Annotated in this window: 61 protein-coding genes, 2 pseudogenes and 1 riboswitch (1 of these 64 running past the window's edge); of the genes and pseudogenes, 10 read left to right on the forward strand and 53 right to left on the reverse strand. The window is 35.3% G+C overall.

All coding sequences use genetic code 11. The features are described from left to right. Positions 1-59 precede the first annotated feature (59 nt). Complete coding sequence (locus tag J5J03_RS07390; RefSeq protein ID WP_208587812.1) at positions 60-1,280, forward strand: IS256 family transposase; 1,221 nt, start codon at positions 60-62, stop codon at positions 1,278-1,280. A 162-nt stretch (positions 1,281-1,442) separates the two neighbouring features. Here the strand turns inward: J5J03_RS07390 and J5J03_RS07395 are convergent, their stop codons facing one another. From J5J03_RS07395 to J5J03_RS07410, 4 genes are read right to left on the reverse strand one after another with little or no spacing between them, the layout of a single operon-like run. Then, entirely contained in the window at positions 1,443-1,922 is a 480-nt protein-coding gene (locus J5J03_RS07395) for a LysM peptidoglycan-binding domain-containing protein (protein WP_208588113.1), read from the reverse strand. Continuing rightward, the gene (locus tag J5J03_RS07400) at positions 1,912-2,499 is read right to left on the reverse strand and encodes a CPBP family intramembrane glutamic endopeptidase (protein ID WP_208588115.1); all 588 of its coding nucleotides are present in this window, start codon (positions 2,497-2,499) and stop codon (positions 1,912-1,914) included. The genes J5J03_RS07395 and J5J03_RS07400 overlap by 11 nt, the downstream gene beginning before the upstream one ends. Position 2,500: 1 nt before the next feature. Then, positions 2,501-4,021, reverse strand: a complete 1,521-nt coding sequence (locus J5J03_RS07405; protein ID WP_208588117.1) for a RecQ family ATP-dependent DNA helicase — start codon at positions 4,019-4,021, stop codon at positions 2,501-2,503. Continuing rightward, a complete protein-coding gene (locus tag J5J03_RS07410) occupies positions 4,014-5,087 on the reverse strand; it encodes a helix-turn-helix domain-containing protein (RefSeq protein WP_208588119.1) in 1,074 nt (357 codons plus the stop codon). Before J5J03_RS07410 ends, J5J03_RS07405 begins: the two co-directional genes overlap by 8 nt. A 131-nt stretch (positions 5,088-5,218) precedes the next feature. On the opposite strand from J5J03_RS07410, the gene J5J03_RS07415 reads away from it, so the two are divergent. Continuing rightward, entirely contained in the window at positions 5,219-5,440 is a 222-nt protein-coding gene (locus tag J5J03_RS07415; protein ID WP_208588121.1) for a ferredoxin, read from the forward strand. 259 nt (positions 5,441-5,699) lie between these two features. Here J5J03_RS07415 and J5J03_RS07420 read toward each other — a convergent pair whose 3' ends face one another. From J5J03_RS07420 to J5J03_RS07485, 14 genes are all read right to left on the reverse strand, one after another. Further along, positions 5,700-6,845: a hypothetical protein gene (locus J5J03_RS07420; RefSeq protein ID WP_208588123.1), complete on the reverse strand. Its 1,146-nt coding sequence runs from the start codon at positions 6,843-6,845 to the stop codon at positions 5,700-5,702. After that, the gene (locus tag J5J03_RS07425) at positions 6,832-7,377 is read right to left on the reverse strand and encodes an RNA polymerase sigma factor SigX (protein WP_208588125.1); all 546 of its coding nucleotides are present in this window, start codon (positions 7,375-7,377) and stop codon (positions 6,832-6,834) included. Before J5J03_RS07425 ends, J5J03_RS07420 begins: the two co-directional genes overlap by 14 nt. 236 nt (positions 7,378-7,613) lie before the next feature. Continuing rightward, positions 7,614-8,108 (reverse strand): ECF transporter S component, encoded by a 495-nt coding sequence (locus tag J5J03_RS07430; RefSeq protein WP_208588127.1) that lies wholly within the window; start codon positions 8,106-8,108, stop codon positions 7,614-7,616. Between the two features lie 4 nt (positions 8,109-8,112). Continuing rightward, a complete protein-coding gene (locus tag J5J03_RS07435; RefSeq protein ID WP_208588130.1) occupies positions 8,113-8,487 on the reverse strand; it encodes a DUF4430 domain-containing protein in 375 nt (124 codons plus the stop codon). A 244-nt stretch (positions 8,488-8,731) separates the two neighbouring features. Beyond that, a riboswitch (cobalamin riboswitch) is annotated at positions 8,732-8,913 on the reverse strand. Next, positions 8,913-9,635 carry a response regulator transcription factor gene (locus J5J03_RS07440; RefSeq protein WP_208588132.1) on the reverse strand — a complete coding sequence of 241 codons (723 nt, stop codon included), beginning with the start codon at positions 9,633-9,635 and terminating at the stop codon, positions 8,913-8,915. It overlaps the preceding riboswitch by 1 nt. 81 nt (positions 9,636-9,716) lie before the next feature. Next, on the reverse strand, positions 9,717-10,904 hold the full coding sequence (gene ccsB / locus J5J03_RS07445) for a c-type cytochrome biogenesis protein CcsB (protein WP_208588134.1): 1,188 nt from the start codon (positions 10,902-10,904) through the stop codon (positions 9,717-9,719). Between the two features lie 39 nt (positions 10,905-10,943). Further along, positions 10,944-12,566 carry a cytochrome c biogenesis protein gene (locus tag J5J03_RS07450; protein WP_208588141.1) on the reverse strand — a complete coding sequence of 541 codons (1,623 nt, stop codon included), beginning with the start codon at positions 12,564-12,566 and terminating at the stop codon, positions 10,944-10,946. 10 nt (positions 12,567-12,576) lie between these two features. After that, positions 12,577-13,167, reverse strand: coding sequence for a thiol-disulfide oxidoreductase ResA (gene resA / locus J5J03_RS07455; protein ID WP_208588143.1), 591 nt, complete (start codon positions 13,165-13,167; stop codon positions 12,577-12,579). A 66-nt stretch (positions 13,168-13,233) separates the two neighbouring features. Further along, positions 13,234-13,950, reverse strand: coding sequence for a pseudouridine synthase (locus tag J5J03_RS07460; protein WP_208588145.1), 717 nt, complete (start codon positions 13,948-13,950; stop codon positions 13,234-13,236). Positions 13,951-14,047: 97 nt separating this feature from the next. Continuing rightward, positions 14,048-14,581: a spore maturation protein gene (locus J5J03_RS07465; RefSeq protein ID WP_208588147.1), complete on the reverse strand. Its 534-nt coding sequence runs from the start codon at positions 14,579-14,581 to the stop codon at positions 14,048-14,050. A gap of 35 nt (positions 14,582-14,616) precedes the next feature. Then, positions 14,617-15,195: a nucleoside recognition domain-containing protein gene (locus J5J03_RS07470; RefSeq protein WP_208588149.1), complete on the reverse strand. Its 579-nt coding sequence runs from the start codon at positions 15,193-15,195 to the stop codon at positions 14,617-14,619. Continuing rightward, positions 15,188-16,291, reverse strand: coding sequence for a D-alanyl-D-alanine carboxypeptidase family protein (locus J5J03_RS07475; RefSeq protein WP_208588152.1), 1,104 nt, complete (start codon positions 16,289-16,291; stop codon positions 15,188-15,190). Before J5J03_RS07475 ends, J5J03_RS07470 begins: the two co-directional genes overlap by 8 nt. Positions 16,292-16,976: 685 nt before the next feature. Continuing rightward, entirely contained in the window at positions 16,977-17,558 is a 582-nt protein-coding gene (scpB, locus tag J5J03_RS07480) for an SMC-Scp complex subunit ScpB (RefSeq protein ID WP_208588162.1), read from the reverse strand. A gap of 25 nt (positions 17,559-17,583) precedes the next feature. After that, entirely contained in the window at positions 17,584-18,312 is a 729-nt protein-coding gene (locus tag J5J03_RS07485; protein WP_208588164.1) for a segregation/condensation protein A, read from the reverse strand. A 137-nt stretch (positions 18,313-18,449) separates the two neighbouring features. On the opposite strand from J5J03_RS07485, the gene J5J03_RS07490 reads away from it, so the two are divergent. After that, positions 18,450-18,533 (forward strand): YjcZ family sporulation protein, encoded by an 84-nt coding sequence (locus J5J03_RS07490; protein ID WP_208588444.1) that lies wholly within the window; start codon positions 18,450-18,452, stop codon positions 18,531-18,533. A gap of 117 nt (positions 18,534-18,650) precedes the next feature. Here the strand turns inward: J5J03_RS07490 and J5J03_RS07495 are convergent, their stop codons facing one another. The 16 genes from J5J03_RS07495 to J5J03_RS07570 form a co-directional block, all read right to left on the reverse strand. Beyond that, a complete protein-coding gene (locus J5J03_RS07495; RefSeq protein WP_208588166.1) occupies positions 18,651-19,016 on the reverse strand; it encodes a GNAT family N-acetyltransferase in 366 nt (121 codons plus the stop codon). Between the two features lie 293 nt (positions 19,017-19,309). Next, the gene (locus J5J03_RS07500; protein ID WP_208588168.1) at positions 19,310-19,744 is read right to left on the reverse strand and encodes a peptidylprolyl isomerase; all 435 of its coding nucleotides are present in this window, start codon (positions 19,742-19,744) and stop codon (positions 19,310-19,312) included. 10 nt (positions 19,745-19,754) lie between these two features. Next, the gene (gene lysA / locus J5J03_RS07505; protein ID WP_208588170.1) at positions 19,755-21,053 is read right to left on the reverse strand and encodes a diaminopimelate decarboxylase; all 1,299 of its coding nucleotides are present in this window, start codon (positions 21,051-21,053) and stop codon (positions 19,755-19,757) included. 189 nt (positions 21,054-21,242) lie between these two features. Further along, positions 21,243-22,706, reverse strand: a complete 1,464-nt coding sequence (locus J5J03_RS07510) for a spore germination protein (RefSeq protein ID WP_208588172.1) — start codon at positions 22,704-22,706, stop codon at positions 21,243-21,245. Positions 22,707-22,720: 14 nt separating this feature from the next. Then, on the reverse strand, positions 22,721-23,155 hold the full coding sequence (locus J5J03_RS07515) for a stage V sporulation protein AB (protein ID WP_208588174.1): 435 nt from the start codon (positions 23,153-23,155) through the stop codon (positions 22,721-22,723). Then, positions 23,145-23,762 (reverse strand): stage V sporulation protein AA, encoded by a 618-nt coding sequence (locus J5J03_RS07520; RefSeq protein WP_208588177.1) that lies wholly within the window; start codon positions 23,760-23,762, stop codon positions 23,145-23,147. The genes J5J03_RS07515 and J5J03_RS07520 overlap by 11 nt, the downstream gene beginning before the upstream one ends. 708 nt (positions 23,763-24,470) lie before the next feature. After that, a complete protein-coding gene (gene sigF, locus J5J03_RS07525) occupies positions 24,471-25,217 on the reverse strand; it encodes an RNA polymerase sporulation sigma factor SigF (protein ID WP_208588180.1) in 747 nt (248 codons plus the stop codon). 9 nt (positions 25,218-25,226) lie between these two features. Further along, positions 25,227-25,667, reverse strand: a complete 441-nt coding sequence (gene spoIIAB / locus J5J03_RS07530; RefSeq protein ID WP_208588188.1) for an anti-sigma F factor — start codon at positions 25,665-25,667, stop codon at positions 25,227-25,229. Further along, a complete protein-coding gene (gene spoIIAA / locus J5J03_RS07535) occupies positions 25,664-26,017 on the reverse strand; it encodes an anti-sigma F factor antagonist (protein WP_208588190.1) in 354 nt (117 codons plus the stop codon). Before spoIIAA ends, spoIIAB begins: the two co-directional genes overlap by 4 nt. Before the next feature lie 126 nt (positions 26,018-26,143). Beyond that, positions 26,144-27,337, reverse strand: a complete 1,194-nt coding sequence (locus J5J03_RS07540) for a D-alanyl-D-alanine carboxypeptidase family protein (RefSeq protein WP_269435802.1) — start codon at positions 27,335-27,337, stop codon at positions 26,144-26,146. 447 nt (positions 27,338-27,784) lie between these two features. Next, complete coding sequence (gene xerD / locus J5J03_RS07545) at positions 27,785-28,672, reverse strand: site-specific tyrosine recombinase XerD (RefSeq protein WP_208588449.1); 888 nt, start codon at positions 28,670-28,672, stop codon at positions 27,785-27,787. Between the two features lie 12 nt (positions 28,673-28,684). After that, positions 28,685-28,903 carry a DUF4227 family protein gene (locus tag J5J03_RS07550; protein ID WP_208588192.1) on the reverse strand — a complete coding sequence of 73 codons (219 nt, stop codon included), beginning with the start codon at positions 28,901-28,903 and terminating at the stop codon, positions 28,685-28,687. 63 nt (positions 28,904-28,966) lie between these two features. Continuing rightward, on the reverse strand, positions 28,967-29,446 hold the full coding sequence (gene fur / locus J5J03_RS07555) for a ferric iron uptake transcriptional regulator (RefSeq protein ID WP_208588194.1): 480 nt from the start codon (positions 29,444-29,446) through the stop codon (positions 28,967-28,969). A gap of 106 nt (positions 29,447-29,552) precedes the next feature. Next, the gene (gene spoIIM / locus J5J03_RS07560) at positions 29,553-30,197 is read right to left on the reverse strand and encodes a stage II sporulation protein M (RefSeq protein WP_208588212.1); all 645 of its coding nucleotides are present in this window, start codon (positions 30,195-30,197) and stop codon (positions 29,553-29,555) included. Between the two features lie 105 nt (positions 30,198-30,302). Further along, the gene (locus J5J03_RS07565) at positions 30,303-31,463 is read right to left on the reverse strand and encodes an endonuclease Q family protein (protein ID WP_208588214.1); all 1,161 of its coding nucleotides are present in this window, start codon (positions 31,461-31,463) and stop codon (positions 30,303-30,305) included. Between the two features lies 1 nt (position 31,464). Then, positions 31,465-32,010, reverse strand: a complete 546-nt coding sequence (locus J5J03_RS07570; RefSeq protein ID WP_208588216.1) for an NUDIX domain-containing protein — start codon at positions 32,008-32,010, stop codon at positions 31,465-31,467. A 247-nt stretch (positions 32,011-32,257) separates the two neighbouring features. Here J5J03_RS07570 and J5J03_RS07575 point away from each other — a divergent pair, with 247 nt between their 5' ends. Further along, complete coding sequence (locus J5J03_RS07575) at positions 32,258-33,172, forward strand: aldo/keto reductase (RefSeq protein ID WP_208588218.1); 915 nt, start codon at positions 32,258-32,260, stop codon at positions 33,170-33,172. 476 nt (positions 33,173-33,648) lie between these two features. Here J5J03_RS07575 and J5J03_RS07580 read toward each other — a convergent pair whose 3' ends face one another. Together J5J03_RS07580 and J5J03_RS07585 are read right to left on the reverse strand one after the other, a co-directional pair. Then, a complete protein-coding gene (locus tag J5J03_RS07580; RefSeq protein WP_208588220.1) occupies positions 33,649-33,969 on the reverse strand; it encodes an iron-sulfur cluster biosynthesis family protein in 321 nt (106 codons plus the stop codon). A 12-nt stretch (positions 33,970-33,981) separates the two neighbouring features. Beyond that, entirely contained in the window at positions 33,982-34,779 is a 798-nt protein-coding gene (locus J5J03_RS07585) for an SDR family NAD(P)-dependent oxidoreductase (protein ID WP_208588222.1), read from the reverse strand. Between the two features lie 176 nt (positions 34,780-34,955). Here J5J03_RS07585 and J5J03_RS07590 point away from each other — a divergent pair, with 176 nt between their 5' ends. Then, positions 34,956-35,699, forward strand: coding sequence for a glycerophosphodiester phosphodiesterase (locus tag J5J03_RS07590; protein ID WP_208588224.1), 744 nt, complete (start codon positions 34,956-34,958; stop codon positions 35,697-35,699). Between the two features lie 3 nt (positions 35,700-35,702). Continuing rightward, positions 35,703-36,620: a ribonuclease Z gene (gene rnz / locus J5J03_RS07595; protein WP_208588229.1), complete on the forward strand. Its 918-nt coding sequence runs from the start codon at positions 35,703-35,705 to the stop codon at positions 36,618-36,620. 112 nt (positions 36,621-36,732) lie between these two features. Here the strand turns inward: rnz and J5J03_RS07600 are convergent. Beyond that, positions 36,733-37,824: pseudogene (locus tag J5J03_RS07600) on the reverse strand (DNA polymerase IV); the annotation flags it as partial. 10 nt (positions 37,825-37,834) lie between these two features. Further along, positions 37,835-38,953, reverse strand: coding sequence for a M20/M25/M40 family metallo-hydrolase (locus J5J03_RS07605; protein ID WP_208588231.1), 1,119 nt, complete (start codon positions 38,951-38,953; stop codon positions 37,835-37,837). A 91-nt stretch (positions 38,954-39,044) separates the two neighbouring features. Here J5J03_RS07605 and prli42 point away from each other — a divergent pair, with 91 nt between their 5' ends. Then, positions 39,045-39,149, forward strand: coding sequence for a stressosome-associated protein Prli42 (gene prli42, locus J5J03_RS07610; protein WP_018931637.1), 105 nt, complete (start codon positions 39,045-39,047; stop codon positions 39,147-39,149). Positions 39,150-39,251: 102 nt separating this feature from the next. On the opposite strand, the gene J5J03_RS07615 is transcribed toward prli42, so the two are convergent. Genes J5J03_RS07615 through J5J03_RS07625 form a run of 3 tightly spaced genes read right to left on the reverse strand, consistent with a single transcriptional unit; the run spans position 39,252 to position 42,575 of the window. Beyond that, positions 39,252-39,683, reverse strand: a complete 432-nt coding sequence (locus tag J5J03_RS07615) for a BrxA/BrxB family bacilliredoxin (RefSeq protein WP_208588232.1) — start codon at positions 39,681-39,683, stop codon at positions 39,252-39,254. A 60-nt stretch (positions 39,684-39,743) separates the two neighbouring features. Further along, a complete protein-coding gene (locus J5J03_RS07620; protein WP_208588234.1) occupies positions 39,744-41,564 on the reverse strand; it encodes an ATP-binding protein in 1,821 nt (606 codons plus the stop codon). Positions 41,565-41,591: 27 nt separating this feature from the next. Then, on the reverse strand, positions 41,592-42,575 hold the full coding sequence (locus J5J03_RS07625) for a BMP family ABC transporter substrate-binding protein (protein ID WP_208588240.1): 984 nt from the start codon (positions 42,573-42,575) through the stop codon (positions 41,592-41,594). Positions 42,576-42,762: 187 nt separating this feature from the next. Between J5J03_RS07625 and J5J03_RS07630 the strand changes: the two genes are divergently transcribed. Further along, a complete protein-coding gene (locus J5J03_RS07630; RefSeq protein ID WP_208588241.1) occupies positions 42,763-43,437 on the forward strand; it encodes a TerC family protein in 675 nt (224 codons plus the stop codon). Positions 43,438-43,442: 5 nt separating this feature from the next. On the opposite strand, the gene J5J03_RS07635 is transcribed toward J5J03_RS07630, so the two are convergent. The 8 genes from J5J03_RS07635 to J5J03_RS07670 all read right to left on the reverse strand — a co-directional run bounded on the left by J5J03_RS07635 (position 43,443) and on the right by J5J03_RS07670 (position 52,066). Then, positions 43,443-44,081: a trimeric intracellular cation channel family protein gene (locus J5J03_RS07635; protein ID WP_208588245.1), complete on the reverse strand. Its 639-nt coding sequence runs from the start codon at positions 44,079-44,081 to the stop codon at positions 43,443-43,445. 56 nt (positions 44,082-44,137) lie between these two features. Then, positions 44,138-44,428 carry a hypothetical protein gene (locus J5J03_RS07640; RefSeq protein ID WP_208588247.1) on the reverse strand — a complete coding sequence of 97 codons (291 nt, stop codon included), beginning with the start codon at positions 44,426-44,428 and terminating at the stop codon, positions 44,138-44,140. 257 nt (positions 44,429-44,685) lie between these two features. Further along, positions 44,686-45,951, reverse strand: a complete 1,266-nt coding sequence (locus tag J5J03_RS07645; RefSeq protein WP_407927824.1) for a dihydrolipoamide acetyltransferase family protein — start codon at positions 45,949-45,951, stop codon at positions 44,686-44,688. Positions 45,952-45,963: 12 nt separating this feature from the next. Next, positions 45,964-46,947, reverse strand: coding sequence for an alpha-ketoacid dehydrogenase subunit beta (locus J5J03_RS07650; RefSeq protein WP_208588249.1), 984 nt, complete (start codon positions 46,945-46,947; stop codon positions 45,964-45,966). Next, entirely contained in the window at positions 46,947-47,948 is a 1,002-nt protein-coding gene (locus J5J03_RS07655; protein WP_208588251.1) for a thiamine pyrophosphate-dependent dehydrogenase E1 component subunit alpha, read from the reverse strand. Before J5J03_RS07655 ends, J5J03_RS07650 begins: the two co-directional genes overlap by 1 nt. Continuing rightward, complete coding sequence (gene lpdA / locus J5J03_RS07660) at positions 47,941-49,365, reverse strand: dihydrolipoyl dehydrogenase (protein WP_208588253.1); 1,425 nt, start codon at positions 49,363-49,365, stop codon at positions 47,941-47,943. The genes J5J03_RS07655 and lpdA overlap by 8 nt, the downstream gene beginning before the upstream one ends. A gap of 17 nt (positions 49,366-49,382) precedes the next feature. Continuing rightward, complete coding sequence (gene buk, locus J5J03_RS07665; RefSeq protein WP_208588255.1) at positions 49,383-50,456, reverse strand: butyrate kinase; 1,074 nt, start codon at positions 50,454-50,456, stop codon at positions 49,383-49,385. Further along, on the reverse strand, positions 50,453-52,066 hold the full coding sequence (locus J5J03_RS07670; protein WP_208588272.1) for an AAA-type ATPase lid domain-containing protein: 1,614 nt from the start codon (positions 52,064-52,066) through the stop codon (positions 50,453-50,455). Before J5J03_RS07670 ends, buk begins: the two co-directional genes overlap by 4 nt. A gap of 243 nt (positions 52,067-52,309) precedes the next feature. Here J5J03_RS07670 and J5J03_RS07675 point away from each other — a divergent pair, with 243 nt between their 5' ends. Next, complete coding sequence (locus J5J03_RS07675; protein ID WP_208588274.1) at positions 52,310-52,552, forward strand: DUF2627 family protein; 243 nt, start codon at positions 52,310-52,312, stop codon at positions 52,550-52,552. Positions 52,553-52,571: 19 nt separating this feature from the next. Here the strand turns inward: J5J03_RS07675 and J5J03_RS07680 are convergent, their stop codons facing one another. Continuing rightward, positions 52,572-53,918, reverse strand: coding sequence for an aspartate kinase (locus J5J03_RS07680; RefSeq protein WP_208588276.1), 1,347 nt, complete (start codon positions 53,916-53,918; stop codon positions 52,572-52,574). A gap of 193 nt (positions 53,919-54,111) precedes the next feature. Then, positions 54,112-54,708: a SafA/ExsA family spore coat assembly protein gene (safA, locus tag J5J03_RS07685; RefSeq protein WP_208588287.1), complete on the reverse strand. Its 597-nt coding sequence runs from the start codon at positions 54,706-54,708 to the stop codon at positions 54,112-54,114. Positions 54,709-54,834: 126 nt separating this feature from the next. On the opposite strand from safA, the gene J5J03_RS07690 reads away from it, so the two are divergent. Further along, positions 54,835-55,947: a mechanosensitive ion channel family protein gene (locus tag J5J03_RS07690; RefSeq protein WP_208588289.1), complete on the forward strand. Its 1,113-nt coding sequence runs from the start codon at positions 54,835-54,837 to the stop codon at positions 55,945-55,947. A gap of 554 nt (positions 55,948-56,501) precedes the next feature. Here J5J03_RS07690 and spo0A read toward each other — a convergent pair. After that, positions 56,502-57,271 (reverse strand): annotated as a pseudogene (gene spo0A / locus J5J03_RS07695) (sporulation transcription factor Spo0A). A 293-nt stretch (positions 57,272-57,564) separates the two neighbouring features. After that, positions 57,565-57,671, reverse strand: partial view of a SpoIVB peptidase gene (gene spoIVB, locus J5J03_RS07700; protein WP_208588291.1) — the 3' end only. The gene runs 1,180 nt beyond the window's last position; the window shows 107 of its 1,287 coding nt (coding positions 1,181-1,287); its start codon lies beyond the right edge, outside the window; the stop codon is at positions 57,565-57,567.

A 57,671-nucleotide genomic window follows, 5' to 3' on the forward strand; every position in this document is an offset into this window, starting at 1 on the left:
AGAGAGCGTAAAAAGTTTTGTGTAAATGGTTATACTTACCAAAAAGGAGATGATCATTTATGCAAGACTTTTTTTATGACAAAACGATTAAAGAACTAACGAAGGATTGTCGTACAGTAGAGGATGTTCAGGAGATGATGAAGCAATTGTTTAAAGACACGCTTCAACAGGTATTTGAAGCCGAATTAGAAGAAGAATTAGGCTACCAGAAACACAGTATAAAAGGAAATAACACAGGTAATAGTCGAAATGGGTACAGTAAGAAAGGGATCCAATCAAAGTTTGGAAAAGTAGATCTTCATATTCCAAGAGATCGAAATGGCGATTATGAACCGAAAATTGTTAAGAAACACGAAAAGACGGTAAACGGAATTGAAGAACAAATATTAGGGTTATATGCCAAAGGGATGTCCACAAGAGATATTGAAGATCAAATGAGAGATGTGTATGGCATCGACATTTCTCCTACATTGGTTAGTAAAGTTACCGATAAAATCATGCCTCTGGTGACCGAATGGCAAAATCGACCGCTAAATCGTGTTTATCCGATTGTTTTCTTAGATGCGATTCACTTCAAGGTTCGGAAAGAAAATCGAATTGTCAATAAAGCAGCTTATACGGTATTAGCGATTAATATGGAGGGCCAGAAGGAGATTTTAGGTATCTGGATTGGCGAAAGTGAAAGTTCTAGCTTTTGGCTTGGTGTATGTACCGATCTAAAAAATAGAGGGGTGGAAGATATCTTAATTGCTTGTAAAGACGGGCTTTCTGGTTTTTCTGAAGCTATAAACTCAGTCTTTCCACGCACAGAGATACAACTTTGTGTGATTCATCAAATCAGAAATTCCATGAAATACGTTTCCTACAAAGAACAAAAAGTGGTGATGAAAGACTTGAAGAAGGTTTATCAAGCGCTCACTTTAGAAGAAGCAGAAATGGAGTTTGCGACATTCAAAGAAACTTGGGGCAAAAAGCACCCTATCATCATACGCTCTTGGGAACAAAACTGGTTAGAATTAACGACATATTTTCAGTATCCACACGAAATACGGAGAGCGATTTATACAACTAATATCGTAGAAGGCTATCATCGCCAACTGCGAAAAGTAACAAAAACAAAATCAGCCTTTCCATCAGATGAAGCTTTGCGCAAAATGATTTACCTTACTACGATGGCAATTTCTAAAAAATGGACTATGCCGATAAGAGGATGGACAGAATGTATATCACAACTTGCCATCTATTTTGGAGAGAGGCTAGAATCGGAGCTGTCACTATGACCTCTAGTAGAGTGCCGGCTTGACATGGAGCCTCTGCGGGCGTGATGGTTTGGCGATGGAGATACCTTTAAAAAACAAAGCTATCGCCAACGGAAAAGATGAGTGTATCACGCCCGCCTCTCCACGTAAAGCCTTTAGATGTTAGTTGAGTGCAATTCCCATTTACACAAAATAATTTATACTCCCACCAACTATGAGTGTACCATCTTCTAATTGATTGGCATCCATAATATGTTTTACAAATTTCGTATTCCCATAATATTTTTCGGAGATAGTAAACAACGTATCCATTCGGTCTACTTCATGGATAACAATATCCGAGTCATTTATTTCCTCCTTATCAGAGGGATTCGCTTTAATTATTACCTGCTCAGCAAAATGATCTTTTTCCTCAGATTCTGCTGACGATAAATATTCTTCGCCCCAAAGTTTGACGGTTAACAATAGGAGTATAATCACAATAAATAATAGTAAAATAAACTTTATAAATGGAAAAGATATTTTCCATTTTGCCTTCGTTTTTCTCCTTTGATGCACTTCACTCCTGGGAGGCAATGAATAGGTATTATCGTATTTCGCTTGCTGCTGTTCAACTTGATTTCTTAGCGATGATGCCTGGTCATCTCTTTGATTATGATACATGATGAAACCTCCCCGACCTGATTAACAAAGCCAATATAACGTCCACAAGAAAATGCAGTGTGATTACCACAGTCAGATTGCTTGTCCAATGATATACCAAGCCTATCCAAAAACTCAAGCCAATAATTGTAATAAAAAGGACCGCTTTTGATAAATATCTAATATGAACGACCGCAAAAAGAATACTTGCAATCAATATGCCAAAATTAGTTTGGATCACACCTCTAAATAGGAATTCTTCGACAATAGCAATAACAAAGCATAATAAGATGATGCTTGTATAAGAGCCTTCTTGAAATATTTTTTGATTGATACCGCCATCATCCCACCAATTTTTTGGACATATCCTCATGAATAGTAAATCCATTAAGATGATGATAAGAGCAGAGAAAACACCAAATATAATCCAATCAGAAAAATTCCAATAAAACAATGAAGCTATAGTTTGCCAGTCGTTAAATAAAAAGGAAGCTAGAACGACCGCAATCAGTCCAAGAAGTAGCTGAGACAGCCATATTTGTTGCTTTAATTGTTTACTTGACAGTAGTCTGATAAGTTCTGCTTGGCTTTTTTGCATGTTAGTCTCCTTGATATAATATCTCTTTCAAACTAGTTTGCCAGTCTTGATTACTATTATTACTATGTTCAACTGCTGGATACCAGTTTTCCCATTGGAAATCACAATAATCACAACACATATTTGTTGGCTTTTGAATATGATCTTGAAAATGCGAAAAGAGTGCTTTTCTCTTGCATCCTGTCGTATAAAGCCATTGTAACATTTCGTTTAATTTATTATATTTGTATCGATAGCGTTTTTCGATTGTTTCTTGTAATATCATAAAGGCATCCTGAAATGGAAAAGCGGTTATATTAAATTGTTCATGTTCTAATATTTTAAGTTTTTCTAACTGATAACGAAAAAAACGCCAATGAGGCTCCACCCCATTTACTTTCAACATAAATTCCTCCTTTAAATCATTAAATGACACATCATTATTATAAATTAGTTGTAACATTTGCTTAACAACGCTAATGTCAGGTAATTCTGCATCGAGTAAACGTTGTGGAATGATGTGATCATACTCATGAAAAAGGATTACACTAACAGCTTCTTGGCCATCTCTTCCCGCTCTGCCTATCTCCTGTATAAATGATTCGATTTGGGATGGAAAATGATAGTGAATCACTAATTGGATATCTTTCTTATTAATGCCCATACCAAAGGCATTTGTACAACAAATAACATCCAATTGCTTGTTCATAAATTGTTGTTGAATCAATAATCGATCCTGATTATCTAAGCCGCCATGATAATAAGCGACATTTCGATTGTGTTCTTTTTCTTGCAATATTGTCGCAACTCTAGCAGCTTCTTCTCTACTGGAAAAATAAATTAAAGTTGGAACCGGATAACTCCGGATAATTTGTGCAAGTTTATTTTCTTTTTCTTTCACTTGATTAACCTGTTCCACTACAAAAGAGATATTCGGTTTATCCATTGGGTAGATAAATTTTTCAACATCAGGTATTTGCAATGTATCCATAATATCTTGCTGGACATCTGGTGTTGCCGTTGCGGTCAGTGCTAATAACGGTGGGTTATTTAATAATTGGTGCGCTTGTTTAATTCTAAGATAATCAGGACGAAATTCATGACCCCATTGAGAAATACAATGTGCCTCATCCACTACAAACAAGCTAACCTTCAAAGACTTTAATCTTGATAAAATCCTTTTACTTTGTAGCATTTCTGGTGACAAATATAGTAATTGATAAGAATCAATTTGTTGTAATAGTATTTCTTTTTCTTGGTAGGAAAGCATGCTGTTTAATGCAGCCACCCTTTTAAACCCTGTAGCCTTCAACTGTTTAACTTGATCCGTCATTAATGAGAGTAACGGTGATACAACAATAACGGTTCCTGATAACATCATGGCTGGTAACTGATAGCAAATCGATTTACCTGTTCCAGTTGGGAGGACTGCAAAGACGTTCCGCTTCTTCAGAACAGCTTCGATAATTTCTTTTTGGCCAGCACGGAAATGCGAAAAACCAAAATGGGTTTGTAAATGCTGTTCTAGTTGTGATTCAGGCATAATGATTCTCCTCCACATTCTTTGTCCCGCCTAAAGCTATTACCAGTTTAATTTGAAAATAGCTAATTGAGTCTGGTAGCTGACTTTTAATATCTTTTAATCTTTTGGATTCAAGCTTTTTTAATATGGAACTAATCAATAGATATTCTTGTTCCGTAATATATGCAGACCAATTCAATTCTTGATAGATATAAGCAATCTCAACAATGTGATCCTTTATCGTATTTTCTTTTAAATTACGAACATTAGCAATTTCATCAATCGATAGACCCTGTTTCAAATAATAGAATGTCTGATTTGTCGAATCACTTAACAACTTATTCATTTTATGATCAGGATATAACTGAGGAAGAAACGTAAAGTGATGGTCCGTTTTGATTGCTTTACAGATAGCATGTATAATGTTCATGAAAGATAAATAAACATCATGAGTAGTAATATAATATTTCTTAGCAATTTGGTATCTGCTAAGTCCAACTTTTTTCAGAGAGGTTAAACTATCAACAAAAGCTGCTGCATGACTATCTGGAAAATTCTCTAATATCATGGTTAAATCTTGATAGAGATATTTCAATATTGTATCAGTTCCAAGTTGGTGTTGGTTGTTCCACACTTTCTTTACAAATTGCTGGCTTTCAACATCCTCTATAATCGGTATAAAGCGTGTATTTCCCCGATGTATATGTGTCAATGTTTGAATAAAAAGTAGTAAATGTTTGGAAAATTGCTCTGCTGTTTCATGAAGTTCCCCACCGTTCAATTGCAAATAATCGTCTTGTTCTTCCATTAGCTTTTGATAATACACCTTTCCTCTATCACTAACATGTACGGTTTGTTGATCAGGGTTAACTGTAATAAGCTTGTGATATTCCAAACGATCGATTTCCTGATTAAAAGCTTGTCTAGTTAATGATTTATATATTCCGAAATAATTGGTTAAACCAAATAAATTGCTATCTTGTATCGTTTGAGTCGATTTCTTTGCTGTTAACAAGTGAAGTATATTATATACTGTTCGTTCACCATTTAACTTCATTATACTATCTAATAAAATACATTCAAACATGTAAACACCTCAATCTAAGCTACCTATATTTTAACAATTATTATGAGATTTGAATACAACATCATTGTAACTTACAAAAGTATTTGATAACCTAATAGCTAGAAATAAGAAAGAAAAGGAAGTGGCGATTGATGCCATATTATACTTGGATAGAGAAAGAAACGTGTATTGCGTGTGGGGTATGTGGTGCAACTGCACCGGATCTATTCGATTATGACGACGAAGGTGTTGCATACAGCAAGCTCGATAATAATAAAGGTGAAACAGAAGTGCCACCAGATTCAGAAGAAGATCTTTTAGATGCACATGAAAGCTGTCCAACAGAATCAGTAAATATATATCATAAAGAATAGGGATTGCTACGGCCCTATTCTTTTTTGCAAACTATCAGAAAGACTAAAACTTCATAGCATACGTAAATGCGTATGCTCGGTAACTTGGGCTGAGTGCGGACATTTGTTCCGTTATTGGTGACAAAATTGCCGTTTTCAGTGTATATGCGGACATCTATTCCGCTATTCAGCCAAATAGTACCGATATGAACCGAATAAGGGATTCAATGTCCGCTCAACACAGACTTTTATAGTCACTTAATTTTTTGATTGCGACCATTTACTGAATAATGTTAATTTGATCGGTAGTTTGAATTGGTTCGGATAAATCATACTTTCCAATTTGATCGATCCCTATACTAAACATGACTTCCTGATATCCATAAGTGGATGCAGTAGCTAGAATTGCTTCAATCATTTGAATGGTAATTTGATTGTCACCAATTTGAGCAGATGATAAGGAAACAAATACCTGACCAGCTGTCTGATCCTCTGTCTCAATAACTGTATCTTCCGGTATAGAAGGCTGAATGTTGAATTCTGGTTCCGCTATTTTCATATCTTCTAACGCTCTGGTTAATGTTTTAAATGTTCCATCAGTTTTGGCAGCAAACCATTCTGACCCATTATTATATTGATATATTTTAAAAGGTACTTGCTCAACTGGACTTATTGGATAAAGGTTATTACTAATAGCTCCTTCATCTAAAATAGCATGGTAATTCTCAAATTGAATTTCCTCAATCCCTAATGGTCCAAACATAAATGCTAATACCTTTTCGAAACTGCTGTAATTATTGCCACTAGGTTGCAATTCAAATGAATCTGTAAATGTAGCAATTATTTTTTGGTTATTTCTTTCAAATTGTATATCACGTATTCCGATATCATACAAGCCGTTTTCTGCTAAATCGATATATTCGTTAATTTGATGATAAGAAAAGTTACTGTTCAAGATCGTAATCGGTATGATGTGTTGTCCTTGTTCTGTCAAAAACGCCATATAGCTAGCGTCTTCTTCATCTCCCATATCAAGTAAATAACGATATTCTTCATTTATATTGTCTTGTATTTCCGCTTTATCAAAAATTTCTGCTTCTCGAGATTCTTCTGTTGCTGATGTTTCACCATCAGCATTATCAAAAGTATCCACGTCTGAATCATCTGCCATTTCAGAAGTTGACTGATCATAACTCCTTGAAAAATCTTGCCCTTGTATAATGACGAAAATTAACAATGCTGCACAAGCAGTAGCAAGCATCGGAACCCATATAAATGACCGCTTCTTCCGAGAAGTTCCTTTATCTTGCTTCATTTGTGCTTGTATTTGCTGGAAAATATCGTCTTTAGTACGCTTATCTTCTATTTTAGGTAATTTTCGTAGCAGTTCCTTTAAATGTTCATCATTTGACTTATGATTCTTCATGATAGCCTTCCTCCTCTCTCAACGAGGTCATCATACATTGTTGCAGGACTTTTAGCGCTCGATGCTGAGTAGTTTTTACTTTACTGGTAGACCAATTTAATATTTCTGCTGTCTCTTTTATATTAAAGTCTTGAATATAACGTAATATAATCACTTGTTTTTGATCATTGCTACAGCGTTCCATACATTGATAAATCTGCTTCATTCTGTCATCTAACATCACATATTCTTCCGGAGCTTGCTGATCAGATTGAAGTGTCTCTCCTTCTTTACCCCAATTAAAGAATTCTAAAAATTTATTTCGTTGTCGCTTTAATTTGCGAAAATAATCAAAAGTTACATGCCTAGCAATTGAAAAGAGCCATGTCTTTTCCGAACTTTCTCCTTTAAAATGTTGATATGAACGTAAGACCTTGATATAAACTTCTTGAACAATATCTTCCGTTTGTTGTTTATCTTTTACCATATAAAATATATATTGAAATAAGTCCTGATGATATTTGTCATATAGTTCCTCGAAAGTGGTCTTCACGTCAAGACCCCCTTACCTTATTCTATTTGTCGAAAATCATAGCGAAAAGTTACAAATCAATTCAAATTATGTATACAAAACTAAAATGAGTCTGGGACAAAAGAGTAATTAGATAGGAAAAATCCGAACATTAAAGTTTGAGTATGCATACCGCTTCGGCAAAATACTTCGCTTAATTCAAATTGTTCGGATTCCAGTTCTACCTATTTAGTTATGTCCCAGCCACAGTAATTATTTTATAATAAATGTTTAGTATACTGAAATATCCTACCTAATACTGGAAATAAGAGGATCATAAAAATAACATTTCCTACAGCGTGAGCGATATCAAAGGATATACCTGCCAAGTAGTAAGCGACAAAATTACCAGCAAACGTAAATGTCCCTAAATTGACGATCAATCCATAAATAAATGCTGAAATAAACGCAAAAATAGTTAATAGTATCATGGTATTTTTACTGTTATATTTCCCTATAACACCAGCTAAGATCCCTATTATCGCCCATGCAATCATTTGCCAAATAGTCCAAATGCCCATGCCTAAAAAAAGATTAGTAATGTAGGTTGAGATGATGGCGATACATATTGCTGGTAATACACCTACCATGGCACCAGAAATGATGATAATGGCAGTCACAGGTTGAATATTGGGTAGAAATTGAAAGGTTATTCTGCCTATAACGCAAACTGCTGCTAATAATGATATAAGTGTAAGTTTATAGGTATTCAACGTATCACTCAATTACTTGAAGATCAAATGTAATATGGTCTCCATCCTCTACTTGATATTCAGCAATCCCTTTATTTATCATTTCTCCGTTTGCTTCATATGTCCAAAAGATATTTTCAACCGTATTCTGTTGGTGTCCTTCAATAGCGGTAAGAAAACCATCGTCAGATACTTCCACATCATAATTTTCTTCTAGGACAGTTTGCAAGCTTGCTCCTGCTTGAACAGTCAATTCATCCTCACTGACCGTAGTATCAGATGTTTGATCTGTAATCGTTAATGAAATAGATACTTCCTCATCTGTGGTTGAGGTATTTCCACAAGCAGTCATTACAATTGCTAAAATTGTGATAATAACTAAATGTTTGATTTGTTTCATAATCCATTCTCCTCAATGTTATGATGTTGAGGATTAAAAGCTGTTAATGTATGTATAAAGGGAGACTATGATCAGTGAGGTTTCTGACCACCACTGATCATTAGCGAAACTTATCAGGTTATTAGCGTCTGTTATCCCTAAACTTCTCCTAATAAGAATTGATGCTTGAAGTGGAGAGGCTTACAGACGATTAGCACCGTGATAAAGTTGATACAACAGTCAACATACTTAATCCTCGAAGCATGAATAAATGTTTAAAATGGCAGGTCTCCTGACTTTGTGTATTATTCTACTCTAGCGTCTTCCCATACGTAAATTTACCGCACAGTGACATAGGCTATTTCGTAACACTTACAGTTGCGAGGACAGTTCTGGATTCACACCAGATTCCCTTTTAAGCAATACACCATTAAACACGTCACATTCTATGAGTTATGTGTCACTTCGAATTTATAACCGACACCCCATACTGTTACAATCATTTTAGCAGCATCTGTTGATACTTTACTTAGTTTTTCTCTTAAACGTTTCACGTGCGTGTCTACTGTTCGTAAATCACCAAAAAACTCATATTTCCATACTTCTTTCAGTAATTCTTCCCTTTCAAAAACTTTATCCGGGGATTTTGCTAGAAATAAGAGCAATTCGTACTCTTTTGGTGTTAAATTAACTTCCTTATTATCTGCTAAAACACGATGTGCATCATTATCAATTAATAGATGCGGAAATTCGATCATATCTTTCGATCGGTTTGCTGTATGTATCGTATTAGAACTTGTGGATCTTCTCAATAATGCCTTGACCCTTAATACAACTTCACGTGGGCTAAAAGGTTTCACGATATAATCATCAGTTCCTGCTTCAAAACCATGAATCCTACTTAACTCTTCTCCTTTAGCAGTAAGCATAATAACAGGTGTTGTCTTTTGGGATCTCAGTTCTTTACATACCTCTAAACCGTCTTTACCAGGCATCATTAAATCAAGTAAAATCACTTCATAATCTTCAGTCAAGGCTAACTTCAAGCCTTGTTCTCCGTCTTCTGCTTCATCAATCTCAAAACCTTCGCGTTCGAGATACATTTTTAATAGACGGCGAATTCTATCTTCATCATCGACAACAAGAATTTTTTTCGTTTCCTTCTCCATCCTTCTCCCCCCCTATCTCTTAATAGTATATAGGCAAAAAGCACAAGAGACAAATATCACTTGTACTTTCCATCAAAAATTTTATGCATAAGAATGTAAACCGGCTAACACTAGGTTAACAACGATTAAATTGAACATAATAATCGCAAACCCTATAACGGCTAACCAAGCTGATTTCTCACCATGCCATCCTCTCGATAAACGAAGATGTAAGAAAATAGCATAGAAAAACCAAGTAATTAGAGCCCAAACTTCTTTGGGATCCCAGCCCCAATATCTATTCCATGCTTCTTGTGCCCAAATGGCTGCAAATATTAATCCTCCTAGAGTAAATACCGGAAATCCAATAGCAACTGCTCGGTAACAAACTTCATCCAATAATTCTGGATTTGCTTTTTTTAGTAATGGTTGGATTGCAGCGGCTATTCTTTGTCTCAATATGGCTCTCGCTATCAAATACAATAATAAACCAGCAGCTAAGGACCAAACTAATGTATTCAATTTCCGAGGAGCTTCTGCACCATGAAGCCATCCCGGTGCTGCAAAAACAGCATCCATCTTATCTTCTGTTGTTAGTTCACCATTCTCAGGACCGAACAACGCTGGCAGTTGATAATCTAATGTCATTTCTTCTTCATCAACCACATAAGAAAATGTTGCATTATAATCCATGGATGAAAAAATCGTTGTCATAATCACAAATCCTAATGTTGCACAAATAGAATACATAATGACTTCTAACCAGGTAGTTTTGGCAGTAGTTTGTGATTGATTAATTTGACGAATTAAATAGATCATACCTGCTACAAAACTAACCGCAAGAATCGCTTCACCTAAAGCAACTGTTGTAACATGAATGTACAACCAATGACTTTTCAAGGAAGGAACTAAAGGTGAAATTTCTCTTGGATACATACTTGCATACCCGATAATTAATAATGCTACAGGTAAGGCAAATAATCCTAATAACTCTATACGATAGATAAAGTATAAAATGATAAACGCCAATACAAGCATCATACCGAAAAAGGTAACAAATTCAAACATGTTACTAACCGGTGCATGTCCACTTGCCATCCATCTTGTAAAAAAGTATCCAACTTGTGCGATGAACCCCAGTATAGTAGTACCTATTGCTAACTTGTTCATAAGTGTGAACTTTTTTTCATGTTGTTTATCCCTAATGGTTGCAGCAAAAAAGATGACTGCTATTAAGTAAATCACAAAAGCAGTATACAATAGGCCACCACTCAAAGATATTAAATCCATACACTTTCTCCTCCTTGCATCACCTCAAACGGTAATGAGTTACGAATCATTCTTTTTTTCCTGGTCTCGAACCATGGTAAAAGATGTCCCATCAATCATTTTTTCAAATTCTCTTGTTAATCCATACCAATTTTTATTCGTATGACATGCTATATACATGCTATCTGCCGCTTGATGAATCCAAATTCTTCGATGCTGCCAATACATCCCTTGTATAACACCAACCATGAATATAAATGCCCCTAAACCAATAATAGGGAGCGTCAAATCTTTTCTTATCTTTAATCCGCTAACATCGCGCACACCAAAATCTGTTAAACTTAGCTTGTACTGATTGTCACCTGAAGGAATATTTTGGCCAATCGCTAAAAAGCTAGCCTCTCGCTCTTCTATATCAGGTCCATAAACAAAGAAGACAAATCCCGGATTTCGAGGGTAATTAGATACGGATCTCGGCTCACCATTATTTAATTCATATTCCGGATAATAACGATTCAGCTCAATACGGTAGCCATTATCAAATACATATTCACTTTCAGGATCTGTTAAATCAACGGTAAACTCTACAATAGCTTCTTCCTCTTCATCATCTACTTCATGCAATTTAAAAGACATCGTCTGAAATTCATTAAGTTGATAACTATCTTGATAAAGTGCTAATCCATTTATTTTCAACGGTTCGTTTACGATAATTTCGCCGCTTTTGACCTCTTTTAACTCTGGATCCGATCCAATAACATCCCTTGATACATCTTCATATATTACGGCATTCGTTTCAAAATGCTTCGGTACAGGTCCACTTGTATTTTGTAAAGCCTCTTCAAAAATCGCATCTTCGTCATCATTTCCATATGTTTCAAATATAAATTCTTCGTTTTTTATGTAATATTGTTGATTAGTACTAGGTATAACTGCTGTCTCGCCTTCTCTTACCCAAACAAAATCATCTACGTACATAAATGGAATGAAGCGAAAGAGTGTACCTACTAAAAAGATAATAAGTCCTAAATGATTTACATATGGACCCCATCTTGAAAATCTACCTTTTTCGGCAAGTATGTGGCCGTCTTCCTCGCTAATCTTATACCGATGCTTTTTAAGATTGTTGATAAATTGAGTCTTATCGTCTGTATTATAGTCGGTATATTCACCAAAGAGTTTCTGTCTTTTTAAAAAATTCGGATGTCGTTTAATAGCTTGATTTTTCAGTGCTTTATATAAAGGAACTCCTCTGTCGATACTTACGATAAAAATAGAAATACCGATCAAAGCGATCAATACCATGTACCACCAAGAATTGTATAAGTTATGAAAACCTAATTGGTAATAGATTTGACCTAGTATTCCGTATTGATCCCGATAATGTAAAGCAGGATCGACATTTTGCGGAATGTACATTTCCTGAGGATATATCGTTCCAAGAGCAGATGCAACTAAAGCAATCGTAATTAGCGTTACACCTATTTTAACTGACGAAAAGAAATTCCATATTTTATCTACTATTGAACGATTCTTCGTTTTGGAACGAATCGCACTACCGTCATATCGCATATTCAATAATGTGCCTTGCTGATCATTATCTAACGGTTTTCCACATTTTTCGCAAATAGTAGTCCCTTCTTTATTTTGATGACCACATGTGCTACATTTCATTATGTTCATAAGAAACCCCTCACGTTCCCTTTGGTACAATCTCTTGTAAATAGCTCTCTAATCGTTCAAGTGAAAGTTCTCCTAATACTCGGTCTACCACCACACCATTCTCATCAATAAAATAAGTAGTTGGCAATGGTACGATACCATAAGCGTCCAACACTTGACTATCTTTATCATGAAGTATTGGAAATGACAAATTATAATGATCTACAAACTTATCAATGACTAATTCTGTTGCATCCACACTAACAGCGACAATTTCTACTCCTTGCTCTTTATATTTCGGATACAATTCCTCCATATAAGGCATTTCTCTTTCACAAGGTTCGCAATACGTAGCCCAAAAATTTAACATAACGCCCTTACCCTCAAGATCAGAAAGCTGCAATGAAGATTCTACGGCATCCCCGTTATTTGCAACACGATCTAATTGAAAATCTGGTGCTTGTTCATTTTTGTCAACAGCCGTTTCTTCTTCAGCGGTTAAATTCGAAACAATAGCAAACACTAAAGCTCCAAATAGTACTACCAATATCGCAGATCGAAAAATAAAGCGATTTCGCTTCTTAACTCGTTTTTTTCGTTTCGCTTGTTCAACCTTTTCCATGGATCTCACTCCCTTCGATCATTGTACCATTTACGATGATCAAAAATTGTGACAGTTATTTAACAATTACTTGGCCAATTTCTTTAGCTCGGACACTTCTTGTGGGGTCAACTCTCGATGTTCACCTGCATTTAAACTATCTAATGTTAAGAATCCGAATTTTTCCCTTTTCAGCTTCTGCACTGGTGTACCAATCGCTTCAAACATTCTTCTTATTTGTCGGTTTTTTCCTTGATGTAGAATCATTTTAATAATCGCTGTTTTTTTCTTAGGATCAGTGGACAATACCTTTACTTGTTTTGCTTTCAATATATCTCCTTCTGAGCGAATTCCCTTTTTGAATAATTGTAATTTTTCTTTTGAGGGAATTCCTTCTGTTTTAACGATATATTCTTTATTAATCTGATGACTCGGATGTAACAATAAATTGGTAAAGTCACCATCGTTAGTCATTATTAATAATCCTGAAGTATCATAATCTAGTCTGCCAACTGGATAAAGTCTTTCATCATATTCTTCAAAAAAATCAGCCACTGTCTTCCGGTTTTTATCATCGGATACGCTAGTAATCACACCACGTGGTTTATAGAATAGAAAATATAATAATTTTTCTTTTTCAATTGGTACTCCCTCTACTTTCACTTCATCTTGATCAGATACTTTGGTACCTAATTCTGTCACTACTCTTCCATTTACTTCTACTAGACCATCAACGATCATTTTCTCTGCTTTTCTTCTAGAGGTAACACCGCTTTTAGCAATTACTTTCTGCAGTCGTTCCATTATGCTCACACTTTCCATCTAGATTTATGTTATCATTGTTAACCATGTCATTTATTTCGTATACATGAAAAACAGTAGCGCTTGAAAACGAGCGCTACTATAAGAATATCCAAGACACAATTATTACTGAAACTATTATACCAATAAAATCCGCAATCAGTCCAACTTTTAAAGCGTTCCCCATTTTTTTTATCCCAACTGCACCAAAATAGACAGTTAATATATAGAGAGTTGTATCTGTACTTCCCTGCATGGTGGATGCCAGTCTACCTAAAAAGGAATCAGGACCATAAGTTTTGATAATCTCAGTTGTTACACTTAAGGCAGCAGTACCAGAAATGGGTCGTAATATTGCTAACGGTGCTATGTCCGCTGGTATTCCGACCTTTGATAAAACAGGCTGTAATAAGCCGATAAACGCATCTAATGCTCCTGAGCTCCTTAGAATCGCAATAGCAACTAACATTCCTAATAAAAAAGGAAGAAGAGAAACCGACATTTTTAAGCCTTCTTTCCCACCTTCCACAAACACCTCATATGCTGGAACTTTTCTGATAATGGCCACAATTAAAATCATCATTACGGTCACTGGAACTAACCAAATACTTATGACCGTCAACCATTCAACCATGTTGAGACTCCTTTCCTTTACCTATGCTATAACCTTCATTTTTGTCGTGATTTTTGCATCAAACGATCAATCGTTATCGCTGAAACAGTTGTAATAAAGGTAGCCAAAATCGTACTTGCAACGATTTCAGTTGGTGCTGCTGAACTATACTCCATACGAATGCCAATTACCGTGGTCGGTACCAATGTAAGACTGGAAGTATTAATAACTAAAAAAGTTATCATGGAATTACTGGCGTGATCAGATTTACTTATTTTTTTCATCTCTTCCATTGCTTTGATGCCCATTGGTGTAGCTGCATTTCCTAACCCGAATAAATTGGCAGAAAAGTTAGCGAGTATATATCCCATTGCAGGATGACCATCAGGAATTTCAGGGAATAATCGTTTTACAATCGGTCTAAATAATTTTGAAAAACCTTTTAATATCCCTGCTCGCTCAGCAACTCTCATCATACCTAGCCAAAAAACTAATACACTTGATAAACTGATTACCAGTGTAACAGCCTCACTGGCCCCTTCAAACAAAGCCTCATTGACTTGTTCCATCGTTCCATTAAACATGGCATAAACAATACCAATGATCGCCATTAATGCCCATATCACATTAATCAAGATTATCACCAAACAATCGTTTCAATTGTTCTAGAAAAGTGGTCCAGAACGATGGTTCTCTCGACTCTTCCATAGAATAGAGATATAGTGATGTATCTGTAATTGCTTCATCATTAAGATAGAAAACACGCTTTCCAATCTTATCAAAATCAGAAGGTTTACGACTAACATAATTTTCATAGCTAATATTATTCACTTCGTTTTCTGCTAAAGGATAGTAGATAGATTCTTGAATTTCTGCCGTAATGATATCTTGCTCATCGGTTTTCAGTCTCATCGTGGATTTATCTTGTATTTTTTTTAATGGGAATTTTTCAAATCCCCATTCAAATAAATTTATATGATCTTGCCAGTCGCTTGGAGCGTTTAAGGTTACTACTATTAGTGTTTGTCCATTTTTTTCAGCTGTTGAAACTAGTGTTCTTCCTGCAGCTCGTGTATAACCGGTTTTTCCACCATTACTGTACTCATATAATTGAGTAAGCAATTTGTTTTTGTTTATCCAAGCATAATCGCGGGCAGAAGATTGATATGATGAAGTACCGGAAATTTCTCTAAAAACAGTATTTTCCATAGCATATTTGGTTAAAAGTGCCATGTCATAGGCTGTGGAGAAATGTGTATCAGAGTCCAGTCCATGTGGATTGTCAAAATGACTATTTGTCATACCAATCCATCTGGCTTTTTCATTCATTAAGTATGCAAAGCCTTCTTGACTGCCACCGATATGCTCACCAATTGCTACGGCTGCATCATTTCCCGACCTTAACATTAAACCGTAGACAAGATCTCTTAATGTGATTTTATCGTCTTTCTTTAAATAAATGGAGGATCCTTCTGTTGATATCGCATTATCCGATATTTTAACGTATTCATCTAATTTTCCAGATTCTATAGCTATAATAGCTGTTAAAATCTTGGTGATACTTGCTATCAGTGTTGGATTGTCTGCATTTTTCTCATATAGGACTCTACCTGTTTCTTGATCCATTAAGATAGCACTCTCTGCTGAAACCTGTACATTTGCTTTTATATCTGGTTGTGGTAATAAGACAAAAATTAATACAATACATATACTATAAATAAACGGTCGCATGGCACACCTCATCTCACTTTGCAGATACGTTTGTACCATTCTATGCAGACAAGCAGTGCATATGACTACAAAACAAGCAAAACCACATGTCTTCACTATTCGAACCAATGTGGCGGTTTATGATTAAAGTAAGTTTTTAATTCTAAGTAGATACAAACTGCGAACAAATAAAAAATTCCGAAGTGAGACTTTCCTCCATTCTTTCCATAGGAAGTGTTGGAATACCGCTCCGGCAGAATACTCCGCTTTCCGTGGGCGGTTTTTAGCTAACTTTGCAAAGAAAACTACTTTGCAAAGTGGATCTTCAGCTCTCGTGAGTCCCACAGGAGTCTCCGTATTCTGCTGCGCTAATTTTACTTTTCTGATTGTTGTAAGAATAGAACACCTGGGTTTGTATCCTTAGGATTTTCTGCCACTTATTCAGAACACGATTCTAAGCTGCGGAAAAATGCGACACTCCTGGAGGAATAGCGCGAACCGAAGGTCCATTTGGTGAAGTGGTTTTCTTCACCAAGTTAGCTCAAGGTCGCCCCGGAAAGGGAGTATTTTTCCGCAGCAACGGTCACGCACTCATCAACAAAAGAATGGTAGAAGGCAACTCCATGTCCACTTTACTTCGTAGGATATGTTTTTTGTACTGTTATTATATAAAGGAAAAAACCTGTAACTTTGGTAAGCTACAGGGTTAGTCGTTCATATTTTGTAGTCGATCGAAGAATAGGTCAGCTTCTTGCTCTACATCAATTTCATCAATATCTTCTGGCAACGGTGGTAAATCATCAATAGAACTTAAGCCGAAATAAGTTAAAAATTCGATAGTTGTGCCAAACAAGATTGGTCTTCCCACCCCTTCTTTACGACCTACTTCCTCAATTAATGCTCTGGAGATAAGGGTTTGTAATGGCCGTTCACTTTTAACACCGCGAATTTGTTCGATTTCCGTTCTGGTAATTGGTTGCAAATAAGCGATAATCGCTAATGTTTCTAATGCCGCTTGTGATAGCTTAGCATGGACTTTCGCTTCTTTCAATTTCGTAAAATATTCACTATGCTCTGGCTTTGTAGTTAAAAATAGCACTTGTTGTGACTCCATCAACATAATGCCTCGTTTAGCATGTTCATATTCAAACTTTAACTCATTAATTAAGTGGTCCGCCATATCTATATCTAAATCTAAAACTTTTCGCAGTTCTTTTTTATGTATCCCGTCATCTCCAGCAGCGAAAATTAAACCTTCCATTATCGCCTTAATATCATTTATATCCAACTTGATAACCTCCATCAATCATTAGTTAGGGTTGGTAACGATATACGATCAATTCATCCAACTGTTTTTCTTGTTTACAATTTATCTTTCTTTGTTTCATCAATTCCAGTATCGCAATAAATGTCGCAACAATATATGTTCTAGTTTTGTTTGGAAAAAGTTGATAAAAAGAAATAGGGTGTTCAAATTCCTCTAATTTCTCCATAATTTCATTCATCCGTTGATCAATTGGTATTTCTTGACGTTGAACAGAGGTCTCCATTGGTCGGTTCCACTTTTTTCTTTCCAATACTTTCCCAATTGCTTCAATCATATCATATATATTGGCTCCACCTTCAGGTAATGGATATGATTCTTCTTGCCCCATTTGAAGTGGTGGTCTTGTATGCACTTGGCTTTGCTCCACTTCTCTTTCTTTAAGATGCTCCGCTGCTTCCTTATACTTTCGATATTCAATAAGACGGCGCATTAATTCTTCACGTGGGTCTTCTTCATATTCTTCCTCAATTTCAACGGTTGGATTAGGTAATAACAGCTTACTTTTGATTTCCAGTAATGTAGCTGCCATCACTAAATACTCACTAGCTATATTTAGCTCCAATTGTTGCATCGTATGGATATAAGCCATGTATTGTGCAGTTATCTCTTTAACCGGAATGTCATAAATATCGATTTCATATTTATTAATAAGGTGTAATAATAAATCTAAGGGACCCTCAAACGTCTCTAATTTAACTTGATAATGGTCGGGCATACGAATACCTCCAACATGAGAATAAAGATTTATAGGCTATTCTGACAAACGCCTATACCATATAAATAAAATTGCATACATTAATGTTGAGAAATCAATTTTATAATTGATTAATTACATCTTTAGGAGGTTTGAAAATGGGATACGCATACGGCGGCGGCTTTGCTTTAATCGTTGTGTTATTCATTCTTTTAATCATTGTTGGTGCAGCTTGGTTCTAGAATAAAGTTTACCATAGCTTATCGCCAAAATGGCGATAAGCTTTTCTATTGGATGAAAAGAATCCACTACGGAAAAAACCTTTGCTATTTCATGATTAGCAAAGGTTCTTTACGATTTTATTCATCCGTATTTTCATTGCATTTTTGTAGAAATTTTTCAGTCTGTTTATTTGCAATCACTTCATAAGTAGCGCCATAATGTTTTTTTAAAGCATTGACCATTTTCTTTCCTATTCCCAAGTTGCGGTGGGATGGATTAACTGTTAAATGCTGAACAACTGCAGATTCGGATTCTTTAACCAGGTATACGCCAATTGCTCCTAGTACATCTTCTTCTTCTTTCCAAAGAAACAACTGCCAATCCTCATTCGTTTCGTATTCTTTAATTGTATCTTGAAGTTTTGAAACTTCTTTTTCTTCGGGCATAAAGGAAAGTAAACCCATTGCTATTTTTTCAAATCTTTTTTTAAAGCGAATTAACATATTGAACCCCTCATTATTCATAACAATTCATATATTGATATGTTATGTTTTCGTACAAAAGTCGTTACTATTAATTGTTTCCAATTACTAGGAAGAAAATACAATTCCAAACCAATAATAACAACCCCACACAATACTTAAAATTAATAAAACAAGAAAAAGTATGCCATTTTTTCTACGCATATTTATCGTTCCTTCGAGTTCAGAGAATATGAGCTTTCCTTCACTTACAATATTATATTACTATTTGGATGTCAATCTTTATCTAATTATGGTAGCTGAAGAACTTAATTTTACACTTCTGAAACGCGTACAGTTTTCATGGTATCTCCTTGACGGATACGAAGAACCGTATCCATGCCCTCTGTTACTTGACCAAATACAGTATGAACACCATCTAGATGTGGTTGAGGTTCATGTACTAAGAAAAATTGGCTTCCACCAGTATCTTTACCAGCATGTGCCATCGATAATGAACCTGCTACATGCTTATGAGGGTTCCCCTCGGTTTCACATTTTATCGTGTATCCAGGCCCCCCCATACCAGTACCTGTTGGATCACCGCCTTGGGCAACAAAACCAGGGATCACACGATGAAAAATCACGCCATCATAAAACTTATCATTTGCTAATTTTTCAAAGTTAGCTACCGTATTAGGTGCTGCTTCTTCAAATAAGTCTATAACAATTTGCTCGCTATTTTCAAATTCTATTACTGCTTGTTTCATGTTTATCCTCCTATTCATATGACAAGTCATTTTGAATCATATCTTTAAATGACTCTCGTTTAATAACTAATTTATCTTGCCCATCTTCTACAAAAACTACAGCAGGTTTTGGAAAACGATTATAATGATTAGACATCGAGTACCCATAAGCACCGGTTGAGAAAACAGCTATAATATCATCCTGAGTGACCTTTGGTAATTCTATATCCCAAATTAGCATATCACCAGATTCACAACATTTTCCTGCAAGAGATATTTGTTCTTTTTCGCTACCGTCGACATTATTGGCAATAACCGCATCATATTTAGCGTTATAAAGTGCTGGACGCAAATTATCCGTCATCCCACCATCAACGGACACATACTTTCTGACATTTGGTATTTCTTTGACAGACCCAATAGAATACAATGTTAACCCTGCATCTCCAACAATCGAGCGACCAGGTTCTATCCAAATTTCAGGAAATACCATCTCATTTTCATTCACTTGCTCGCTAATTTTATCAGTTAAAGCTTTAACATAAGTTGAAAGTGGTAAAGGATCATCTTCAGCTGTGTACTTGATACCAAATCCACCGCCAACATTTAATACTTCTGATTCAAAATCATAGCGGTCTACCCACCCTTTCAATGTTTGAAAAAGTCTTTCAATCGCCATTGTAAAACCATCTGTTTCAAAAATTTGCGAACCAATATGACAATGCAGTCCTTTTACATGGATCCCATCAATTTTCATTAATTTCTGTAATGCTTCTTCCGCTTGACCATTTGTTAAATCAAAACCGAATTTTGAATCTTCGTTTCCAGTTAAAATGTAATTATGTGTATGTGCTTCAATTCCTGGAGTAACTCTGATTAAAACATCCATCTCTTTATTCTGTTCTTTTAAAACATGTGCTAATAAATCTATTTCATAAAAATTATCGACAACAATACAACCTATATTATATTCTACCGCCATCGAAATTTCATCAATACTTTTATTGTTCCCATGCATATGGATTTTTTTAACAGGAAAATCTGCTTGCAATGCTGTATATAACTCACCCTGGGATACGACATCTAAACTTAAATTCTCTTGTTTGGCAACTTGAATCATTGCTACGGATGAAAATGCTTTACTCGCATATGCAACCTGTGCTTGCACACCTAGTTCCTCAAATGTATCTACAAATGCTCTTGCATTTTCACGAATTTTATTGACATTATAAACGAATAATGGAGTGCCGTATTTTTTAGTAAGATCAACAGCATCCAAGCCACCAATGGTTAAATGGCCATCCTCATTAACTGCAAACGGATGTAACATCTTATTGAACCCTCGCCTTCTATCTCTAGCTTCTACACCTATTCATCAAACAAAAATCCCTTATCCCCATCTTTCTTAACGAAGACAGGTAGACAAGGGATAAAAGAATTCCCATTTCTACAAAATCTAACAAAGTATAAAGATAATTTATCACAGGCTTATCTCCAGTTCAAGTGTTTACAATTAAGATTATGCTTGTTTTTGATTATTTTTAGGCCTTACTATGCTAGGCCTTGTTTTAGACAAAGGCATTGACACCCGGAATAAAATTTGCCATAGGGCTTTGTCGTTAAAAGGAAGAAGTGGCCATAAATATGGCGTTTGTAAGGATCTCGTAGATATCAATAGCAAGAGGAAAATTGTCAATCCAATGACGAGTCCTTTCACTTGAAAGATAAAAGTTAAAATAATTAAAATAATTCTTGCCATTTTATTTGCAACACTTAATTCATAACTTGGTGTTGCGAATGTACCAACTGCACTAATCGCAACATATAAAATAACTTCTGCACTAAATAGGCCTACATCTATCGCAATTTGCCCGATTAACACCGCAGCAATCAACCCCATCGCAGTTGATAAAGGTGTCGGTGTATGAATGGCTGCCATCCGTAAAAATTCAATACCAATATCCGCTAATAATATTTGTACAATGATTGGCACGTTCCCTCTTTCGTTGGGGCCGATAAATTGTAAATTTTCAGGTAATAGCGATGGGTCCATTACTAATAATAACCAGAGTGGTAATAAAAATAAGGAAGCAAAAATCCCGATAAACCTGATCCAGCGGACAAATGTACCTACTGCTGGAGACTCTCGGTATTCTTCAGCGTGCTGCACATGATGAAAATACGTAGTTGGCATAATTATCATGCTTGGGGATGTGTCAACCATTATGAGCACATGTCCTTCAAATAAATGGGTAGCAGCTACGTCTGGTCTTTCTGTATATCTGACAAGTGGATAAGGGTTAAACCCTTGTTGCACCAAATATTCTTCTATAGTCTTGTCAGCCATTGAAAGCCCATCTACTTCAATTTGTTCTAATTCATTTTTAATTAAATCTACTAGCCCTTTATCAGCTACATCTTGAATATAGGATATACAAATATCTGTTTTAGATCGTTCACCAACTTGCATCATCTCATGACGTAGGCGTTCATCCCTTATCCGCCTTCTAGTTAAGGCGGTATTTTCAATAATATTTTCGGTATATCCATCTCTAGAGCCTCGTATGACTTTCTCTGTATCAGGTTCCTCCGGTGACCTACCGGGATAGTGACGAACATCAACGATAAAACATTCGTCTTGACCATCAACGAAAATAACAAGTAGACCAGATAACATCTGATCGACCGCTTCATCCATTGTTTTCGCTTTTTCAACCTGTTGATGAACGATACGATTATTCAATACTTCATAAATTTCACTATTGTATTCTTCATCATCATTAATGGAAATTAGTTTTTTCATTACTTCAATCACAAAGTCAGTATCAACTAAACCAGTAACATAATATAACTGAATTTTCTTCTCGAAAATAGTAAGTTCACGAAATCCAACATCGAAAGATACATCAATACCTAGTTTTGTTTCCATGTATTCTTGGTTTTTTCTTAGCAATTTATTTACTGGTGTTTTATTTTTATTCATGATGAACTCCTTCTTTAAAAAATATCTACGAAGATGATCCAATGAAACAAAGACCCGGCTATTTTACCGATCACAATTGCCATTAATAGCCACAGTAGTTCTTTATCAATTCCTAATCTTTTCATCAAAATTGGAAAAACATTCAACACTTCTGTTAATGCAGCAGCTAACATTCCAATAAAAATACCATGTAGTAACCCCCAAAAACCTAAGATGTAGACCGGAAGGTTCAACGTCCACTCTGTAAAGGATAAATATGTACCTAATAAGGTACCAACTATAACACTTGCTTGATAATGTTTCATCCAGTCGATTGATTTACTTAGCTGAACTAATCTCGGTATAATTCCTAATACAGTTAAGAAAGCTACAAAGCCCGCACCTACCATTAGCCCTGACCCAAATCCTATTGCGATTTCCACTACAATATATACTATTTCACGAGTCATTGCGTTTATTTAGAATATTTTCATGATGTATTAAATATTGATCAAGGTCCTGTTGATAGTTAAACATTTCAACTTCTAACGGGCTTGGTTCTTCATTGAAACGTTTTTTGAAAATATGATTAAAAAACAAGATCATTCCTAATCCTAAACCGATTGAATAGGGGATTTGAATCCATAGTGGTTTATTTTGCTGTTCCCCTGTTAACAAGAAATACAATCCTTGATGTACTTCTTCCATACTTACATCATAATGAAAATTCATGATCGCCATTGCTGAACCTATGCAAAGAAGTAACCAAATTAACAAAATTAAAAAGATACTAGCTTTTTTATCATTTTTTTTAATCTCTACAATCACCTGATTGGATCCTAATAATTCAACACTAAGGAACGGATAAGCTTCTACTAGAGTATCTAATAAATGGAATCCATCAATAACAGATACATTATGATCTTTTTCTGTTATTTGATAAATCTTCAAATTTTCTAATTCATTCAAATAATCAATATTTCCGGTGACAAAGGCAATGTCCTGTAAAATAATTAAATGTTTTTTTTCCACTGCAATCTTTTTTTTGAGTCGAATATATATTTTTTCTTCCTGCACATTACATCATCCTTTTATTATTAACTTGCTTGTGAGGAAAATGGTGTTCTTAGTATAAGTTGAATTTAAATATTCATTCATAACAGCATAGAAAAACAAAACCCTCTATTTAGAAACGTAGATAACGACTGCAAGGTTGTGAAAGTTCTGTTTGGAGTAGCGTGATAATTTGATGTTCGGTCACCTAAGAGATAATTTTGAAATATATAGTGATGTTTACTACCACTCCGGTCATCCTCTTCCATTTACTGGATATAGTCGATTATCTCAGAAGAGAAGACTTTTTCCTCGGAACAGGTTGGGCCCTTCCGGGGATATTTCCTTCCCTTCCCTGGATATAATCGTTTATCCTCGGAAGGGAAGACTTTTTCCTTGGAACAGTACGGCCCTTCCGAGGATAGCTCCTTCCCTTCCCTGGATATAATCGTTTATCCTCGGAAGGGAAGACTTTTTCCTCGTAACAGGATGAGCCCTTCCGGGGATATTTCCTTCCGTGAGGTTTACACGACAGCATAGAAAACACTAGGAAAGTTATTTTTGGTTTGAGTAGATGTTGCACTTGTTCCCAACGAAGTATTCTGCCGGAGCGTATGGCAGCAATCATCAAAATGCAAAGTGGAAGAGAGCAAATCTATGTCCACTTTACTTCACAGTTTATGGATACTATGTAAATTTTCCATAAAAAAAAGACTATCCCGGAGGATAATCCTAATTTGTGATTTCTTCTTTTATTTTTTCTAATATTTTCTTTTCTATTCGGGACACTTGAACTTGTGAAATTCCCAGTCGGTTCGCAACCTCTGTTTGGGTTTTATCCTTATAATATCTTAAATATACAATCAACCGCTCTCTTTCATCCAGATCTTTAATAACCTGTTCCATCGTCATTTTATCAAACCAATTGTCATTGACGTCTGCAATCTGATCCAATAACGTAATTGGATCACCATCATTTTCATACACTGTTTCGTGTATGGATTGTGGTTTCTTCGTCGCTTCCTGCGCGTGGATGATATCTTCAGGTGTAAGATCTAGCTTTTCAGCAATTTCTTGTACTGTCGGGGCTCGAGCCAATTCTTTTGTTAACTCATCTGTTACCCTTCTGATTTTATTTCCAATTTCTTTTAAGGAGCGACTAACCTTTACAGTACCATCATCTCGTATAAACCGCTGGATTTCACCAATAATCATTGGTACAGCATAAGTGGAAAATTTTACATCATATTCTAAGTCGAATTTATCAATTGATTTTAATAAGCCAATGCAACCGATTTGAAATAAATCATCTTGATCATAGCCTCTGTTGAGAAAACGTTGGACAACAGACCAGACAAGGCGAATGTTTTTCTCCACCAATATTGATCTCGCTTCCTCATCTCCTTGTTGACTTAACTTGATATACCTCTTTACATCTTTATCATCTAAAGGTGATGCGTTAGACATTTGTGTTTTCATAGACATCACCTAATTACACATGGTTTTGCTAGTTTGAAAATCTTTTGTCATTTTCACCTTTGTGCCTTCTCCTGGGTGTGAAATAATTTCGACTTTGTCCATGAAGTTTTCCATAATAGTAAAACCCATTCCTGACCGCTCAAGTTCAGGTTTAGAGGTATAAAGCGGTTCTTTAGCTAAATCGATATTATCGATTCCCATCCCTTCATCCTCGATTAGGATGGATAATGTTTGATCAGTTAAGCTACAAGTTATATAGACGTATTGATTTGGGTCCTCTTCATAACCATGAATAATAGCATTAGTTACTGCTTCCGAAACAACGGTTTTAATTTCTGTTAATTCATCCATATTTGGATCAATTTGTGATACAAATGCTGCAACAGAAACTCTGGCAAATGCTTCATTTTCACTGACACTTCTAAACTTTAATTCCATTGCATTATTCATGACGCCACCCCCAAACTGGAAAGAGCAAAACCTTCATTCGACTCTAGCCTGACAATCTTGAATAATCCCGACATATTAAATAATCTTTTAACTGCTGGATTGACAGAACAGACAATCATTTCTCCACCTAATTGTTTTACTTCCTTATAACGTCCTAATACAACGCCTAAACCTGAACTGTCCATAAAATGTAAGGCATCAAGGTTTAAAATGACGTGCTTAATGCCTTCTTGATGCAGGCGTTCTTGCCATTCTATTTTTAATCGAGCAGCAGAATGGTGATCTAGTTCACCATCTAATCGGACGATTAATACATCTTCGACAACAGTAAATTGTGTCTGTAATTGCATATATTTCCCTCCCAGTTTTTTCTGTAATACTTTTTTCTATATCTCTTATACATAATCCTGCTAATTGACAAAACTAGAACGAAATCGTCTAAATAAGCTTATTTTCGACCTATTCTTTCCACTTCGTTAAAAGAATGATTGAAATGTTCGTTTAAACAGCTGAAGTACATTAGCATGCTTAATATCTTCTAATACAATTAAATCTGTTTCACTGATAATGTCTTCACCCTCTACCACTTGCAGCTTACCGACCATTGTTCCTTTTTCAAGTGGTAACTCTATATCTTGATTAATGGTTATTTTTGTATCGATTTTATTTAAATTGGTTCCTTTTGGATAAAGAATGGATACGGAGTCGTTGGTAACTACATCCACGTTCTGTTTATTTGCTTTTAACCATTCAAACGACGTCACAGCCTGATTTTTTTCGTATAATGGCTTTGTTTCAAATTTCGCATAAGCATAATCTAGCAATTGGCTTACATCACTATTGCGATCTTTTGTGCTTTCTGCTCCCATAACAACAGCTATAGTTCTCATACCATTTTTCTCTGCAGTTGCCGTCAAACAATATTTCGCTTCGTTTGTATATCCTGTTTTCAGACCGTCTACACCTTCATAGAAACGAACCAGCTTATTTGTGTTAACAAGCCAAAACTCATCTTCAGTATCTTTACGCAAATAATCCTCATAAATACTTGTGTAATTTGTAATATCCTCATACTTTAGCAGCTCTTTAGCCATAATGGCCATATCATGAGCGGTACTGTAATGATTCTCTGCTGGTAAGCCAGTTGAATTTTGGAAATTGGTAGATTTAAGTCCCAATTCTTCTACTTTTTCGTTCATCATTTCCACAAAAGCTTGCTCACTGCCAGCAATTCTTTCGGCCATAGCCACACTAGCATCATTACCTGATGCTATAGCAATACCCTTGAGCAAGTCATCTACTGACATTTCTTCTCCAGCTTCTAGGAAGATTTGTGATCCACCCATTGATGCAGCATTTTCACTGACTCTGACTTGTTCATCTAAGGATAATTCACCCTTTTCAATTGCTTCCATAATAAGTAACATAGTCATGATTTTAGTCATACTTGCTGGTGGTAATTCTTCACTAGAATTTTTATCATATAATATATTTCCTGTATCACGCTCGATAAGTATCGCTGATTGCGAATGTTTAGCTAAATCTAATGATTCACTTTCACTTACTTCGCTTGCTACGTGATTTTCTTCATGATGAGCAAATGCGCTTCCTTGACCGATCATCACCATACTTATAACAACGAGTATAGTTATGCTTATTCTTTTCAACATCTTCACCTCCGATTTATAACATTTCTATTTTTTCCAAAATAATCTAAAAGTATAACTTTTACTTTGAAATATTTTTAAAAAAGCAGTTAAAACCCACCCTATCCATATCAATAAAACCTAAGTACACCATTAAAAGCATGATAAGCACTACTTCGATTTGGTGATTTTTGAAATATAAAACAAATAAATATCTCTACTCCGGCGATCTACATTAGCTATAAATCTACAACCTCAATATTAAGTACCATGAGGTAGAAACTGTATTCGGTCACATCAAGGGCAATTGGTCATTCCGCAGATTTTCACTTCACGGCCTAGAAAATTGCTTTATTCATTAAATGAAATCTTAGTTGCAGATTAATTGATTTGATACCGGAACAAATAAGATGCTAAATTGATACACCTCCGTAAACAAAAAAAATCGCCACGATGATAATCGTGACGAAATTAAGCTCTTGGATGATGTGTTTTATAAATATCTTTTAATCTTGATTTAGACACATGGGTATAGATTTGAGTTGTAGAGATATCCGCATGACCAAGCATTTCTTGAACTGCTCTTAAATCAGCACCATTCTCTAGCAGGTGTGTCGCAAAGGAATGGCGTAATGTATGTGGAGACAACTCCTTTTTAATACCTGCATCTCTGGCAATCTCTTTAATGATCTTCCAAAATCCTTGACGTGACAATGAGTTGCCATGATGATTGACAAATACTGTTTCGGTTTGCTTTTTCTTAACTAAATCGGATCTAGCAGATTGAATATATAATTCTAAAGCATCTTTTGCAATATCACCTAAAGGAACAATTCTTTCTTTCGATCCTTTTCCGAAACAGCGAACAAATCCCATTGTTAAATGCAAATCGTTCATTTTTAAGTTAATCAGTTCAGAAACACGAAGCCCTGTTGCATAAAGTGTTTCTAACATCGCTTTATTACGTATCGAATATTTATCTGTAGCTGGTATATTCAGTAATTTATCAATATCTTTGGTAGATAATACTTTTGGCAATTTACGGTTTGCTTTTGGCGTTTCAATATGTAAACTCGGATCCTCTTTAAGCTGATATTCTCTTATTAGAAATTGATGAAATAACCTTAAAGTGGACAACATTCTTGCGATAGTAGCAGATGATTTACCCTGGTCGTTCAAATGATACAAAAATTGCATAATATCATGACGACCAGCTTGTTTCCATTCTTTTAGTTCTCTTTCTTCCTTAAGAAATTGATAATACTTGAGAAGGTCTCGTTTATAGGCTTGCAACGTATTATCAGATAATCCTCTTTCTATTTTTAAAAAGTGAAAAAACTCTTCTACTGGATATTGCATTTCATCCATGATTTATTCTCCCAATCGAAAAAAGATACTTAAACGTTCCCAAACATCGGGTTCTTCCTGGTGAAAAACTTTTACGGCATTTCCTTGAGGATATTCATAGCGATCTAATTTTTCATATTCTTGATGTAACGCTTTGATCACATAATAAAATAAAATGGTACACAATACAAAAATAATAAAAAACTTCATCATTTCAAAAAAAACTTTTACAATGGATGACATATGGCATTCTCCTAATAGAATAGACTCTATTAGAATTTATACCGATATTATATAAAAATATACCTATTTAGCAGATAATTTTTTTGCTTCACAATTTCGACAAATTCGATCCTGACATTTTTGGCATATTCCGTGGAATGTTAATCGGTGATCTTTGACAATAAATCCCCAATCTGTTTGAACAATTTGTTCCACATCTTCTAGCAAGTCATCCATTATTTCTTCAACTGAACCACATTCGGTACAAACTAAATGATGATGGAAATGCTTTGCCCCTTCTTTGCGAAGATCGTAGCGAGAAACCCCATCACCAAAGTTAATTTTATCGACAATTTCTAGTTCCGTTAATAATTCTAGTGTTCTATATACAGTTGCTAAACCTATTTCCGGTGATTTATCTTTTACTAATAAATAAACATCTTCTGCACTAAGATGATCTTCTTCTCTTTCCAATAATACTCGAACAGTTGCTTCACGCTGTGGAGTTAATTTATAACTTTGAGCGTGCAATTCCTTCTTAATACGGTCTAATCGGTGTTCCATAATGAGGACCTCCTTACATATGTTCATTATAAATAGTCCTATGTAAGGTGTCAATTAAAATAATTATAAAAAACACTAATAAACATTTATTTTTTAATAATTATTATCAATTAATAAATCGATCGGATATTAATCTCATCGTTTCAAAGGAAACAACGGATTCCAATAAAGCTGCAATGCTAACGACAACCATTAAACAGATAAAAACAGCAGTATATCGATAAAAAATTTGTAAGATCGGTTGTTTATAACGTCTGGAAAACATACTCTGCAACAACGTTAATGAGAATATCATAGCAAAGCTGCTAGCCATAATATAGATTGGAATGATAATCAGATTTTGTGGTGCTATTGCAGAGAATGAGAACAGCAATCCTTGGATACCTAACTGATTAACAAAAAAGCCTACAGTAAATCCGATCGCTACTCCTTTTACAAATAATAATACCCAAATGATAGGCAATCCAATAACCGCTAATCCTAGGAAAAAAAGCAAGCATAGAAATTGAATATGATAAAATATTGCATTTTGAAATAATGCTTGTTTAGATATATCTTCATCTTGTAAATAACCAAGAAAGAACCGTTCTAAATAAAAAAATAAATCTTCTTTTTGAACAAAATTCATGCTATTGACGATAATTGCGCCAAATATGATCCCGGTTATAAAAAGAATGATCGTAAATATATAGATGGTATGGTATTTTACAAGGTGATTGGAGATTGGCTTTCTACTTTTTGGTAGTATCAATTCATTCACATCCTCTAATTAAGTTCTCGTTTCCAATCTATGAATGGAATAATAGAAATAGAACTCAACTAGAGTTTATTTTCATTTTACATAATAGTATTATGGTTAACTTTTAACTTTTCCATATCTTCCTCCGCCACCTTCAGCCACCATTAACTTCCCTTCACGTAATTTTATAATCATATTAGCTAATTTTTCTCCAACTACTTTTACTAAATCAGCCTTTGATACATAGTGAATGATATTCATTTCGTTACCAAAATGATCTAATAACTTTTCCATAGTTTTTGGGCCCAGTTTAGGCAAATATTCAAGTGGTACTTGATATACATAATCTGGCCGCGTACTATCAGTAACTTGATCGGAGGATAATTCCCGTATTCGATCTGAAACACCTTTAACATATTTACTAGAACCACACTTGGAGCATCTGCCTCCTTTAAATGTGGCAAGACAATTGGCACATACTGTTGCATAATATTTTCCTAGTTTTGGATTCATCCCAAAATTTTGTGTTACGCACCGCCCGACTTCATTATTTAATGCCATTTTTAATTCTTTAAAACTTGGTTCAGCTAAAAGTAACTGTTGATATTCTCTTGCAATTTTCGGCAACGAATGGGCATCGGAATTCGTTAAATACGTGTACCGATGTAATTCTTTAATTTGATCAGCCATCTTGGTATCAGAACTTAACCCAAGTTCAACAGCGTCCACTTGATCTGGATCTAATACTTCTGTTAGAGAATAGGATACTCCTTTACCGAACAGACTCTTAAATGGTGTAAAAACATGGGCAGGAATGAATAACCCTCCAAGTTCATGTGTTTTTGTTTGTAAAGTTACAGCATCACCGTAATAGCGCTGTGAACTTAGTTCAATATTTTTCATATGTGAGGACAACCAAAGGGAAAATTCCCTCATATTTTGAATAAATGGAAAGAAACATAACACATGTATCGGACCTTTACAATTTTTATCATATACTTCTACTTCGCTACCTAAAATTAAAGTTGTGTCTCCAAATTGAATACCACCATCTCCAAGTTCAGCTGCCTTCTCCTGTTTGACAGCTAATTCAACCTCGTTTAAAACTGTAGGAGCATGACAGTCTATAATGCCGACAATATCTATCCCTTTCCGTTCACTAGCCTCTTGCATTATATTCATCAATGTTAAATGCTGAGAAGCAGTAATCTTCACTGGTTTCCCTTTTGCATTACGTCCAATATGAATATGTAAATCGGTAAAAAATTCTTTTAGCATTTCACTTCAAACCCTTGTGTTGTAGATAAAGAATCGCATAAGCTGTTTTTGCATCATGTATTTTTTGTTCTGCAACTAACCTTTCTGCCTCTTCCAATGATAGTTCGATTAATTCTACAAATTCATCTTCGTCCATTGCTTTTGGCTGCTCTACTTTTCTCAGTGAACTTGTTTTATATAAGTACATTATTTCATCCGCAAATCCTGGAGAAGTGTAAAAGGAAGTCACATATGTTAATTGATCTGTCGTATAACCGGTTTCTTCTTCTAATTCTCTTAATGCCGTTACTTCAGGTTCCTCAGCTTGTTCTAGCTTTCCTGCTGGAATTTCTACTAATGTTTTTTCTAATGGCTTACGATATTGTTTGACAAAAATAATTTTATTATTCTCCGTTACAGGAATTATCGCTACAGCGCCTGGATGTTTAACGATTTCCCTTGTTGATGTTTTCCCATTTGGTAAGGTGACGTCATCTACTTGCACATTAATCACCTTCCCTTCAAAAATAGGTGTGGTATGTGTGGTCTTCTCTTCCAAACTAGTCATGAAAATATCATCCTTTCTCTTCAAACTATCTCTTTCATTGTATTTCTTTCTTAGGATTTGTACAATGAATTTATCATGGTGCTAAACATCTGTATGACTCTGTTCAAATTTCAAAGGTACACCAGGATATCTTTATAGGGATAACAGACGCTAAACACCTGATAAGTTTCCCTTATGATCAGTGGGGACAAACCTCCAACTTATAATAGTCTCACTCTATATGGATGAAGAAGAAAGGATGAGCGATATGAAAAAAACGAAACTCGGAATGTCTGAACTTGAAGTTTCTCAACTTACACTTGGTTGTATGTCTCTTGGGACCGACCCAACCAAAGCAAGTGAAATTATTGATGAAGCATTGGAACTTGGTATTAATTATTTAGATACAGCTGATTTATATGATCAAGGCGTAAATGAAGAAATCGTAGGTCAATCGATAAAAAATAAACGAGATCAAATTATATTAGCTACAAAAGTAGGTAATCATTTAAAAGACGATGGCAGTTGGTTTTGGGATCCTAGAAAAGCTTATATTAAAGAACAAGTAAAAGAAAGCTTAAGAAGACTACAAACTGATTACATTGATTTATATCAGTTACATGGCGGTACGATTGAAGATCCAATAGATGAAACGATTGAAGCTTTTGAGGAACTAGTGAAGGAAGGCGTCGTACGCTATTACGGTATTTCTTCGATTAGACCAAATGTAATTCGAGAATATATAGCAAAATCTAATATCAGTAGTGTGATGATGCAATATAGCATGCTTGATCGTCGTCCAGAAGAAGAAGTAATGACACAGTTAGCTAATCACCAAATCAGTGTAGTAACAAGAGGATCATTAGCTAAAGGAATGTTAAGTGCTAAAGGGCAAGAAGTCGTTTCAAAAAAAGGAAAGAAAGGATATTTAGATTATGATGCAAATACCTTAAAAAATACGGTTGAGCAGTTACAAAGGGTGCTGGAAGATAACCAGACATTGAATGGCTTGGCATTGCAATACGTATTACAAGAACAAGCTGTTGCTGCTGTCGTAGCTGGCGCGAGCTCTATTGCACAATTAAGAGCGAATGTCGATGCATTAAATCAAGATTTTGAACCTGAACAATTTGCAAAAGTTAAAGAAATAACCAAAGCAAATACCTATCAACAACACAGATAAGAAAAGCGCAGATCGCCTGTTTAGAAACGTAGCGACTTCAGAATTAACTGAGATATAGGAATCACTGAGAAAAGCGAACCGATGATTACTTATCTTAGGACAATTCGTGAAGTCGGTTAGTTTCTTGGTACTTGCGTAGACAAATACCTGAATTTTATGCTTTCTTTCCCTATAAGAAAAACTGAGCAATCAGCCTAGTCCTGATCACTAAATGCTATGTAGATCTACCATTCCTCTAGTAGCCATTATGAAATATATCGCCTGTTTGACCATCACTCCGGCTGCCTACGTTGAATTATATTCTACAACATTTCTCGGACCAAGCAACTTGGGTTGTTAACCGTAAGGAAGTGCAAAGATATGGCATAGGAAATCATTAATAAATGGATATAAAACCAATATGCCTTATGTTTCACCAAGTACTTTTTTCTACCAACACACGATAATGACAGAGATTTTATACTCCTCTTTTATTTTTAAGCTATTACTGAATGAATATGAATAAACGGATTTAACATTTCATTCGGACTTGTTAACCTGAACGTTGCACCATTATAATCTAATTTCATTTTTTCACTAAAAAATGTAGCTTCTTGGTTATGAACAACCACATCAAATTGATCACATTCCACCTCTATGTGATTCGCTTCTCGCCTGGCAATGAGTGAAATAGTAGGCATACCGTTAACGCCACACCCACATCCCTCTGTATCATATGTTAAAGCTAAGATAGTGCTTTTCGAATTCGCTAATGTATTTATTTTAGCTAACGCATTTTCTGTAATCATCAATTGCATAATATCCCTCCATTACTTCTTCTTAAAAGCAGGTTTCAATATGGTTTCCATTATTCGTGGAAAGTTTTGATATAGCTTACTTCCCGCATGCATCCAAAATGGTAAATTTATTTCCCTTTTATTCTTAAAAAGGGATTTGATTATGTGGTTCGCTACATCTTTTGGATCTAACATATATTTTGTGACACTTTTTTGATAATCACCTTTTGGATCTGCAATTTCAAAAAAAGGAGTTTTTACCGGTCCAATATTCACCGATGTAACAGGTATCTTTCCTTCCAGTTCCATACGTAAAGCATTAGAGAAACTGATAACACTCGCTTTCGTAGCACTATATACAGCGGATTTAGGTGTAGCTATTTTCCCTGCTTGAGAACCGATGTTTACTATATGTGCAACAGGTTGATTCATAAGTGTTGGAAGCGTATAGTAAGTAGTAAAAAACAGAGAATCCAAATTGAGCCGGATCATGTTATCAATCTGTTCCCAATTTAATTGATCAAATGCCTCAAAATAACCTACTCCTGCGTTATTGATAAGGATATCTATTTTCCCACATTCCTTGAGAATTTGATCCATTCCCTTCTGCCATTCTTTACGATCTGTAATATCAACTGGATAAGTAATCGGCTTGATTCCATACATTTTGTCTATTCTGCTTGCAATTTCGATTAATTTATTTTCTGTTCTAGCAACTAAGACAGGAATAGCTTTTTGTTCCGCTAAAGCAAAAGCTAACGCTTCACCAATACCACTGGAAGCACCAGTAATTAATACATGTTTTTCTTTTAACTTATTTAATTGATTCATTCTATCAACTCCACTCTTATCATAACATATTCCATAATACAGACAGAATCAATTGATTTGGTGATGAATGTAAATTTTTTGTTAGAAATATCGAATTTATCAGTTAGATCATTGACTTTTTCTGATAAATTAAAGACAATCATGAAGAAGTTAAACTTTTTCTTAGAGGTGAAATGATGTCTACCATTATTTATGCACATCGCGGCGCAAGCAAGCATGCACCCGAAAATACAATGCCTGCTTTTGAACTCGCTTATAAACACGGGGCAGATGGTATTGAAACAGATGTACAATTAACAAAAGACAACATTCCTGTTTTAATTCATGATGAACAGTTAAACAGGACAACAAATGGGATCGGCTTTGTGAAAGATTTTACATATGACGAACTGGAACAATTAGATGCAGGAAGTTGGAAATCTTCCCATTATAAAAATACAAAAATACCAACCTTAGATGATCTGCTTGCATGGAACCAGGATAAACAATTAAAATTGAATATAGAACTTAAAAATAACATTATTCCTTACCAAGGATTAGAAGACATAATCTGCCAGAAACTAGTGGAATATCAAATGACAAAACAAACCGTCATCTCGAGTTTTAACCACGATTGTATTACAAAAATTCATGATAGAGGAATAGATATTGATTATGCTTTATTAACTGGTAGACGAAATAAAGCATTGGTGCCATACAGTAAAAAAATTAAAGCAAAAGGTATCCATATCAGTTATCGCCTGCTATCCAACAGGTTAGTTACGCTGGCAAATGATAACCAATTATATGTCGCAGTATATACAGTAAATTCATCTATTGCTATTAACAAAGCGATCCGTTTAGGATGCCATGCACTTTTTACAGATATACCAAAATTAGCGATTGACATCAAAAAAAGAAGGCTTGCAGAAAGGAATTAATCGATGCACATACATTTTTTAGGCACAGGGGCTGGATTACCTAGTAAAGATCGTAATGTTACATCGATCGTACTAGACTTGTTACAAGAGCGTAATGCTCTTTGGATGTTTGATTGCGGTGAGGGAACTCAACACCAAATTTTACATACCACAATCAAGCCAAGGAAGATAGAAAAAATATTCATTACCCATTTACATGGAGATCATATCTTCGGGTTACCTGGTTTGTTAAGCAGTCGATCTTTTCAAGGTGGAGAGGAACCAGTAACCATTTACGGTCCTTCAGGAATTAAACAGTTTATAGAAACTGCATTAACAGTTAGTCAATCAAAACTATCCTATCCCATAATTATTGAGGAACTGAAAGAGGGGCTTATTTTTGAGGATGATCAATTTGCTGTCTCTGTAAAAAAATTAGACCATGCAATTGACAGCTTTGGATTCCGCATTGATGAAAAAGACAGTCAAGGTCCATTATTAGTAGATAAATTAAAAGAAGCAGGTATTACACCTGGCCCCATCTATCGGCAATTCAAAACGCATGAAACAGTTAAACTGTCCAATGGTAAAACAGTTCAATCCAAAGACTATATTGGAGAACCTAAGAAAGGAAGAAGTGTTGCCATTCTAGGTGATACCAGGACTAAAGAAGAATATGCTACTTTTGTTCAAAATGTGGATCTATTGATTCATGAAGCTACTTTTAATCAGGAACAGGAACAACTGGCATATAATTACTTTCACTCCACAACAGCACAAGCTGCAAAAACCGCACAAAAAGCAAATGTTAAGGAATTAATCCTTACACATATATCATCGAGGTTTCAACTGGATGAGGTGGATCAATTACTATTAGAGGCTAAGCAATATTTTGAACAAACTGTTATCGCACATGATTTTTATTCAACTTCTATAAAGTGAGACTATGATCAGTGCGGGTTTTTCCCTCCACTGATCATTAGCGAAACTTCAGTTTGCTAGCTCACCTGGCCACTCAATTAGCAGTAATAGGATCTTAATTTAGCTCACCTAAATATTGAAACAGGTCTAACTGGTAAGTAATATCCTCTTTCTTTACGGCGTTTTGTACAGTGATACCTAGTAATCTAACTGGATCAGCATTCCAATGTTCTTCTAATAACTGCTCACTGTAAAATAATATATCAGAAGACTTTTCAACGTACTGATTCAATTTCATTCTCCTTGTGATTGTCATTCTATCACTGTAGCGGATGGTTAACTGGATGGTATCACCTACTGCTGACTTTCGATGCAGACGCTTTTCAACACTTTCCGAAAGAACTCGTAATTGTCCAAGTAGTTGCTCATAATCAGAAACATCAACTGGGAAAGTCTGAGAGCTTCCGATACTTTTAAAACTGCTCGCTCTTTCTGGATCAACTGGACGTGGGTCTTCTCCCAACGCCCTCGTTTTTAACCTCTCCCCATTCACTCCTAATAATCCTTTTAACAGCAGTGTATCTGTTTCCACTAAATCTTCAATTGTTTCGATCTGGTATTTCTTTAATTTTTCGGCTGTTTTATTTCCAATCCCATACATTTCTTCAATTGGCAACGGCCATAGCTTAGAGGAGACATCCCTTTTTCTTAATATCGTAATACCGTTTGGTTTTTTCATATCTGAAGCCATTTTCGCCAGAAATTTATTAGGTGCTATCCCGATACTACAAGGTAAGTGTAAATCATTTGCGACATGTTGTTGAATAGCATCAGCAATATCGAGCGGATTACCTAGATCATAGCTGTCTGTAATATCCAGAAATGCTTCATCAATCGAAACAGGCTCCACATATGGTGTATAATCTTCCAAGATACGAAAAATTTGATTGGAAACTTCTCGATAACGATCAAAATTTGGTCTTTTTACAATCAATTGAGGACAATGTTTCTTCGCTTCCCAAAGAGACATCGTTGTTTTTACACCTTTACTTCGTGCTTCATAACTACTTGTAACCACAATTCCTTTACGTTCATCAGGATTACCGGCAATAGCAAGCGGCTTACCTTTTAACTGTGGATTATCTGCTATTTCTACCGATGCATAAAAGCTATTCATATCAACATGTAATATCACACGGCCGTTTTTCGGATACCATGATTTCATATCATCACGCTCATTCAGCTGATTTTTTAACGATTTCATATAATAAAACAGGTACCTCTGTTAAATCTGAAATATTAATCCTTTCATCTTTCGAATGAATATTTTCGTAGCCTACAGCTAAGTTAACTGTTGGAATTCCCTTTCCGGATAGGTGATTTGCATCACTGCCACCACCACTTACCTTTAATGAAGGGGTCTTGCCCACTGCTTTTACAGCATCTTTAGCTACTTGTACGACTTGATCCTTTTCTGTGAATCGATAATTAGGATACATGGGTTTAACCGCAATATCAACAGTTCCACCCATTTGTGAAACAGTTTCTTCCAGCGCATCACACATTACATTCACTTGTCTATCTAATTTATCCTTTGATAAAGACCTTGCTTCTGCAACTAATAACACTTGTTCACAGACTACGTTCGTTGGCCCTTTCCCTTCAAAACTGCCAATGTTTGCAGTAGTTTCTTCATCAATTCGACCTAATGGCATCTTCGTAATTGCTTTAGCAGTCATACTTATCGCAGAAATTCCTTTTTCTGGATTCACCCCAGCATGTGCAGCTTTTCCTTGTATAGTGGCATATAGTTTTGCTTGTGCTGGTGCAGCAGTAATAATAGTTCCAACCTCCCCATCACTATCCAGTGCATAACCGTACTCCACCGGTAATTGTTTAACGTCAAATTGTCGGGATCCTACAAGTCCAGATTCTTCCCCACTCATAATCACAAAATAAATATCACCATGTTCTATCGGATTTTCCTTCATGATATAAATAAGCTCTAAAATAGCTGATATTCCAGCTTTATCATCCGCACCTAAAATAGTTGTTCCATCTGAATAGACGATATTATCACGTATTTCTGGCTGAACCCCTTCGCCAGGAGCAACAGTATCCATATGTGCGGTAAAATAAATAGCCGGCATGTTTTTATTTGTTCCTTCTAGTCGCGCTATGATATTACCTGCTTCATGTCCTGTTATTTGATTAGTTTGATCTTCTTTTACTTCTAACGCTAATTGCTGAAAATGATTGATTAAATAATCAGCTATTTTTCTTTCTTTTCCCGTTTCGGAATCAATTTTTACTAACTCGAAAAATTGGTTAACAATACGTTCTTGATTGATCAAAGTTTATACCCCTTTTCTTGATATGTACTTGTCCATTCTTTTAATTAGTTGTAAAATATAGTTTAGTATTGCTCATAAAGGAGGATTTAATATGGCATCTAAACGTGAAAAACGAATGAAACTGGTTATATATATTATGATTGTAGCAATGGTATTATCAACTTTAACAGCAGGTTTAGCAATGTTTGTTAACTAATTTTGATTGATTATCTTTCTGCTGAATGACAAATTTAAACCCGTTTCATTCGTGATTGAAACGGGTTTAAAACTTCTCAGGCTAAGTTATGTAATCTCGAGATTACACTTCCTCACAATACTGATCAAACAATCCTTGCAGTTTATTCACTACTTCTACTGGACTATGCCCTTCTATTTCATGTCTTTCCACCATTTTCAAAATTTGCCCATCTTTTAATAAAGCAAATGATGGTGAGGATGGCTCATAACCTTCAAAATATTGACGTGCTACTTCTGTTGCTTCTCGATCCTGTCCAGCAAAAACTGTCACTAGCTGTTCTGGTCTTTTATCATAATGAATAGCACTAGCTGCTGCAGGTCTTGCAACACCACCTGCGCATCCGCATGTGGAATTTACCATTACTAATGTGGTACCACTTTTAGATAAAGCTACTTTCACATCTTCAGGTGTTCTAAGTTCTTCAAATCCTGCTTGTGTGATTTCGTTTCTTGCTGATTCCACTATATCTCCCATAAATAAGTTAAATTCCATTTTGCTCGCCCTCTCTAAATAAAGTACTTTCTTAAATAGTAACAATTGACATCAACTTTTTCAATTAACTGAACTTTTAGTCTTAATAATAGGCAGTGTTATTTTAAATGTCGTTCCTGAAGAATCACTGGAAACAACAGAAATATCGCCTTGATGATTTTTAATAATTCTACAAACAACATTTAATCCTAATCCGGTTCCGTTAGATTTAGATGTAGAGAAAGGTTCAAACAAGACATCTTTAACAGAATCTGGAATACCTGATCCTGTATCACTTACATAAATATGGTATTTGTTATTCTCCACTTTACTCTCTATTTTTATTGTACCGCTGTCCCCGATTGCATCCATACTATTTCTGAGAAGGTTTAGGAACACCTGCTTGAACTGCTTTTGATCCGCGAGTATGAATTCATCTGTAATGTCTGTAACAATATTAATATTTTTGGCTTCTAATGAACTATACATAAGCGGTAGCAATTCTTCTAGTATGTTTTTCAATAATAACATATCTTTTTCTGGCTTTTTATGATTTGACATTAATAACATTTGTTCCACAATAGAATAAAGTCGGTCAATTTCTTTCATCATTAGATGGAAGTTGAATTTTTCCATTTCCTCTTTCGACATCGATTCTTTCATAAGCGTTAAGAAACCATGAATAACTGTTAACGGGTTTCTTATCTCGTGAGCTGAGCTAGCAGCCATCTCCCCAACTAAAGCAAGTTTTTCTGACTGAATGATACGGTTTTCCAGTTTCGTTGATTCAGTAACATCAATAAAGAAAAGGATTTTTCCTGTTGTCATTTGATGACGACCTTTTAGCTTACTTTGTGAAACTAGTAATACATATTCTTTATTACGAATAGTAATATGAAGCTTTTTATTTTGGAAACACTCATTAGAAATAAGCATTTTTAGAATAGGATATTTATTTTGCTTTTCGATAATATCCTGATCTGTAATGATTTCATTGCTCAAATCAAATAAATCACGAACATATGAATTTGCTAAATATTCATCGGCATTATTGTCATACGTAATAATACCTACAGGCAACGAGTTTAAAATTTGTTCATGCTTCATTTTATCAGAAATAATTTGGTGGAACGACTGTTGCAAACTGGCGGACATTTGGTTGATTGACTTTGCTAGACTTTGAAATTCTAACTGAGTAGTACTAGAAACAGTTTCTCCATAATTACCATTTGCAATTTTGTTTACCTTCGTTACCATAGATTCTATAGGCTTTGTAATACTCTTGCTCATTTTAAATGAAAAATATAAGGAAATTAAAATGCCAACAATAGTAATGATAAGTAAAAAGTATAAGGACTTTTCAATAATTTCGGGATATGTATTTGTATTTTGTTGTAAAGAACTGTACTCTTCATCTCTCTGTGTAATGATTGTTTCCTTAAGTGATTCTAGAACAGGTAAGTATTCTGATTCAATCACATTTCTAGCTGCCTCTACTTCCCCATATTCAAGTAAGCCAAATACTTTATTGGTAACAGTAAAATCTAATAGCATGAGTTGCTTATGTATACTTTCAATGCTATCTGGTATTGGAATTTCTTCTGCTAATTCCAGACTACTTGTGGCAACTTCATTCTCTTCAAATTCCTGCTGAAAATCATGTTCAAAATCTGTATGAGAGTAACTGAGAACAATTTGTTTTTTAATTGCTAGTTCCTGTTCCCATTGATTTAACCAAACGATTTCAGGTAGATTTTCATCCTTGATAGTATTCGTTACATCACTTACTTCTTCAATCGATTGAATTAATAGAAGCGAAAAACCACTAAAAATAACCATCACAGTAAGGAGAATACACAGTAATTTATTGCGTAATGAAAATTTTTGAAAAAAGGAAATCATTTGGCATTTCTCCTAACATCAGCTAAATTATTGGGGAATTTTATAATTGGTTGCTTCTTCGATTAATTCAATTTCATCTTCTGAAAACATAGGACCAAATGGCGCTATACCATAAACTCCATCACTATCATCCAAGTATTTCTTTTCAAACTTAATTCCTTCTTCACTTAGAAAATCTTCCAATATAGCATTATAAGCCATTGGGACGTTATTTAAAACACTAGTAAGAACCTTATTTTCAGCCATATAAGATTGATCTTCTAAATAACCTATCGTGTATACACCTTGCTCTTTTGCATAATTAATAACTTCTTGATTATAGCTGTTCCCTTTCGTATAGATGACATCTACACCTTGATCTATTAATTCAGCGGCAACTAATTTTGCGGCTGATTTACTTGTTCTTTCAGGGACTACTTTATAAAACAATTCTACTGAATCATCAATTAATCCAATTCCTTTCGGAAATCCCCAATCCTTATGGCTATTATCAACAGCATCTATTAGTCCAATTTTATTCGACTTTGTTTTTAATCCAGCGGCCATACCTGCAATTACTTCTATTTCATTTTGATTAAAAGTATAAACAGCAAGGTTTTTCGCAATATTATCACCATGCAATGTCACAAATTGAACATTTTTATACTGATTTATAATTCGGTAAAATGGTTCAGAAAATTCTCTACCATGTCCGATAATTAATTCGTAACCTTCTTTAACATACTGTTCGACAAGGGAAGATGTATCTCTTTCTGCATTGACTTCTCCTAGAACTTCAGCAGTTACATTATACTCTTCTTCAATAAGGATTTTTCCTTTATAAGCTAAGCTTCCCCAGCTTTGATCATTTAATCGGTCAGTCGTTAAGATTAATACTTTAGTAGGAGCTGTTTCAGAAGCATTCATATTATTCATTATCTGATTAGATTTAAACACTAAAAAAATAACAAAGATCGATACCACAATCAATGTAATTGCTAATATGTATTTTACTTGTTTTTTTGCTTCCATATGCCCTCATCCTTATTCATAGTAACAAGTCTATTATACATAAAAAGACAAGTTTTGAACACACTTTTACAATTTTCATTCATTTTCGACATATTACTCAGAAAAATAATAGTCATATCGACAAAGTAGACGAGCATATAGTTAAACGATATCGGATTTAAAAGCGACAAGGGAGGAGAGTAATGCATTGAATATATCATTGTTTGAAGGAATCGATTGGATCAGTTTATTACAAATAATCTCAATTGATATAGTATTATCAGGGGATAATGCTTTAGTTATCGCGATGGCAACAAAAAATCTCCATAAAAAGAATCAAAACAAAGCTATTTTAATTGGTGTTGCTGGAGCTATTATCCTTAGAATTATCTTTGCGACTGGAATTATTTATCTGCTGAAATTCCCACTAATTTACCTTATAGGTGGTATTTTATTAATTTGGATCGGTTATAAGATTTTAATAAAAGAGGAGGAAGCACAAGAAATCACGTCACATCATTCTTTATACAAAGCAGTAATGACCATTATTCTTGCGGATGTCATCATGAGTTTAGACAATGTTGTAGCAATTGCAGGTGCTTCCAAAGGTAGTGTTACATTACTGGCGTTGGGTGTTATCGTGAGTATTCCGTTAATGATATTTGGAGCTAAATTTATAGTTCATCTTCTAAAACGTTACCCCTATCTCATGTATATCGGATCAGCTATTTTAGTTTACACTGGTGTTGATATGCTGGTACATGAGCCATTTGTTTATCAGTTTTTCCAATTGAAGTCCGGACTGATTACTGTTTTATTAAGTGTTATAGTCACGATCGGCGTAATAGTTTCCGGTTATATTACCAATAAACAAACTGAGTAAATTTTTTAATAATTGACCGTTCCTTTCTTAACTGGTGCTTTTTTATGAACAACTGGGACATTCCATTTCCATTTGACGGCTAAGATACGAATGGTTAAGGTCACCGTTAGACAAATATATAAGCTAATCGTTGGTGACAGCAATTCATATGTGGTGATTAATGCAATAGAACCGGCAATCGAAGCAATCCCGTATATTTCTTTACGAAATACGAATGGAATTTCTCGAACAAACACATCTCGTAAGACACCACCGCCAATTCCTGTTACTAATCCCATTGCTACAATAAGGAATGGCTGAGAATAATCAAGACTAATGGCAGCATTGGCACCTACAGCCGTAAAAACACCTAATCCAATCGCATCTGAGAACGTGATTCCATGTTCAAATTTGTCGATTTTGTCATAAAATAATATGGTTGCCAAGCTTGCTAGTAAACTAACTAAAAAATACTGCGGATCAGCTAGATTAGTTGGTGGTATATTACCGATCATCAAGTCCCTGATAACACCACCAGCTAATGCTGTAGTCAATCCTAATAAAATAACACCAAATATATCTAAATTTTTTTTGATGGCGATTAGAGATCCAGAAATAGCAAACGCTATTGTTCCAATATAAACAAATGCTTCAATTAAAAACATGGCTATCCCCCACTTTTCGTAGATGAAAATATACGTTTTCTTCTATACCAAGTAACTTATAACTTATCAAAAAACCATTGTAACACTAATCCTTGAATAATAACACCAAATATGGATGTTATCGTTAATAACAAAAGACTAGGAAAATGGTTGATACTTTCCAAGCTATTCGCAAAAATAAATAAGTGTTGCAAAACGATAAAAAATGCATCATGCCAAAATTCTAATTTGTTCCCCATTTTCCAGATAATAATCGTTTCAATTAGTAACAATGCCAGTACTGACAATATTAGTATCATTTTTTCAACCGATAATGTCAATATGGTAACTATTACTAATAGAATCATGTGACCATGTCATATATCAATCTAGCTTTTTGCTGCATTATTATTATCATTATCTATTAGCGAAACTTGAATTAACTCGATAATAACCATTGCATTTTTTTGCTAGAAAATATCTGGTATCACCGTTTTTCTCCATAAAATTTCACTCACTTTATAGTGACACAACTAAAGGGAAACCTCTATATCAATCACAGGTTTCCCTTACTTTATTTAGTATAATGTTTTTAGACAAAAAATGAAACTACTTTTTACAATTTTTAATAAATTGGTGTTGTCTCACTCGATATATTCTCTAATATCGCTTTAACATGCGACATAAACGCCCCACAGATTACACCATCTAAAACTCGATGATCTAATGACAAACATAGGTTTACCATATCACGAGCCGCGAACATATCGTCAATAATGACCGGGCGTTTTACAATGGATTCCACTTGTAAAATTGCTGACTGTGGATAGTTAATAACACCCATTGATTCTACAGAACCGAATGATCCTGTATTATTCACCGTGAATGTCCCATCTTCCATATCCTCTTTCGTTAACGTCCCCGTTCTTGCTTTATTGGAGAGCTGAGCAATTTCTTTGGCTATACCTTTAATACTTTTCTCATCCACGTTTTTGATTACTGGGACATATAATTCGTGTCCGTGAGCTACTGCAATCGACAGGTTAATTTCATTACGCTGAATTATTTTGTCTCCTGCCCAGCAACTATTTAGTTCAGGGAATTTCTTCAAGGCCTTCGCCACAGCATTTAAGAAAAAGGCAAAGTAAGATAAGTTGTACCCTTCATTTTCCTTAAATTTATCTTTCTCAGCATTTCGGTATGAAACCAGATTGGTAACATCAACCTCAATCATCATCCAAGCATGTGGTATTTCCGTTTTCGACCTCACCATATTTTGAGCAATTGTTCTTCTTAGACCTGTCACTGGTATTTCACGATCACCAGGTTTCGCTTGAACAGGTTTACGACGAATAATTGGTGGAGTAAATTCTTCCATTTCTTCCTGCTCTGTCGGACTCTCTTGTGTTGACACTGGTTCAGCATTGTTTATGGTTTCTGTTTGTCCGCCTGCAATCAATTTTTCAATGTCTTTTCTGGTTATGCGGCCTCCTTTACCTGAACCGGTTACCGTACTTAAGTCTATTTGATGCTCTCCTGCTAACCGCATGACTACTGGAGAATAACGGGCTTTCATATTTTGTTCTACCGACGGTTCATCATCTGATTCTGGTGCAGGAGATGAGGATGCCTGCTCGCTCTCTTCACCTTCTGCCTCGATGTAGCACATCAATTGACCGACTTCAATTGTTTCTCCTTCTTCAGCAATCAATTCTTTAATAACACCAGAATAAGACGAAGGCACTTCTGCGTTTACCTTATCTGTCATTACTTCTGCGATTGCATCATATTTCTCGACATAATCCCCAGCCTGGACAAGCCAGGTACTAACTGTTCCTTCTGTTACGCTCTCGCCAAGCTGAGGCATATTAATACGTTGCACCGTCAACATTCTCACTCCTTCTTAAAATTCCGCTAAATCGCGAATAGCTTGTTCAATCTTTTCAGCATTTATCATAAATTCTTTTTCTAATGGTGGTGCATATGGCATTGCAGGTACTTCTGGCCCCGCTAATCTATGAATCGGCGCATCCAAATCAAACAAGCAATGTTCACTTATGATAGCAGAAACCTCTCCTATTATACTGCCTTCTTTATTATCTTCAGTGACTAATAACACTTTACCTGTTTTAGAAGCTGCGTCAATAATCGTTTGTTGATCCAGTGGATATACCGTTCGTAAATCAAGAATCTCGGTATTAATGCCTTCTTGCTCCAGCTTTTCTGCTGCTTGTTTGGTGAAATGTACACATAACCCATACGTAATCACCGTTACATCATCACCTTCACGAACGGTGTTTGCTTTACCGATTGGCACGGTATAATCTTCTTCAGGTACCTCTTCTTTCAAAAGACGATAAGCTCTTTTATGTTCTAGGAATAACACTGGGTCATCATCTCTAATAGCAGCTTTGAGTAATCCCTTTACATCATATGGAGAGGAAGGCATTACAATTTTTAACCCTGGCTGATTTGCAAAAATAGCTTCTATTGATTGTGAGTGATAAAGTGCTCCGTGTACTCCTCCACCATAGGGTGCTCTTATTGTTATCGGACAATTCCAATCATTATTAGACCGATATCGAATACGCGCAGCTTCAGAAATAATTTGATTAACGGCAGGCATAATAAAATCAGCGAATTGCATTTCTGCAACAGGACGCATACCATACATCGCTGCTCCAATTCCAACACCTGCTATAGCAGATTCAGCAAGAGGTGTGTCTATCACTCGTTTCTCTCCAAATTGATCATATAAACCTGATGTTGCTAGGAAAACACCACCTCTTTTCCCCACATCTTCACCAAGAACAAATACTTTCTCATTTTGTTCCATTTCTTCTTTTAATGCTTGATTAACTGCCTGGATATACGTCAAAACAGCCATTAGTGATCCCCCTTTTCACCATAGACATAATTATTAATTGTTGAAACATCTGCATACGGTGCGTCCTCAGCATATTCTGTCGCATCATTTATTTCTTTTTTTATTTCCGACTCTAAATCGTCATTTATCGTTTCAGTAAGATATCCCTTTTCAAACAAGAAGTTTTTGAAACGTTCTAAACCATCTTTTGATTTTTCGTTCGTTACCTCATCTTTTGTTCGATAAGTCATGTCATCATCATCACTGGAATGAGGTGTTAAACGATAGGACACGGCTTCAATCAATGTAGCCCCTTCTCCATTTAAAGCACGTTCATGTGCTTCTTTTACTGCTTCATATACTTCGATCGCTTCATTTCCATCGACTTTAATTCCTTTTATCCCATAGCCAATAGCCCGGTCCGAAATATTTTCACATGCTACTTGTTTATTTAGAGGTACACTAATGGCATACTTGTTATTTTCCACCATAAAAATAACAGGTAATTTGTGAACACCAGCAAAATTCAATCCTTCATGAAAGTCACCTTGATTCGAAGAGCCTTCCCCTAAAGTGACAAACGATACCGCAGGGTTATTTTCCATTTTTGCAGCTAAGGCAAAACCTGCAGCATGAGGTACTTGAGTCGTTACAGGGGAAGAGCCAGTAACAATACGGTTCTTTTTCTGGCTAAAGTGACTTGGCATTTGTCGACCGCCTGAGTTTGGATCTTCACCTTTGGCATACGCCTGTAAAAATATTTCTCTTGTAGTCATACCGAAATGGATGACAACACCGAGATCACGGTAATAGGGTAATACGTAGTCCCGCTCTTTGTTCAAGGCAAATGACGCCGCAATCTGCATTACTTCTTGCCCTTGACAGGATACAACAAACGGAATACTTCCCGAACGATTTAATAACCACATTCTTTCATCAATTCTTCTTGCTAATAACATCTCACGATACATTGCCAGTAAGGTATCTTTATCGTTTTCTAATGCATAATTTTGATTAACCATGAATTTTCCTCCCCTCGACTGCTAATGCAGCCTCTCCAATAATTTCACTTAAAGATGGATGCGGATAGACGACCTCAGATAATTCTAAAGCCGAACCATCGAAATATTTGGCAGTACTTGCTTGTCCAATTAATTCTGTTACTTGCTCTCCAATCATGTGGATACCTAAAATATCATTTGTTTGCTTATCTATAATTATTTTGGTAAAACCTTCTGTATGACCATTCACATGCGCTTTTCCAATTGCCTGAAGTGATACTTTTTCGACACGATAGTCATATCCTTTGTGTTTTACTTCGGCTTCTGTATAGCCAACCATCGCTATTTCAGGACTTCCGTAAATACATGACGGAATTTCCTGTTGACTTATGGAGCTGCTTCTAATTCCCGCAATATGTTCGACTGCTTTCTTTCCTTCATAAGTCGCAACATGTGCAAGCTGTTTACCTCCATTTACATCACCAATTGCATAAATGTGGCTCTCTTTAGTTTGAAAATGTTCATTGACCTCAATAAACCCTTTTGGATCAAGTTGGATGTCTGTGTTTTCTATTCCAATTTTTTTAGTATTTGCTTGTCTTCCCACTGCAATCAGTAATTTTTCGGCTGATATATTATGTATTTCATGTTTTTGTTGATATCTTACTTGTATTTCAGGCCCTATTTCAAATGAACCAGGATCTATTTTGGCTTGTTCAAGGATAGTAATTCCTTTCTTTGTTAATATTCGTTTGAATTGTTTCACAATATCATGATCAAAAGTCGAAAGTATCTGATCTTGTGCTTCCATTATTGTTACTTTTACACCCACATCATGTAAGAAAGAAGCCCATTCCAATCCAATAACCCCGCCACCTACAATGATGATCGATTTTGGTAATGCACTCATTTCTACTAAGTCATCTGATGTAACGATATGCCTATGATCTATTTCCATATCAGGCAGTATACTTGGTGAAGACCCCGTTGCGATAATTACGTTTTTAGATACTAATATATCATTTTCTCTTTCATCTCCATATTCTACAGAAATTGACCCAGCAATTGGCGAAAAGATAGAAGGACCTAATATACGACCAAAGCCCTCATATACATCGATTTTATTAGTGTGTACTAAATGTTCGACACCTTGATGTAAAGCGTTGATTACCTTTCCCTTCCGTTCCATTGCTTTGTCAATATTAAATGTTGGAGCTGTCGTTTCCACTCCAAAATCAGCAGCATTTATTACTTGTTGATAAACGGCAGCACTTTTCAGTAAAGCTTTCGTGGGAATACATCCTTTGTGTAAACAGGTTCCACCAAGCTTTTCCTTTTCAACAATTGCTGTTGTTAAACCTAATTGAGCAGCTCGGATTGCTGTAACATAGCCACCTGTGCCACCACCAAGAATAACAAGATCATAATTTAATGCCATATAAGCCATTCCTTCCTTTAATTGTATTGCTTTACTCTCTCTTTTCCCTGTAAAACTCTTAACGTACCTTGCGCAAGAGCTAACATCACATTTTCACCCGGAAATACATAGGTATCAGCAATCCAGCTTACTTGTTCGATAATTTTTTGATTGAGATAATCGTATGCAGCTAGATCACCTGTTAGAGCAATTGCATTGACATTGCCAGATACAACCGTGCTCATCTTCCCTATTTCTTTTGCTACCTGGTAGGCTAAAACATTAAATACTTCCTTCACTTTCTCAGGTTGAGATCTCCATAATATTTTTAAATCAGCACTTCTTTCAATATCCAAATATGCTTTGATTCCACTTCTGTTTATTAACTGATCTTGTAATGCTACTTTTGACATTCCTGAGTCAAAACTTAATTGTATCAGATCTTTATTAGGTATCGAACCAGCACGCTCAAATGAAAATGGACCATCTCCATCAAAACCATTATTAACATCAATTACCTGTCCGTATTGATGTACGCCAACCGTTATGCCACCACCCATATGAGCGATCACTAAACAAAGATCTTCATATCTTGCATGAAGTTGATTAGCAAGCGATCTTCCAACAGATTTCTGGTTCAAAGCATGAAAAATGCTTTTCCGTTCAATCGAAGGTACTCCTGTTTTTTTAGCTATCTCCAACATCTCATCCACTACAACTGGATCGACAATATAAGCATTGATATTCCATTCCGTTGCTATGTCATAAGCTAATAATGCACCTAGGTTAGAGACATGGGTACCATTTATACTGTTATTTAGATCATCGACCATTTGCTCATTCACCTGATAAGTACCACCTTCAATCGGGCGTAGTAACCCACCTCTCCCACAAACAGCATCAATTGTTGAAATATCGATACCAATAGATTGGATTCTCTCGATAATATTTTGCTTTCTTTCATTACGTTGCGCTAATATGTCTTTAGCTAAACTTACATCGGTTAAAACGACCAGCTGTTCATATAAGCACTCATCATTCTCAAATAGTGCAACTTTCGTACTTTCCACCAAAGGATTGATAACTAAAATGCGATAAATCTTTTTTGTCATGGAGCACCTCGATCAATATTATATTTATCCATCTTATAATATAAATTACGAACAGAAACACCTAAAGACTTTGCTGTTTTCGTTTTATTAAAATCCTGCTGTTGTAAAGCTAATAAGATATAATCTTTTTCAAACTGATCGATCGCAGTCTGTAACGGCATATTAAAGCTAGCTCTCTGTACATGATGGGGTTCTTTTAAATCATTTTTTTTCAATTGCTCTTTTGTAATAACATTTGTAAAAACATCAGCTTCCAACACCAATTTCTCTAGTGTCCTTTCTAATTGAGCAATATTACCAGACCACTCACACTTTTTCCAATATTCAATAACTTCCTTGTCTACTTTTGATATATTTGTATGATACTGTCTGTTAAGTTTGGCTAAAAGCATATCTACTAGCAAATAAATATCTTCCTGCCTTTCGCTTAATGCTGGCAACGTAATTTGGTAACGTTGAATCATATCATACAAAGAATTTTTCCAATGTTCGGAAAGTAAAGCCTGTGAACTTCCAAAAATCACTCGCAATTCATCTGTATTATTTACAAATTCAAATAATTGTTCTTGCTTTTCTTTTGTGATTATTTCATCCATATAAAAATATACTGTTCCGTTTCTTCCAGATTGCAATACACGTTCCAACTCAGTGCTCAAATTGCTCGAACTTGCTAATGCAGAAAAGTTACATCTTATAAAAGGGTGTGAATACCTATCACTCAATGCATGGATGACTCTCGCCAGCATATATTTCCCAGTTCCTTTTTCCCCTCTAATTAGTATAGGAGTTCTCATCTTTGCATATAGCTTGGCGTGTTCGCGTGCAATATTGATTGCTGGCGATTTTCCAATAATATCGTCTATTCGGTAGGTCTTTTCTAACTTTCTTATGATTTTTTTTGCGAATTGCAGTTCTTGTTCGCTATCCATTAACTTATCTGCATTTAAAAACTGCACACAACCGATTAACTTCCCATTTCTTTGAATTGGCTTACTAATTATCTCAATGTGATTGGACATAATCTTATTATCCTGAAATGTTTCCCTGATTTCTCGTCTAGTTTTCATCGCTATTTCAGCCAATCTATGTACCCATTTGTCAGCATGTCGACTGATTGTTCGTAATTCATTCCACCAACAATCACTACTTAACCATTCACTATGATCTACAAGTACAACACGAAATTTTGTATAGCTATTTCGTAACTCCCGCAACACTCCTTCAACTAAATCAATATTCGTTAATTGACTGACACGTTCATGGAATCTAGTTAAAGGTTCGACCAGAAGGATAACTCCAAGCAATTCTCCTTGCTCACTTAAATAAGGGCTATACCGCGTCACAACTTGTTTGCCATTTTTTTTGATGACATCGCATTTTTCCAAAGGATCATGCATTTGCTTTACGTCAATTGTAGTAGCATTCTCAAGTAATTCATTAATAGAAATATTGCTTATATCCCCATTCAAATAAAGTATATCTTGAGCTGACTTGTTTAGATAACTTATGTTGTCATTTTTATCTACTAATAATAAGCCAACTGGTAAGTTATGAAATAAATGGTCATATCTATCCAACATGTTTGCAGTTATTTTCATCACACCTTGCATTATTTTTCATACTCTTATAATAAAACTTCTTGCAAAACTTTGCAAGGATAGATAATTTCTTTTATTGTCGTTATTTGCTATAATGAAGTGATAGTCTAACAATGTGGAGGATTTAACCTCCACTGATGGTTAGCGAAACTTATCGTCCGTTATATTATCTCCCACATAGCATATGGAAATTCTGGGATTACGGCCGTTAGCACGTGATGAACATATTACTAGCGTGTGGTAGGAGGGAGTATTTTGAGAATTATTGCGTTATTGCTATTAGCCTTACCTGCTGTATTAGCAACTTACGGTATTAAATTAATGAGAGATGCATTTTTCGGTGAGCTAACAGATATATTTATGCACATTATTATCCAGTTTATTGTGGGACTAGGTCTTTTCGCGGGAGGATTATATTTTATCGGTGGATTTATTCTTCACAGAGATCGTAAACGTCAATTAATAAAAGGCGGAAAAAATAACAGGTATTCCCAATGAGGAATACCTGTTATTATGTTTATTCAAAGAAAGTGTTATACAATGCTTTAACTGATTCATTTACCTTATCTGCCTTTATCCCAAACATCATGGAGACTTCAGAAGAACCTTGATTCATCATCTCAATATTGACATTTGCTTTTGTGAAGGCGTGTGTTGCTTTATCAGCAAGTCCTACTGTACTATCCATTCCTTCACCTACAACCATAATTAAAGCTAAATCTCGATCCACACTGACGGTATCCGGGTCAAGTTCGTCTTTTATCCGTGCAATTACACGTTCTTCTTTTTCTTTTGTAAGGCTTGACTCACGGATAATTACCGAAAGATCATCTATTCCAGAAGGAGTATGCTCAAAAGAGATATGTTCATCTTCTAAAATAGTTAACAATTTTCGCCCAAAACCTAATTCCCTGTTCATTAGATATTTACTTACATAAATGCTAATAAATCCAGTATCACTAGCAATACCTACCACAGGATTTGGTTGCGGTTCTTTTTTCGATACAATGATCGTACCCATTCCTTGAGGGTTGTTCGTATTTTTAATACAAACTGGAATATCTGCTTTAAAGGCAGGGATTAATGCCTCATCATGGAAGACAGAAAAACCAGCATAAGAAAGCTCTCGCATTTCTTTGTATGTTAAAGAAGTGATTTCTTTTGGATTCTCAACAATCGTCGGGTTTACACAATAAACAGAATCAACATCTGTAAAGTTTTCATAGAGATCTGCTTTCACACCTGCTGCAACGATTGAACCTGTAATATCTGAACCACCACGAGAAAATGTAATTAATTTACCAGCTTTTGTGTAACCAAAGAATCCTGGAATAACCACTATTTCATCGCGTTCTCTTAATTTATACAACCGATCATAACTTTCATCTAAAATTTGCGCACTACCAGGATTGTCGCTTACCAATATACCAGCTTCCCCAGGATTTAAATAGGTTGCCTTAAGTCCTAATGATTGCAAATAAAAGCTTAAAACCTTTGCTAATGAGTCTTCCCCTGTAGCTTTTAGTGCATCCATTTTTAATGCGACACTATCGTCAGAAGCGAGAATTCCTTCAACACCATCTCTTATTTCATGGATAATTTGATCCGTTATGTTGAGTTCTTTCGTAATTTCTTGAAAGCGATCTAATACATTTTGTAAATTCCCTTGATAATCTTGTTTGTTAAAGTATGCTTCCCCTAATTCAATAAGTAAGTCCGTTACTTTAATGTCATCTGAAAATCTTTTTCCTGGTGCGGATACAACGATTACTTTACGTTCTTTATCATCTTGAATTATATTTGCTACTTTCTGTAATTGCTCAGCATTAGCTACTGAACTTCCTCCAAATTTAGCTACTTTCATGTTTTAACCTCTCCAATAATTATTTTTATGCCAATAAAAATATTATCACACTTTTATCAGAATTGTTAAACAAAAGTAGTGTCTAAACGGGAAAATATTGGAGTAATTAACCGCTTATATGAATAAGATGAATGACATCTTAAAATTTTGGTTTAAATCAAATCATATAAACAGAGATTGGTATTGGATCTTATTATTTTGAAATAAACATTTGTGTCCAATAATTCCCTGACCTTACATACCCTACACCAATATGTGTATATTCACCATTTAAAATATTTGCTCGATGACCACTTGAATTCATCCAAGCTTGTACGACTTGATATGGTGTTTCCTGTCCTTGCGCAATATTCTCTGCAGCCGAACGATAGTTAATATTAAAATCACTCATCATATTGAAAGGAGACCCATACGTTGGACTTTGATGACTGAAATAATTATTTTGCTGCATATCCTGTGATTTATAACGGGCAACCCGTGACAATTGCCAGTCCGGCCTTAGTGGCGATAATCCATATTTTTCTCTCTCTTGATTGGTATATTGAATAACCTGATGCTCAATCGCCTTTATTTCATCCTTGGTTGGGATAGTTACTTTCTGGTTAGGATAAATTAAATCAGGATTTTCAATTTGTTGATTTGCTTCTATAATTTCAGATAAACCAATTTGATGCTTTTTTGAAATTTTCCATAGACTTTCGCCAGGCTGTACGATATGAGTTGCGGCAAAGATTGTTTGAACCGGAAACAAAATCATACATAACGAGAACATTACCAATAATTTTTTCATAACTACAACTCCTTGAATTTTTTTCTATATTTCCCCATACAACTGTTAATATTCGCTTAAATAATTGGAAATAACAAAGGGATCATGATAAAGTATCAATAGGTTGAAAAGGGTGGAGGGTTAGACTTGAATTGGAGATTTTGGGAAAACATTACTTATGATGATTATGTTAACATCGCCATAAGTATAGGAATCGTATTAATTGCATTTATCCTAAGAAAACTCTTTATTAAATATATCTTTTACTTATTGTTAAAGTTGGCTAAAAAAGGGAAAAGTGAATTTTTAAATTACGCATTAACAGCATTTGAAAAACCATTGCGTATGTTAATCATAATTATCGGCGTATATATTGCAATCAATTATTTTCCGTATTTAGATCAAAGAAACGAGTTATTTAGGCAGATAATAAGAGTGAGTTTTATTTTTTCGATAACTTGGGGCTTGTACAATTTATCTTCGAGTTCTTCGCTACTTTTTATGAAGATAAATGATAGTCTGAATTTTAATATTGACCAAATTTTAATACCATTTTTATCGAAAGCCGTACGCGTAATCATCATTGCCATTAGTTTTAGTATTATTGCTCAGGAATTTGGTTATGAGATAAGTGGTTTTGTTGCTGGACTCGGCCTTGGTGGTTTAGCTTTTGCATTAGCCGCACAGGAAGTGATTAAAAATTTATTTGGTGGAATTGTAATTATTACAGAAAAACCATTTTCTATTGGTGATTGGATTCAGACACCTAGTATTGAAGGAACCGTAGAAGATATTAACTTCAGAAGTACGATCATTCGGACATTTGCTGATTCTGTAATTACGATACCAAATTCCACGTTGTCAAATGAACCAATTACAAACTGGAGTGAAATGGGAAAAAGGCGAATTTTCTTTCATTTAGGTGTGGAATATGGTACGACTAAAGAGCAGCTCGAAGAAGTGATCAAACAAATTAGAACCTATTTAGAAAATAATGAAGATATTCATCCTGAAACCATTTTTGTACGTTTTTCCGAGTATAATGATAGCAGCTTAGATATCATGCTTTATTTCTTTACCCATACAATTGTATGGGAAGAATATTTAAAAATAAAAGAAGACGTGAATTTTAAAATTATGGAAATATTAGAAGAACAAAAGGTTTCAGTCGCTTTCCCTTCCCGTTCGCTTTATTTAGATCAGGAAAGCCACGAATTTATGAAGAACTTTCGTAAGAACACCGATCGAGACGCTAAGTAGAAACAAACTGCGAAATTGTAAAAATATATGGAGTGAGGCTTTCCTCCATAGGGAGTACTGAAATACCGCTCCGGCAAAATACTCCGCTTTCTGTCGGGCGGTTTTTAGCGAACTTTGCAAAGTGGATCTTTAGCTCTCGCTGTCCCACAGGAGTCTCCGTATTCTGCCTGCGCTACTTTTACTTTTCTGACTGTTGTAACAATAGAACACTTGGGTTGGAATTCTTAGGATTTCCTGTCACTTATTCAGAACACGATTCTAACCTGTGAAAAAATGCGACACTCCTGAAGCCGTGCCCCGAAAAGGGAGTATTTTTCCGTAGCGACGATCATCCACTCATCTAAATTCAGTACAGAAGAGAGCAAATCCTTGGCACGTTCTTCGTAGTTTATGTATTTTCTCGATCATAATTATATCTTTAAAATAAAAGTACCACCCGTTCCTAACATTGAAACGGGTGGTACTTTTATTTGTTATTGAATTAATAGCACTTATTTGAATTTCATGAGAAGGACTGTCACTTTGGTTTTGTGACAAGGTGTTTATTCGTTAATTTAGCTTGCTCGATGCTCTAGTCTCAATCGATCTGCAACCATCGCAATGAATTCAGAATTAGTCGGTTTCGCTTTAGAGACACTTACCGTATATCCAAATAATGAAGAAATGGACTCCATGCTACTTCAATCGCATGACGAATTGCTCTTTCCACCCGTGAAGCAGTAGTATTGAATTTGGATGCAATGTCTGGGTATAATACTTTCGTTATCGAACCTAATAACTCAATGTCATTGTACACCATCGTAATGGCTTCACGTAAGTACATATATCCTTTAATATGCGCAGGTACACCTATTTCGTGAATAATGTGTGTAATATTTGCTTCTAGGTCGAACTTTTTGTTCTGACTGCTGTTAGCAGAAGATCTTTGCTCATTATGTACCGCAGTTTGAATACCATGAACTTGTCTTATTTGCTCTGCAAGATGCTCCAAATCGAATGGTTTTAAGATAAAATAGGATGCACCTAAGCCAACAGCTTTTTTAGTTACTTCTTCCTGACCAAATGCAGTAAGCATGATAACATTAATGTGTTTAGTGTTATCATTTTGTTTTAGTTTAGAAAGAACTGCTAAGCCATCTATATGGGGCATAATAATATCTAACACGACAACATCAGGATTTAGTTCTTCTAGATTATCCAGACATTCCTTACCATTATATGCCTTACCTACTACTTCGATATCATCCTGATCTAGTAAGTATTCATCCATTAAGTCTACAAGCTCTTGATTGTCATCAACTAACATAACCTTTGTCTTTTCCACAAAAAGTTCCTCCTTCAATTCTATGCTAACAATTTTGATTCCACCTAATAATTTCGACAAAAGGAAGAAAAATCCTTCTTATCTTCTTAAAAAAATTATTTTTCTTTTAAATATCAGCAATGTCGAAAAATCTTTATTTTAGCATAGCAAAATTATTCCAATTCATCAATGCTTTTCTATTAAATAATGCATAACACTTTAAGCAAAAAGCAAACCCGTTTCCATATAAATTGAAGAAACGGGTTTTTGATAGAAAATGGTGAATCGAGAATTATTTTTCTTTAATCGGTGGTTTAGCTTGCCTTTTTCTCTTCCTGTTTGTAAATATCTATTCCTGCTTCATTCAACATCCATTCAATGTGTACGCCATACCCACTAGTTGGATCATTTACAAAAACAT

The organism is Gracilibacillus suaedae (assembly GCF_017599345.1).
In the GTDB taxonomy this organism is placed as follows: domain Bacteria; phylum Bacillota; class Bacilli; order Bacillales; family Amphibacillaceae; genus Gracilibacillus; species Gracilibacillus suaedae.

Excerpts from the sequence above, each read along its gene's own strand:
- J5J03_RS07435 (WP_208588130.1), bottom strand. The coding sequence starts at position 8,487 with ATGAAACAAATCAAACATTTAGTTATTATCACAATTTTAGCAATTGTA.
- J5J03_RS07635 (WP_208588245.1), bottom strand. The coding sequence starts at position 44,081 with ATGTTTTTAATTGAAGCATTTGTTTATATTGGAACAATAGCGTTTGCT.
- lpdA (WP_208588253.1), bottom strand. The coding sequence starts at position 49,365 with ATGGCATTAAATTATGATCTTGTTATTCTTGGTGGTGGCACAGGTGGC.
- prli42 (WP_018931637.1), top strand. The coding sequence starts at position 39,045 with ATGGCATCTAAACGTGAAAAACGAATGAAACTGGTTATATATATTATG.
- J5J03_RS07650 (WP_208588249.1), bottom strand. The coding sequence starts at position 46,947 with ATGGCTGTTTTGACGTATATCCAGGCAGTTAATCAAGCATTAAAAGAA.
- J5J03_RS07415 (WP_208588121.1), top strand. The coding sequence starts at position 5,219 with ATGCCATATTATACTTGGATAGAGAAAGAAACGTGTATTGCGTGTGGG.
- J5J03_RS07640 (WP_208588247.1), bottom strand. The coding sequence starts at position 44,428 with ATGATTCTATTAGTAATAGTTACCATATTGACATTATCGGTTGAAAAA.
- J5J03_RS07490 (WP_208588444.1), top strand. The coding sequence starts at position 18,450 with ATGGGATACGCATACGGCGGCGGCTTTGCTTTAATCGTTGTGTTATTC.
- J5J03_RS07500 (WP_208588168.1), bottom strand. The coding sequence starts at position 19,744 with ATGAAACAAGCAGTAATAGAATTTGAAAATAGCGAGCAAATTGTTATA.
- J5J03_RS07680 (WP_208588276.1), bottom strand. The coding sequence starts at position 53,918 with ATGAAAGTAGCTAAATTTGGAGGAAGTTCAGTAGCTAATGCTGAGCAA.
- J5J03_RS07450 (WP_208588141.1), bottom strand. The coding sequence starts at position 12,566 with ATGAACATAATGAAATGTAGCACATGTGGTCATCAAAATAAAGAAGGG.
- J5J03_RS07620 (WP_208588234.1), bottom strand. The coding sequence starts at position 41,564 with ATGATTTCCTTTTTTCAAAAATTTTCATTACGCAATAAATTACTGTGT.
- J5J03_RS07625 (WP_208588240.1), bottom strand. The coding sequence starts at position 42,575 with ATGGAAGCAAAAAAACAAGTAAAATACATATTAGCAATTACATTGATT.
- J5J03_RS07585 (WP_208588222.1), bottom strand. The coding sequence starts at position 34,779 with ATGAATCAATTAAATAAGTTAAAAGAAAAACATGTATTAATTACTGGT.
- rnz (WP_208588229.1), top strand. The coding sequence starts at position 35,703 with ATGCACATACATTTTTTAGGCACAGGGGCTGGATTACCTAGTAAAGAT.
- J5J03_RS07565 (WP_208588214.1), bottom strand. The coding sequence starts at position 31,463 with ATGCTAAAAGAATTTTTTACCGATTTACATATTCATATTGGACGTAAT.
- J5J03_RS07390 (WP_208587812.1), top strand. The coding sequence starts at position 60 with ATGCAAGACTTTTTTTATGACAAAACGATTAAAGAACTAACGAAGGAT.
- J5J03_RS07440 (WP_208588132.1), bottom strand. The coding sequence starts at position 9,635 with ATGGAGAAGGAAACGAAAAAAATTCTTGTTGTCGATGATGAAGATAGA.
- J5J03_RS07495 (WP_208588166.1), bottom strand. The coding sequence starts at position 19,016 with ATGTTAATTCGCTTTAAAAAAAGATTTGAAAAAATAGCAATGGGTTTA.
- J5J03_RS07540 (WP_269435802.1), bottom strand. The coding sequence starts at position 27,337 with ATGTTGAAAAGAATAAGCATAACTATACTCGTTGTTATAAGTATGGTG.
- J5J03_RS07420 (WP_208588123.1), bottom strand. The coding sequence starts at position 6,845 with ATGAAGAATCATAAGTCAAATGATGAACATTTAAAGGAACTGCTACGA.
- J5J03_RS07405 (WP_208588117.1), bottom strand. The coding sequence starts at position 4,021 with ATGCCTGAATCACAACTAGAACAGCATTTACAAACCCATTTTGGTTTT.
- J5J03_RS07580 (WP_208588220.1), bottom strand. The coding sequence starts at position 33,969 with ATGCAATTGATGATTACAGAAAATGCGTTAGCTAAAATAAATACATTA.
- fur (WP_208588194.1), bottom strand. The coding sequence starts at position 29,446 with ATGGAACACCGATTAGACCGTATTAAGAAGGAATTGCACGCTCAAAGT.
- J5J03_RS07460 (WP_208588145.1), bottom strand. The coding sequence starts at position 13,950 with ATGGAACGACTGCAGAAAGTAATTGCTAAAAGCGGTGTTACCTCTAGA.
- J5J03_RS07510 (WP_208588172.1), bottom strand. The coding sequence starts at position 22,706 with ATGAATAAAAATAAAACACCAGTAAATAAATTGCTAAGAAAAAACCAA.
- lysA (WP_208588170.1), bottom strand. The coding sequence starts at position 21,053 with ATGTTACATCCGTTTGCAGTTAATGAGGATGGCCATTTAACCATTGGT.
- xerD (WP_208588449.1), bottom strand. The coding sequence starts at position 28,672 with ATGCAATATCCAGTAGAAGAGTTTTTTCACTTTTTAAAAATAGAAAGA.
- J5J03_RS07395 (WP_208588113.1), bottom strand. The coding sequence starts at position 1,922 with ATGTATCATAATCAAAGAGATGACCAGGCATCATCGCTAAGAAATCAA.
- J5J03_RS07655 (WP_208588251.1), bottom strand. The coding sequence starts at position 47,948 with ATGGTTAATCAAAATTATGCATTAGAAAACGATAAAGATACCTTACTG.
- J5J03_RS07570 (WP_208588216.1), bottom strand. The coding sequence starts at position 32,010 with ATGACTAGTTTGGAAGAGAAGACCACACATACCACACCTATTTTTGAA.
- J5J03_RS07575 (WP_208588218.1), top strand. The coding sequence starts at position 32,258 with ATGAAAAAAACGAAACTCGGAATGTCTGAACTTGAAGTTTCTCAACTT.
- J5J03_RS07590 (WP_208588224.1), top strand. The coding sequence starts at position 34,956 with ATGTCTACCATTATTTATGCACATCGCGGCGCAAGCAAGCATGCACCC.
- sigF (WP_208588180.1), bottom strand. The coding sequence starts at position 25,217 with ATGAAAACACAAATGTCTAACGCATCACCTTTAGATGATAAAGATGTA.
- J5J03_RS07615 (WP_208588232.1), bottom strand. The coding sequence starts at position 39,683 with ATGGAATTTAACTTATTTATGGGAGATATAGTGGAATCAGCAAGAAAC.
- J5J03_RS07670 (WP_208588272.1), bottom strand. The coding sequence starts at position 52,066 with ATGCAAGGTGTGATGAAAATAACTGCAAACATGTTGGATAGATATGAC.
- buk (WP_208588255.1), bottom strand. The coding sequence starts at position 50,456 with ATGACAAAAAAGATTTATCGCATTTTAGTTATCAATCCTTTGGTGGAA.
- J5J03_RS07465 (WP_208588147.1), bottom strand. The coding sequence starts at position 14,581 with ATGGTTGAATGGTTGACGGTCATAAGTATTTGGTTAGTTCCAGTGACC.
- J5J03_RS07485 (WP_208588164.1), bottom strand. The coding sequence starts at position 18,312 with ATGCCCGACCATTATCAAGTTAAATTAGAGACGTTTGAGGGTCCCTTA.
- safA (WP_208588287.1), bottom strand. The coding sequence starts at position 54,708 with ATGAAAAAATTATTGGTAATGTTCTCGTTATGTATGATTTTGTTTCCG.
- resA (WP_208588143.1), bottom strand. The coding sequence starts at position 13,167 with ATGGAAAAGGTTGAACAAGCGAAACGAAAAAAACGAGTTAAGAAGCGA.
- J5J03_RS07550 (WP_208588192.1), bottom strand. The coding sequence starts at position 28,903 with ATGTCATCCATTGTAAAAGTTTTTTTTGAAATGATGAAGTTTTTTATT.
- ccsB (WP_208588134.1), bottom strand. The coding sequence starts at position 10,904 with ATGGATTTAATATCTTTGAGTGGTGGCCTATTGTATACTGCTTTTGTG.
- J5J03_RS07475 (WP_208588152.1), bottom strand. The coding sequence starts at position 16,291 with ATGCGACCGTTTATTTATAGTATATGTATTGTATTAATTTTTGTCTTA.
- J5J03_RS07515 (WP_208588174.1), bottom strand. The coding sequence starts at position 23,155 with ATGACTCGTGAAATAGTATATATTGTAGTGGAAATCGCAATAGGATTT.
- spoIIAA (WP_208588190.1), bottom strand. The coding sequence starts at position 26,017 with ATGCAATTACAGACACAATTTACTGTTGTCGAAGATGTATTAATCGTC.
- J5J03_RS07645 (WP_407927824.1), bottom strand. The coding sequence starts at position 45,951 with ATGTTGACGGTGCAACGTATTAATATGCCTCAGCTTGGCGAGAGCGTA.
- spoIIAB (WP_208588188.1), bottom strand. The coding sequence starts at position 25,667 with ATGAATAATGCAATGGAATTAAAGTTTAGAAGTGTCAGTGAAAATGAA.
- J5J03_RS07400 (WP_208588115.1), bottom strand. The coding sequence starts at position 2,499 with ATGCAAAAAAGCCAAGCAGAACTTATCAGACTACTGTCAAGTAAACAA.
- J5J03_RS07410 (WP_208588119.1), bottom strand. The coding sequence starts at position 5,087 with ATGTTTGAATGTATTTTATTAGATAGTATAATGAAGTTAAATGGTGAA.